This window comes from Acetobacteraceae bacterium, from assembly GCA_039613835.1.
GTDB lineage: Bacteria > Pseudomonadota > Alphaproteobacteria > Acetobacterales > Acetobacteraceae > Sorlinia.
The window spans coordinates 227,425-285,095 of sequence record CP154827.1 but is presented as its reverse complement, the minus strand read 5'-3'; the positions used below and the strand labels follow the sequence as shown (position 1 = coordinate 285,095).

Sequence of the window (57,671 nt, the reverse complement as noted above, 5' to 3'; positions counted from 1 at the left end):
AAACCTGACATTTGATTATCTTGACACAGCGTGCCACTTTTGCACGTTTGGGAACATTGGTAGGGACACGTCATGCGCGTCGCGCGAAGCATATTTTTCCAGCTCTATTTTTTTATACTGACCATTATCATGGGACTGGGCGCATTGCCTCTCCGCCTCCTCAAGCGCCGGGATTGCGCATTGACCTATGCCCGGCTCTGGAGCCGCCTGACGCTTCTGGGACTCAGCAAAATATGCGGGATTGAAATCGTCATTATCGGACGGGAAAATATTCCCAACACGCCGTGCCTGATTGCTTCCCAACATCAGTCATTTTTTGACGGGTTCGTCTGGATGAACCTTGTGGAAAGGCCGGCCTACATCATCAAGAAGGAGCTGACACGCATCCCCCTTGTCGGCCCGATGCTGATATTATCCGGGATGATCCCGGTTGAGCGCTCAGCCGGGTCAAAAGCGCTTCGCTGCCTGATCCGGGATACACAGGATCGTTTCGATTATCGACGTCAGGTGATTATTTTCCCGCAGGGCACGCGCGTCAAACCGGGAGAGCGTGTGCCACTTCAGCCCGGCATCATGGCGCTGGCGAAACAGGCCAATGCGCCCGTCGTACCTGTCGCCACAAATTCAGGTCTTTTCTGGCCCCGCAAGGGCTGGACGAAATTTCCCGGCACCTTGAAAATCGTCATCGGCCCCGCTTTGGCCATGGATAGAAGCTGCAGAAACCTTATCGCCACGATCGATGCCTCCTGGCAGGCTCTGGAAAAATCCGCAGGCTTGTATAACCATGTGGATAACTCTGTGGACGTAACTGAAGAGAACATTGTCGCAGCCATGCCCCAAGGGAATAAAGGCGCGGCCCTCGACGCGCCGGGCTGAACGACACCGGAAACGAAACGACTCTCTCTACCCTGATTTTTACAAGTAAAAACAACGGTAAGACGGTATTTCCCGTTTATTAAGACCCCAGCCCCCGCCAGGACCCGATACGCTTCGTTTTTCAACAAAACATGCCGCGTTGGCAAAATTTTAGTTAAGAAACTCGGAGCGCACGCTGGGGATAACTTGACTCACCGGGAATCGCGGGGAAGTCAGGAGAAAACCGCTTCGAACCCGAAACGTGACATTAAAGGACACTTCTTTATGACCACGTGGACGCTGATCAAAAGCTTTTCTGTGTGCCTCATTTGCACAATTATCGTCCATGTGGCTGCGTCCTGGTCAGCCCGTCATATGCTTGACCGGCAGATGCATCACGTGATCAGCGCGATGAAAGCGCATGGCTGGCAAGTAGCCTACGACCCGGCAATCCAAAAGCAGACGCGCCTGTTCGGGGCGGCGGTCACTTATCGTGACATTGATATCCATGATGATGCGCGGCACCATTTTTCAGCGCGCGTTCTTACCGTGACCCATCACCCCTTTATGCGGCCGCGCCTTGATTTCTCGATTGTGATCTCGCGGCGTGATGAGGGGGATGTTACGACGGCTTCATCCGTTTATCTCAAGCTCAATCGCCTGGGTCGTTGGACCGGCTTTCACGTCACCAATCTCTCCATCATGTCCCAGTCCGAGCCCGCTATTTCCATCGCGGCACCGCATTTGGATGGCGTTATCCTCATCCAGCCACCTAATGCGCAGAAGCTTCTCAGTGGCGCCCTCTTCGCACAGTCTGATCGACTCACTCTGTCACCGACATTCGGGACGGACAATTCCGGATCTTTCCCGCTGCTCTCCATGGCGCTCTCAGACGCGCATATTAAAGCAGCGCTTGATTTGCAGCCAGACGCCTCTTCCGGCGCCCTTCACTTGAGCCGCGCCTACATTCAGAAGGTCGCGGGGTATGTCGGTCCGCTCGCCGTGCTTCTATCGGGTAAAATTGACGGTCAGGGCGATGGAGGATTGACAACAGAGATACAGAATATCCGCTCGGCCATTGAGGATTGGCGCGGCGCGCAACATTCGCCGATAGAGGACGTCGCGCGCGCGCGTCTGATGGATCTAATGGAAAAAATGGACGAAAGCATGCCGGACCACGTGATTTTCAGCCTTCGCGTCCAGCATTGGCAGATTGAACCCGCCGCACATGGGCAGTTACGGACGCTTTTTGATGCGCTCACCCTCTCCTCCCCCTCCTGATACTGTCAGAAAGAGTCTTTCAAAGCCCGCAACTGGCCAAGTTTCCCGCTGGTATTGGCGGTGAGGAAAGGATTGAGCTGCCGCTCCTCCCCCAAAAGGCTTGGCAGGGTCGGCTGCCCGGTGTCACGCAAGGCCCGCGCTTTCAGGTCGTAAGCACGTAAAGCTTCATCATTGGGGTTGAGGGTGCGGGCAAAAGCGAGGTTGGACAATGTGTATTCATGCCCGCAATAGAGTTTCGTCTCATCGGGCAGGGCGGCATATTTCTTCAGCGTTTCAAACATCATTTCCGGCGTCCCCTCAAACAGGCGACCGCACCCCATACTGAATAACGTGTCCCCACTGAATAAAGCCGTCTCTTCCGGGAAGAAAAAGCTGAGATGCCCCAGCACATGGCCAGGCGTTTCAATGATGTTGCCGCGCAACGCCCCCACCTCAATGACGTCCCCTTCTTTGACGGCCACATCTAGGCGCGGCAGTCGATGGGCCTGGGACGCCGCCCCGATAATGCGCGCCCCCGTAACTGAACGCAAAGCCTCCGCACCGCCAATATGGTCCTGATGATGATGGGTCAGCAGGATCGCATCCAACGGTGCACCTTCCAACGCTTCGAAAACGGGCGCGGCCTCACCAGGGTCCACCGCCGCAATCGTTCCGGTTTGCGGATCATTGATCATCCATATGTAATTATCCCCGAAGGCTCGAAGGGGGGTGACGTGCATTTTCATCCTTGGTCTCACCGCTGAAAATTAAGAGCGCCTGACAGGGAATAGCACGTCCCGACGCCTGTCGAAAAAAGGAACGTGCCGGGAGGGCATTTTTGCGGCAGAATGAGTTGATGCGCGCAGAAGGACGCAACGCGCTTCTCTTGACACCGCGAGGCGCCCGAACGATGTCTCACCTCCCGGATCCGTCGAGAAATTCTGGCTTCAGGCGTCAGCGCCGCGCTGGCGCCACGGGCTTTCAGCGCAGGAATCGCGGTTTAAGTGGGGCGCGAGATGTCGACGCACTACAGAAGCGCGCGGGCGGTCGGATTGGTTTTTCCGCGCGGGTTCACGGCGAGAGGCGCGCTCTCGCATTTCAGCCCGACCAACTTTTTCCCATGTGCAGCACGCATAAATTCATCTCTGTCGCCGCCCTGCTGGCGCTGGTGGACTCGGGCAAGCGGGATTTGCGACAATTTATCCGCTATTCGGAGAAGGACATTCAATCCTACGCCCCTGTCGCGAAACATCACCTTCGCGAAGGCGGTATGTATTTGAGCGCGATCTGCGCTGCCGCCATCCAGCAGAGCGATAATTGCGCGGCTAATATCTTATCTTGCGGGAATTAGACGGCCCAGCCGGCTGGACGCGATTTGCAAGGCAGATCAATGACCCTGTCTCCCGCCTTGACCGTTATGAACCGGCTTTGAACGCAGCGGAAACGGGTGATGAGCGAGACACAACCTCTCCCGAGGCCATGCGCTGCAATATTGAAAAGATTTTGACCGGTAACGTCCTGTCCCGCCCCTCCCGGCAACGCCTCACCCATTGGATGCGCAATGCCCCGCTAACATCCTCCCTGATACAATCCGAGCTGGGGCGCACGGCGGATGTCTATGACAAATCCGGCGCGGGCGCATACGGTACGCGCGGCGATATTGGTTTCGTCAATTTCCGTGACGGCAGGATGATGTCGGTCGCCATATATCTACAGGCACGACGCTGAGTCGCCGGGCGCAGGATCGGCTCATCGTGGAAATCACACGCCGCATTGTCCGACAGTTTTTTCCGACTTGAGGGGATGCGCCCTGTCCGTGCGGCGTCGTTCCGGGTCTCGTCGCCCTCTCCGGTGCCTCTTCCGGTCTAAACCCCTCGTTAAACCGCGTAACATCATGTAGGGTTGGCACCATCACAGGCTGATACGCTCCATATGCCGGTCGGTCGGCGTCGTTTGACCACCCCGGCCGGTGCAGGCAGTAAAGGTTTTACTATGTCCCTTTTGCAATCAATCCGAACCGTCATCGCCCCCCCTCATAAAGCGGCGACTCCCTTCCTCGCTTTAACGGGGCTTCTCACCCTGATCGGCCGCGCCACGCCATGGCGGGCGACGCGGTGGGTCGGGCATGTCGGGCTGGCGGGACTTGTCTTCTGCCTTTATTTTTTCCGCGACCCGAAACGTGTTTCCCCTGTACGCGCCAACCTGGCCCTCGCGCCGGCGGATGGCCACATCACATCGGTGGAACTAGCCACCCCGCCGGCAGCATTGGATATGGGGAATCAGCCTGTCTGGCGCATTGCCACGTTTCTTTCCGTGTTGGATGTGCATATTAACCGGATGCCGTCAAAAGGGGTCGTCACGCGCGTCGCCTATCATGAGGGGCAATTCATCAATGCCAGTCTCGACAAAGCCTCAGATCTCAATGAAAGGAATGAAGTCCGCCTGACGCTGGATGACGGGCGTCATATGGCCATCGTCCAAATTGCCGGCCTCATCGCCCGAAGGATCGTCTGCTATGCGGAAGAGGGCAGCACTTATGAGCCAGGTGAGCGCTTCGGGCTGATCCGTTTCGGCTCCCGCACCGATCTTTACCTGCCGCACGGCGTTACGCCTCTGGTCAGTGTCGGTCAGAAAATGGTCGGCGGCGAGACGGTGATTGCAAAACTTTAATATCGCGAACATGTCAAATAACCGAGTCAGAAAGCGGCGCCTGAGACGCCTCAACCCCCTTCGAGTGCGACGCCCCCGCGTGCGGGGCCTGTCCTTTAACCGGTTGATCCCGAATATTCTGACGATGCTCGGCCTGTGTGCCGGGTTGAGCGCCATTCACTTTGGAATTAAAAACCGGTTTGAGGAAGCGGCGATTGCGCTCCTGGTCGCCGCCTGTGTTGACGGGCTTGATGGGCGCATTGCGCGGCTTCTGCACGCGACATCGCATTTTGGCGCTGAATTTGACAGCCTATCCGACTTTGTCTGTTTCGGCGTCGCACCTTCTCTGCTGCTTTTTCTGTGGACGCTGCAATGGGAGGGGGGGCGCTACGGCTTTATTCCCTGCATCCTCTTCACGGTTTGCATGGCGCTGCGCCTCGCGCGTTTTAATGCCAGCCTCGCTGATGATGACAAGCCTGCATATTCCGCGAATTATTTTACCGGTGTCCCGGCGCCTGCGGGGGCGTTGATTGTGCTCTTCCCACTCTTTATGGGGTTGGAGGCGCGCCGCATTCAGTCAGAATGGCTCTTTACCTGCGCCCATCAGCCGCTTCTCTCCGCCATCATGTTGATGATGACCGCCGCTTTGCTTGTCTCCACGACGCCCGTCTGGTCGTTCAAGAATTTCAGGATACCGTCACGGCATATCCTGCCGATTATGCTTGGAACGGTTCTTTACGCGACCTTCCTGATCTCTGACCCCTGGGCCGCCCTGGCCCTCGCCGCCCTCGTCTATCTACTGATGATCCCGTTCAGCCGTCAAAGCTTCAAAAAGCTGAAGAGAGAGGCCGAGGCGCTTTCGGAGGAAGTCGAAGTGGTCATTTGACGCCAAACAGGGGCATATTGCTGTCGGGAAAGCGAGCCACCACCACGTTAAAATTCAGTTTACCGCAGCCTCTTCCAGCCGTCGAACGGTTTTTTCCCGTCCGATAAAGGGCAGGATCGCCTTTAATTCCGGCCCGTTTTCTTCTCCCGTTAAAGCGAGGCGAAGCGGCATGAAAAGCGATTTTCCGGCGCGGCCCGACGCCGCTTTCAGGGCTGAGACCCATAATTGCCAGACCGACTTATCCCATGCGCCGTTTGGCAGGACCGTGATGGCCTGGCTGAGAAAATCCGCCTCCGCCTTCAAAGCGGGCGGTGTAATGTCATCCTTGACGATGGACCACCAATGCGCCGCTTCAGGCAGAAGATCAATATTATGCCGGATGACGTCCCAGAATGCCTCCGGCAAGTCGGAAGGCAGGCGGGACTTCACCGCCTCATAGGCGCGGCCCTGAAGCAGGCGACGATTGAGACCGAGCAACTGGCGCATATCGAAGCGCGCCGCCGCCCGGGAGATCGCGCTGATATCGTAGGACCTGGTCGCCTCATCAAAACTCATGGGCTCAGGGTTGAGGGCACTGCTGATGCGAGACAGGTAGGAAATAATCGCGTCCGGCTCCACCCCATCCTGACGCAGGGATTTGAGGGAAAGGGAATCGAACCTCTTGGATAATTTACCCCCGCCTTCATCCAGCAGGAGCGGCAGGTGGGCAAAGATAAAGCGTGCATTCGGCCCGGCCAAAGCGTCGATAATATCGAGCTGAACCCCCGTATTGGTGATGTGATCTTCACCACGAATAATGTGGGTCACGCCGAGTTCGAGGTCATCAACGACGGAAGCGAGGGTGTAAAGGATGGTGCCATCCGCCCGCACCAGCACGGGGTCGGAAATCGCGGTGAGTTTGACTTGGCACTCACCCATGACGAGATCCTGCCAGGCGCGATGCCCGTCTGACAGGCGGAAGCGCCAGTGAGGCACTCTCCCATTTGCTTCTGCCTTGGCGCGCTGTTCCGCCGTCAGGAACAGCATCGCGCGGTCATAAATCGGGGGCTTCCGGGCACGGATGCGCGCCTCACGCTTGGCGGCCAGTTCCTGTTCCGTCTCAAAGCAGGGATAGAGGCGCCCGCTTGCCTTCAGCGCCTCAATGGCGGCCTGATATCGGTCGAGCCGGGCCGTCTGCCGGGTCGTTTCATCCCAGATGATTCCGAGCCAGGTGAGGTCCGTCCGGATTGCGTTTTCATATTCCGCTTTGGACCGGCCTGTATCCGTATCATCAATGCGGAGAAGAAACTGCGCCGCGTGGTGCCGCGCGTAAAGCGCATTGGCAATGGCAAGACGTGCATTACCAACATGAAGATAACCTGTGGGGCTGGGAGCAAAACGAAGTTTCATGACGCTCTCTATGCCGCGCCGTGAAATAAATTTCCAGTCGTAAAGCGCTGGCAGAGATATTCCCCGTTAAACATATGTCGAAGGCAGTGAGGCCATGTTATCGCGTCGCACGTGGCCTTGTCAGGCAGTTGCGGCGTAAAGAATGATCTACCCTTCCCCTTCCGGGAAAAATTCATCGTCCTCCTCGATCAATCGGCGCGGGTCCAGCGCACGCCAGTCGCGTTCCATCGGTGTGGCGGGGTTGGCGGCGAAATCATCAAGTTCATTGGCTGAGCGCCAACCATCATCACCCGCATCGACAACGACCGCGTCCTCACCAAAACTATACCAGTTTTCAATGACATCCCGCGGTGACGCCCCGCGAACACGCCCACGTTCCATACTGTCCCGCACATAAGCGCGCGCGAAGGCATTGGCATGTGCCAGATCCAGGAATTTGGGAATGTTCTCGACAATAGCATCTTCCGATGCGCCGGAATGGTCCAGAATGCGCACTGTCCAGCTTTGCGCTTCGTGCGCGTCGGACTTGGTCATATTACTTGCTCTTCCTGAAATCCTGCCAGCGCGCCATCAGATGCTCTCGCCCTGATTTGACGCGTAACACGCCATCATAAGCGACGATATCAGCCGTCGCGTAGGTTTCGTCCCATTTATGCGGCAGATAGGACCCTGTGCCAATAATATCTGCCGGGGCCCGCGCATCATGCATGGCGAGGCATTTTTCCACACCGAAACCGGATGAGGCGACGATTTTGACATGGGCACCACCATACGCATCCAGCACCTCACGCATGCGCCACAATGCTGCAGCGGAAACGCCCGACCCGATCAGGTAACGCAGCTCCGCCTCTGAACGGTAACGCCGTGTCACGCCGGGGACGTGTTTTTCCAAAATCGCGTAGGATTTCTGCGTGTCGAGCCCTTCAAGAAAGCGCCCGCCATGTGTGTCCAGCCTGATACTGAAATCCCCCTTTTCCGCCAGGCGCGGAAATCTCTGGCAAAGGGCGATGGTGTCCGTGACCTCCTGCGCGAAATAATCGACGAGGACGGTCATTTTTTCCTGCGGGTAACGGTCGTGATAAATTTCCGCCGCCCGGATGGTGCTGCCTGCATAACCGACCAATGCGTGCGGCATCGTCCCCGCACCATGTGCTTTCCCGAAAAGGAAAGCGGTCACATCATTCGCGGAATTAACGAAACCGACAGCACCTTCCTGATTGGCCGCGCGGCTGCCAACCGCGGCAGCATAAGCCATCATGATCTGCATTTCCGGCCCCGTGCAATGGCGTGCATCCATGGCGAGGAAAGGTGTCCGGGGCATCGATACGGCCATTTGATAGGCATTATACGCCGCGACGCAGCAACTCCCCAATTTTTGCAGAAGAATCGTTTCCAGGGACGCTAATTGTGAGAAAGGACCGGTCAGGAACGCAATTGGCTCCCCGGCCCCGACCCACGCCCCTTCCCGGAAGGGCAGTGCCACATCCACTTTGACGCCCTTTTCAGCCGTCACTTTTTCAAGGCATTCCAGCATGGGTCCAAGGGCCGCGAGGACAGGGCGACGGATGAAAAACGCGTATGTCACCTGCATATCCCCTTGGGCGACGACGATATTTTCCGTGCGGTTGAAATAAACGTCCGTCCAGCCTGGCACATCCGCCGCGGAGAGCGTCGCCCGCATGATCCACCGGGAAGGCGCGTCGTAACGTTCCATGACGCCACGCCAGATCGAAGCATGGCCGAACAGATTGGACGCGCTCAACCTGCTTGTTCCAACGCCGGTGCGAAACAGCCTGTCAGTTCATTTGCGAGGAGGAAGGCCATTTCAAGCGACTGCTCCGCATTCAATCGAGGATCGCAGAATGTTTCATAGCGTCCAGTGAGATCAGCCTCTGTCAGACATTGCGCCCCCCCGATACATTCCGTGACATCCTGGCCGGTCATCTCCAGATGCACGCCGCCGGACCGAAGCCCCGCCTCCTGAAAGACCGAGAAAAACCCGATAACTTCATCAAGGATCGCTTCAAAGGAGCGTGTTTTGACCTTATCCGCCGTCGTGGTCGTGTTGCCATGCATCGGATCGCAGATCCACGTCACGGTGCGCCCTGTCTTCTGCACAGCCACGAGGAGGGGTGGCAGATGCGTCCGCACTTTGCTGCGGCCCATACGGGATATGAGGGTGATACGACCCGCCTCATCCTTGGGGTTCAGGATCTGCAAAAGCTTTTCCAGATCCTCAACGGTGGATGTCGGCCCGACCTTGATGCCAATCGGGTTGCTGACACCCCGGAGGAATTCAACATGGGCCCCCTCAGGCTGCCGCGTCCTGTCCCCGATCCAGAGAAAATGCGCTGAGCAATCATACCATTTACCCGACAGACTATCGACCCGTGTTAAAGCCTGCTCGTAAGGTAAAAGAAGCGCTTCATGGGAGGTGTAAAATTCAGTCTCATTAAATTGTGGCGCCGCGGCATTGAAGCCGCAGGCTGAGATGAACCCGAGCGCCTCATCAATACGATTGGCGATGTCGGCATAACGTTTGCCTGACGGCGAGCGCTGAACAAAGCCCAAATTCCACTTATGAACCTTATTAAGATTGGCGTAACCGCCATTGGCAAAGGCACGAAGAAGATTCATCACCCCCACGGAATGGAAATAACCTGTTTCCATCCGTGCCGGGTCAGGAATGCGCGCTACTTCCGTAAAATCCGGCCCGTTGATGATATCTCCGCGATAACAGGGCAGCGTGACGCCCTCCCGCGTTTCCTCACCGGAGGAACGTGGCTTGGCATATTGCCCCGCCATACGGCCGATTTTCACGACGGGTACACGGGCAGCGAATGTCAGCACGACCGCCATTTGCAGGAGCACCCGGAAAGTGTCCCGGATGTTATCAGCCTGAAACTCCGCGAAGCTCTCAGCGCAATTTCCGCCTTGCAAAATAAAGGCCTCGCCCTGCGCTGCCTTGGCAAGCTGAAGGAGCAGTCGCTCCGCCTCCCCCGCAAAGACGAGGGGCGGATATTTGCGAAGCCGGGCTTCGACGGCTTCAAGCGCTGCGTCATCCGGGTATCGTGGCATTTGATGCACGGGGAAATAGCGCCAACTTGCCGGCGTCCAGCGTTCAGGCGCGGTAGCGAAGTGATCCGGGTCCATCGATTTCGATCTTTCCTAAAAAATGAAATGCGTCGGCTCGATAGATAGGCAGGGGCGCCGCGGAAACAACTGAAAAATCGGGGAAAGATGAAGCAAAATCGTGATAATGCCTCTTTATGTCGGCATTGCGAAAGGCGCCGCGCCAACGTGTCGGTTAAAATTTAAGAAATAATTAAGGTTTTCGGTCTTGTGTTGCTTGCAAAGTTTCTCCAATTTCGGAAGCCTTGACGGCGTTTTACGACGCTAAATCACCTTGGAAAATTCCTCGCCTCAGGATATTGGATAGCTTCCCGAATGCAAGACGTGAGTATGTACCCGGTAGCCGAACCTGAGGTAAACGTCGTCCGCCATCAACCGGGCAGATTACCCCCTCATATCGAAGCTGTACGGCCTCTCATTGAGCAGGCGGAGATTGTTTCTTTCGACGTTTTCGACACGCTTCTGGTGCGCCCGTTCGCGCGGCCGGTTGACGTCTTTACGCTGATGGAACGGCAATCCGGCGTCAAGGGATTTCACGATGTTAGAATCCTGGCTGAGCGCCTGGCGCGGGAGAAAAATCACGCCCGCAGCGGGTCGGCTGAAGTCACGATTGATGACATCTACAAGCAGATCAAATTACCCGGCCTCGGCCAGACGAGCTTTCAGGCGCTGAAAGCACTGGAACTCACGACAGAGGGAGAAATCCTCAAGCGATCCCCCGCGATCGGCCCGATTTACGACCTTGCCAGATCCCTCGGCAAAAAGGTGATCGCGGTTTCCGACATGTATTTGCCCGCATCGATGATTGCGTCCGTGCTGGCCAAAAACGGCCTGGTTGTCGACGAGATTTTTGTCTCTTGTGAACATCAGACGTCCAAGCATGAAAGCACGCTTTACGAAGTCGTCGCCCGGTCATGCGGCGTCGACACCACGCGCATCACGCATATTGGCGATAATTATAAGGCAGATTGTGAAGCCGCTCTGAAGGCGGGCGTCGTCGGCTATCACATCCCTTCAGTGCTGGATCAGCTTTTCCGGGATGGTCGATTCAACCAGCTTGCCCTGCATAAGCTCTTCCAGGCGCAGAAACACGGCGCCGACACATCACACAATCTTTTTGCGTCCCTCGCCCTGGCTTTCATTGCGCAATTCCGCATCCGCCATCCTGAAGCGCCCATCGCACGCGTTTTCGGGGCGATGTATGGCGGCCCCCTCGTCACAGGGTTCGCTGCCTGGCTCAATACGGTGATGCAGATTGACCAGGTCGCGCATTTACGTCTTGCCACGCGGGACGGCTATATCACAAAGGAGGTCTGGAATATTCTCGGACTACCCGGCCGTGCCAGCGTCATGCAAAGTTCCCGCCGCCTCACGATGGTGCCTGCTTTCCACACAGCGTTTGAGAAAGAAATCGGCTCTGTCCTCAGTACAAGCTCGGCCTGCACATTGCGTGAATGCGTCCAGCGGCTTGGCATCGGGGAGGGCGAGGCCGAGTTGCTCAATGCTCTTTCAGTTTACACACCGCTTGACCGTGTCCTGGATACACCCGCAAAAATCTCTGCGGCCCTGATCGCGATGAAGGAATGCCGCCCGATCTGGCGTCGCATCGCCGCGCGGGAAATGAATGCCTACCAGCACTACCTACAGGATAAAGGGTTTGACCCGTCTCATGACGCCATGGCGGATTGTGGCTGGGCACTGACATCACAACGTCGGACAGAGCTCATCCTCGGCAAAAAATTCCGTGGCTATTATGTTGGCACGCTTGAGCACGCTTATATGCATGAGGATATTCGGTCCTTCCTCTTCCATCACGGGCAGGATAGAAACTGGGTGCGCCTTGCTGAGCGTGGAGTTGAACTGCTTGAGCTGGCTTTTGCCTCCACGCACGCGCAGATCAGCCATTTTGAGGAAAGCGAGAACGGCGTGAGACCGGTCTCGACGCAGCATCAGCGGCAATATGAGATTCTCATCGGTAATTTCGTGGCGCAGATGCAGGATGAAATCCGTCTTTTCGCGGAGCATTTCAAACCAAGCGTCTCTCATATCACGCTGAACGAAATGCGCGACACGCTCCACGATCTTTTCAGCAGCCTCATCATGGCGCCCACACATTACGAATATGAGGAACTCGCTTTACTGCCCCATAGTCGTGAGCTGGGTGCCTCCGGATTTGCGACCATCGGGACATTCTGGTCAACGCAGAATGGCCATTATGCTGAAATGCAGCAGACCACGAGCTGGCGCAGTTATATCCGGTTGGGATTGATTTCCTTCCGTCAAGAGGGCCTGCGTCTGACATGGATGCGTGCCAAGCGCGTCCTGCGCCGGCGCCTGAAGCGATAGTTCAGGTTACGTCACCATTTTCTGATCAACCTGAATATTTGACGCCCCCATCAGGTGGCGGCGCGCCCGGTCTTGCACGGGATGCCGGTTGAAGCGTCACCCGCGACCCTGTCACTTCATAAAATCTCCTAAAAATCGGCCCCGTAGGGTCACGAAGGGCTGTGCGCTTATCGCGCCACCTTGAAATGGCGACCTCACAATGCCCACTCCATGAGGTTGCGTCATGCGGTGACGCACCTGCTATGGTCGGTGCCAACTGACATTTTCCGATTTTTATAAAAGAAAAATTTATTCTTCTCTCGAAATATGGCCCTTTCACCAATTGTAAATCTTGCTGTGATTTAATTTTTGATTACACGGGCTTATGTTACAAAATGCCTCGCTTTAACTTCATATTCATTCTTTTTTGCCGCGCAAGACCCATCAGGGCATGAAAAATATCAGCGCACCCTCGATTAAAATCCAATAAAAAGAAGGCTTTGTGTGAAAAAAATGAAAGCCCTGCTCTGCACTGGCCGCCTGGACACTTTTTCCGGCTCTGAACTGGTCATTATTGAATTCGGGCAGGAATTACGGCGCCGACAGTTTGACGTCCATGTTTACGCTCACCACATCGCAGAGCCGCTTGAAGCCAGTCTGCGCATGGCGGGCATTGTCGCGAAAAGCTGTGACGATATCGATCTTACTTGTTACGATCTGATTTATACGCAGCAGAATGCCCTGTCGCTTTTGCTTGATGAGCAGGCGGTGGAACAACTTTGCAAGGTTGGTCTCCCTTACATCATATTCGCCCATCTCTCGCCCTATATCGAGATTGAGGCGCCCCTCTCCCGCCTGGAGAGTGAAATCGCCACACACATCATCGTCAATAGCGAGGAGACCGGTAAGGCGCTGGCGGCATTCGGCGCCGCTTACCGAGAGGCGATTGTCGTTCCCAACCCGACGCAGGATGTTTTACATCTCGCACGCCCCGATCAACGCGATACGAAAAATCCTTATCGTCTCCAATCACTGCCCGGATGAAGTGCTTGCGACGCGTGACCTGTTGATCTCCGCAGGTTACCAGGTTGATCATCTGGGTGAAGGCAGCAACGTCACGATGATGTGCCCGGAAATCCTCCATAATTGTGGCGTCGTCATCACGATCGGAAAAACCGTGCAGATGGCCATTTTGGCCAATCGTCCCGTTTATTGTTACGATCATTTCGGTGGTCCAGGCTGGCTGACCGACCAGAATTACGAGGGAGCGGTCGCGCTTAATTTCTCCGGTCGGGATAAACCGGTCAAAAAGACGGCCGGTGAGATTTTTGGAGACATTACCCATTTCAAGCCGGTCATTCCGCATTTTTACCGGAAGCAGAAACAGTTTTTGATTCGCTTCTGGGTTACGCTTCTTCTTCTTCGTGATCTCAAATATTATCGACGGAAAATCCCGAAAAATCGTGATAACATGCAGTCACTTGCACGCGTGGATCGCTGCATGAGCATCGTTTGCGCACAAGCCTTCAATAACCACTTTCTGCTCCGTTATGTCCTGCCCAGAAAAATACGTTTCATCGCGGATCGCGATAAATGGATACGGGATCGGGATGGATGGATCCGTGAACGCGATGATCTGATTCGATGCCTTCAGCTTCAGATTCATGAACGGGATCAAAGGATACAGGAGAGGCACTCCCTTATCAGGGGCGCTCCATGAAAGATTGAGAAATCCCGCTTTAGTCAGGCGATGCCTTCGAAATTTCTCTCATCGTTTTGCTGCCAAACCTCGCTGCGCAGAAGATCATGACCCGATTGAACGCATCTGATGGCGGCGAACCAACGCGCTTTTTTGTTGAGTTTGTCGGCGCGGAGGGCGGTTGACGACAATTTAAAAACGCTGGACGGCGACAGGATCCGTCACCTATTCTAAGGGACGGTCCACTTGCTGTGATGCAGGTCATTCTGCGCGGAAGTGCCCATAATTATTCATTCTCATAAATGGGGATTCAAGATGATGTTGCGCCTTTCCGCCGTGACCCTTGCGGCCTGCGGTTTACTGATGGCATCGGACGCGATGGCGGAAGCGCAGACTTCTGACGGCGGGGCAGGCCGTAGCGGCACGTCGCGTTCCGGCTATCATTATCAGGGTAAAGGCGACACATTCCGCGCCCATGCCCAGAAGCCCCCGCCGGGCTATCAGATCGCCCCATCGACAGAAATTGAGCATGGCCTGGACCCGGATCACGACGTCAATATTCAGCGTGACCCGACAACCGGCGCCAATCTCTCAAATTTCGGAACGGCCTACGTCAATAGCAGTCCGACTTCACGCGGCCAGGTTGGCGATTCCACGGGTAATGGGTGGGTTGCACCACGCGGTAATTAGGCCCTCAGGGCACGATGCCTGAGTCGCGCGCCTGCCTCTCTTCTATAAGGCAGCGCGGACGTCGCAGCTTGACATGAGGCGCTGTTATTTCGGTGGCGCGTTGGGTAAAAAAAGCCGTTGGAATCAGGCGTTTTTCCGTGGCGTGCAGCGTGTCACCGTCCTCATCGTCACGATTTCCTCCGCCGTTGTCGGGTGGATACCGATTGTGTGGTCGAAGTCCGCTTTCTTCAGGTGGGCTGTTACCGCAATCGCCACAGCCTGAATGATTTCCGGTGCCGCGTCACCCATCATATGTGCGCCAACCACCCGTTCATCACGTGAATCAACGACAAGCTTGATCAAGACCTGATCATCCCCCTTAAGAAGGCTTTGCCGTATGGGTCGGAAGCACGTCAGATAAATATCCACCGCCGCGTCCTTCGCCGCTTCCTCTTCCGTTAAACCGACACTGGCGAGGGGTTGGCTGTAAAACACGGCCTTCGGTGTCGTCTCGAAGGCCCAATAACGGTCGTGACCGCCAAAAATCCGATCTGCAAGGATATGGCCCTGCGCGATGGCGACGGGCGTCAGATTAATTTGATCTGTCACATCGCCGATGGCGTAAATATCCGGGACGGACGTGGCCATTGATGCATCCGTCACGACACGCCCCTCCCGACACGTCACGCCGGTCGCATCGAGATTCAGGCCGTCGATCGCTGGATGCCGGCCCGTAGCAAAAAACACCCAGTCACTCACCAGCTTCTCGCCCCGATCGAGCGCTGTCGCCAGCGTTCCGTCCGACAGGCGGTCGATCCGCTTTGGTGAAGTGCCGGACCGCAATGTAATTCCGTGCCGGGTCATGGCCTCGGTGAGATGCGTGCGTAGATCATCATCAAACCCACGAAGCGGACGCTCACCCCGAAACACCATTGTGACATCACTGCCCAATCGTGAAAAAATTCCGGCAAATTCAACGCCGATATAACCGCCTCCGATGATCACGATTTTTTTGGGACGTTCCGCCAGGTAAAAAGCATCATCGGAAACGATGCCCAGTTCGGCCCCGTCAATTTTCGGTCGCGAAGGCGCCCCGCCCACAGCGATGACGATTTTGCACGCCCGGACGCGCTGCTTCCCAGCGGACGGATCAAGCGCGGAAGGTGAGATTTCCACCTCATGCCGCGACAGAAAAGCGGCCTTACCTTTAAACAGGGTGACACCTGCCTTCTCAAGCATGGTGGTATAGACATTATTCAGGCGGGCAATTTCTTCATTTTTTGCGGAGATCAACCGCGCCCAATCATGTCGCCATGCTGCGCCCTCCCACCCAAAGGACTGCGCTTCCGGCCCCATTGCAGCGTAATCCGCTGCATAGACCATCAGCTTTTTCGGCACACAGCCAATATTGACGCACGTGCCGCCCCAATGGTGCGCTTCCACAATCGCCACTTTCGCCCCATGCTGGGCTGCGATGCGGGCACAACGCACCCCGCCTGAACCCGCACCAATGACGAGGAGATCAAATTCTGCTGCCATGGCGGACACCTCCATCGCTCCCGTACCCACCTGACGCAGGGTCAGCGTTCCGCGAACGCCTTTTCAACAACGTAGGAGCCCTGGTGGCTCATATTGCCTTCCTCGAAACCCATCGAGATCAGCAGTTTCTCTGTATCTGCCAGCATCTCGGGTGAACCGCAGATCATCACCCGGTCATGTTCCGGATCAAGCGGCGGGAGATCGAGATCCTTGAAGATCTTGCCAGACTGGATCAGGGTCGTGATCCGATCGCGCACGTCGAAATCTTCACGCGTCACGGCCGGGTAATATTTGAGCTGCCCGGTCACATAATCACCCAGAAATTCATGCTGCGGCAGGTCATGACGGATGAGATTCATATAAGCCAGTTCCGCGGAGACGCGCACAGTGTGACTCAACACAACATGCTCGTAACGTTCATAGCATTCCGGATCTTCAATCAGGCTCATAAAGGGGGCCAGGCCCGTACCGGTTGAGAGGAAATAAAGGTTGCGGCCCGGTTTGAGATTATCCAGTAATAATGTCCCCGCCGGCTTACGCCCGACGAGAACCGTATCCCCAACTTTCACATGGCGCAGGCGCGAGGTAAGAGGGCCGCCATCAATCGCGATGGAGAGGAATTCAAGGCGCTCCTCATAATTGGCCGAGGCGATTGAGTAAGCACGCAGGAGCAGCTTGCAGTCCACCTCGATCCCGATCATGGTAAACTGACCGTTCTCAAACCGCAAGCCAGGGTCGCGCGTGCAGGTGAAGGTGAAAAGGCGATCCGTCCAATGATGCACCGACAGGACTTCACATGCGTGAAGATGGCTGTATTCCTTCGAAGGCGGTGCAAGGCGATAGTGACCGGGATGCCCTTCAACCGGTAATAAACCGCTAAGAGGTTCAGAAATTGTCGGCATCGGAAGAGACTCAGGGACGAACATCGCGGCAAATTTCTCCGTTAAGTGCGCATATCAAGAAACGCCTGGTGCGGCATATACTGCACTATCACTAAAACATCTCTTAAGAGAGGGGAGCCCTCGACTTCGCCCGTCACGCGGCGACACCTGCACTACATGCATGATTTTGCAGCAGATTGCGGGGTATCACAACCTCTGATCCTTTTTCAATTGCGTAACCCTGCGTAAATCCTCACAACAGAAGATATGGATATAACCAGCTCTCCGGCACAACGTGCACTTGCTTCCGTCACGCATTCGACCGGTCTTGAACCCTCCGCCAAGGAAATGCCACGCGCCCTGCGCCTGGTTGCGCGCGCCCTGTCGCCGGGTAACGACAAGATTACCGACGCGGCCTGGCGGGATATATTATGCACGATCCGCCGGAAGAACTGGGCGTCCCGCATGATGCATCTCGCCCGACAGGCGCATGAACCCTGGATTTCCAAGGAGGATATGATTGAAGCCGCGGGACGCATTGATCACCCGGAGGCGGGTGATGAGCTGCTCCGTCATCATCTCGACATCGTGATCGCTGATCGGTTCCGGGAAATTTCTCATGTGCCGGGCGATGTCTTCGCGGCGGTCAAAGCGGACCTGTCAGATAGCGGACAGTTCCTCTCCGGTCAGCAGGTGGACCACCTCGCCCGTCGCATCGCCGAGATCTTCGGCGTGCAGGACTTCGCCTTTGAGTCGGAACTGATCGCGCAGGAGCAAGCTCAGGCGGCGCGGGAGGAGGAAATCCGCCGAAAAGCCGGGCAGAGACAACACCATGAGATCGAGAAGTTACGCCGATGGGAAGCCAGCCTCGTCGGGTTTGATCAGGTCCCTGCCCTCCTACATTGCTCGCGGCAGGAAGCTTTACGCTGGGTGGCTGAAAATCGCCTTCCCATTGCGCGGCGCACGACACAATCTGACGGGATTGAGCGGTTCGAATTCGACCCCGATATGTTGCGCAAGTTGCGCCACCAATTGGGGCGGTGGCGGTCTCTTCAGGATGACGCACCCCGACGCCCCGACGCCCCCGCGGTTGGCGCCAAAATCGGTAATGCCGTCATTGCGCGTGTGGCGGCGCTGGACCGTTATGCCGGGCATTTCAAAACGGCACGCGCCTTAAAGCGCCGCCTGGTGCTGATTACCGGGCCGACCAATTCCGGCAAGTCCCACGCGGCACTCGATGCCCTCGCCGAGGCTGAAAGCGGCCTCGCCCTCGCCCCGCTGCGATTGCTCGCGCATGAATTCAAGGAGGCACTCGGGAAACGCGGCGTGGCCGCCTCGCTGATGACGGGGGAGGAACGCATCCTCGTCCCTGATTCGCGTCACATTGCGGCAACTGTGGAGATGTGTCCTTTTTACACGCCGGTCGACGTCGCCATTATTGACGAGGCCCAGATGCTAACGGACCCTGACCGGGGCGCGGCATGGACGGCGGCGATTATGGGCGTGCCGGCGCGCACCGTCTATATTCTCGGCGCGCCGGACTGCATCCCGCTGATCCGGCGGATCGCCACTTTATGTAATGACCCCCTGGATGAAGTCTCTCTGGAGCGTAAAAGCCCCCTCCGCGCCGCAAATGGCCCGATAAGGCTTGACCAATTAGGCCGTAGCGACGCGGTTATCACCTTTTCCCGTCGCGACGTGCTTGACCTGCGGGCTGAACTGATGGCGCGGGGGTGGCGTGTGGCCGTCGTCTATGGCGCGCTCAGCCCGGAAGTGCGTCGGGCGGAAGCGGCGCGCTTTAATCGTGGTGAGGCGGATATTCTCGTCGCCACCGATGCGATTGGGATGGGCCTCAATCTCTCCATCCGGCGCGTGATTTTCAGCGCGTTGAAAAAATATGATGGTCGTCAGTCCCGAGACCTCCTCCCCCAGGAAGTCAAACAGATTGGCGGACGTGCGGGGCGTTACGGACATCATGAGGACGGGATTGTGGGCGTGCTGGGCGGTGCGGGTCATATCCATATGATTGATCGCATGTTGAAGGCCCCGCCGGAACCCATGGTGGAGCTGCGCCCCCTCGTGCAGCCCGACATGGATATCGTGCGCGCCGTCGCAGATGAGGTGGGTTCAGAGAGTCTCTATGGTGTGTTGACGCGCATTAAACGCGCGGTTCTGCGCGCGGATGACCCGAATTACCGTCTCGCCGATATGGAACAACCGATGGAAATCGCGGCGGCGCTTGAAGGCGTCGAGGGTCTCGAACTGTCCCAGCGTTGGACATATGCCATGTGCCCAATTGATGAACGGGATAATGGAATCACGCGACTCGTCTCCTGGGCGGCTGAACATGCAGCGGATCACGCCGTCACGCCTCCCGAAACCGGCCGATTGATGCCGCCCGCCAAAGCGGGACGTGAGGAGCTGGAATGCGCCGAAAAGCGGCATAAACGCCTCGTGGCCTGGCGGTGGCTTTCGATCCGTTTCCCGGAATTTTACCGCGAGACGGATCGCGCGGCGGAACATACGGAAGCGCTGAATGACTGGATCGAGTCGGTTCTGCGGCAGCAAAGCTACCGGCGCGAGTCCGTGCGCCAGCATGATGGGCCTGGCGCACGGACTCGCCGGGCGGGTAAACTATCTTCCCGTCCCAGTCTTCATCGGACGCGACGCCGTCAATAAACCCATGCGTTGGCGCGGCTTCGCGGTAATGGTTTGTACCGGTCCTTTATCAGACAATGAACATGGCTGAGGCAAAGCGACTCGCCATGGACGGTGTTTGCCGGAACTATGAGAGGGCCGCGGCATAATCCCCCATGCTTTTGGTGGCGCGCGATCTCCCGTTGAAATGAGAATTTCCTCATATCAGGGACATCATCTCAGTCCGTCAGCGCGCCGCTCACGTCAGGCGCGTCAAGCCGCCCATATAAGGATGTAAAACCTCCGGTATCTCGATCGAGCCATCTTCATTCTGGTAATTTTCAAGCACCGCAATCAAAGTCCGCCCGACAGCGAGGCCCGACCCGTTAAGGGTATGGACATGCTCCGGCCCTTTCTCTGCACGGTATCGCGCATTCATGCGGCGTGCCTGAAAGTCGCGCGTGTTTGAGCAGGAGGAGATCTCACGCCACGCATTCTGCCCCGGCAACCAGCCTTCCAGATCATAGGTTTTGGCCGCCCCGAAGCCCGTATCTCCGGCGCAGAGCAGCACACGGCGATATGATATCCCAAGCCGCTCCAATATTGTCTCAGCGCAACGGGTCATGCGTTCATGCTCTGCCGCGCTCTCCTCCGGCAGGGTGACGGAGACAAGCTCAACCTTCGTAAATTGATGTTGTCGTAACATGCCGTGCACGTCACGCCCTGCGGAACCGGCTTCGGACCGGAAACAGGGTGACAAGGCGACCAGCCGCAAGGGCAATAGATCGCGATCAAGAATTTCGCCTGCCACGCTGGCCGTCAGAGGCACCTCCGCTGTCGGGATCAACCAGCGTCCATCCTCCGTGCGGAAGGAATCCTTCGCGAATTTTGGCAATTTATCCGTGCCATACATGGCGGCATCATTAACCAAAAGAGGAACCGACATTTCCTGATAACCGCCATGTGTCACATGCATATCCAGCATGAACTGACCCAGCGCACGCTCAAGCTGCGCCAATGCACCGCGCAGAACGGTGAAACGTGCCCCCGCAAGTTTCGCGGCGGTGGAGAAATCCATGGCGGCAAGTTTTTCCCCCAGCTCGAAATGCTGGAGGGGCGTGAACGCAAAGTCGCGCACCGCGCCCACCTGCTTTAGAACGACATTATCTGTTTCATCCTGACCTTCAGGGACGGAAGCATCAAGAATGTTCGGCAGATTTTCCAGCAATGCGGTGACGCGGCGGTTGGCATCCTCCGCACGTGCTTCCAACGCCGCCATCTCGTCCCGCAATTGCGTGGCTTCCGCCTCCAACGCAGAACTGTCCTGCCCCTGGCGTTTTGCCTGCCCGATGTCACGCGCCAGACTCTTCCGGCGGTTTTGATGCGATTGAAGGGCGGTCAGCGCGTCGCGGCGCACTTTACCCTCCGCCAGGATTTCCGCAGATTGGGGTGGGAGGCCGCGCCGTTTGAGGGCTGCATCAAATGCGTCCGGATCGCTCCGCAGGGCACGCAGATCATGCATAATCGAACCTCTTATCAGTCTTCAGATGGATGGGGCGCGCGTTGCGGTGCAACCCATCGCGCGGTGATGATCGAGACCTCATAAAGCAAGATGAGAGGCACGGCGAGACCAATCTGCGTAATCACATCCGGCGGCGCAAGAATGGCAGCGATCACGAAGGCCGCAACAATGGCATATCGCCGGAAACGTTTAAGGTCTTTGTAGGAGATGATCCCGACACGCGCGAGCAGGGTCAGCACGACGGGCAGTTCAAAAGCGATGCCGAAAGCCAACACCAATTTCATGACAAGGGAAAGATATTCCGAGACTTTGGCCTGTAATTCCACATGCATACCGCCATATCCGGCCGGATTTGTCTGGAATGATAGGAAGAACTTCCACGCAACGGGGAAGATGATAAAATAAGCCAGCGCGGCACCGAGGATAAACAGAAAAGGCGTCGCGAGGAGGAAAGGCAGGAAAACCCGTTTTTCATTACGATACAGGCCCGGCGCGATAAATATCCACGCCTGCACCGCAATCATCGGGAATGAGAGAAACAACCCGCCAAATACAGCAACCCGCACATAGGTGAAAAACGCCTCCGGCAAAGCGGTGTAAATCAGGTGCAGCGCCTCACCCTTCTGCGCCATCACCGTTTCAAGCGGGCGTGCGAGGAAGAAATAAATTGTCTCAGCGTAGTGATAACAGAAAAAGAACGCAACGACGAACGTCCCCAGAGACCATAACAGCCGACGACGCAACTCAATAAGATGGTCTAGAAGCGGCATGGCCCTGTCATGCATCGTCGTGTGATCCTGATCCGTCATCCACCTCTGCCCTTTTTGTGGCCATTTACTGATTTTCTGCCACATAAGCTTGTCAGCGCGGCGGCCCCATTGCGGGACATACTACACATGGCGCGATGGCGCGACGAGATCATGACATCAAAAATGCGGGTGGGATCGTCACCGACAGATTGTGATCGCGACGGATTCGGGGCCTATTTGTTGCGCGGGCGCAAGAGGGCTTCAAACATCCAGACGACTTTTTGCAAGCTTTTTGCCTGCTTCCAGACTGACGCGCCGACCACCATGCATGACACGGACAGGCGGCAGATAACGCGGTGCCATTTTATCCCGGCTTTCCCGTGCGATGCGCTGCGCGGTGGCGGGCGGCAGACTGGCCGGTATCGCGCCGATGGGAAAGACACGCTCTTCCTGCACTGATATGTCTGACAGAGGTGCTGTCGGCGTCACCTCAGGCGGAACTTCCTGATAATCGCGTTCCGCGCGGCAATGCGATGAGGAGGAAAGTGACGGCGGGGGCGGTGTAACGTCGATTCCGTCGCCCAAGGCGCGGTCCGGGTCGATGTTTTTGAGGAGGCGATCGCGGATTTTCGTCGGATGCAGGTCCTTTAAGGACGACGTGGCCTCATCAAGATCCGCCTCTTTCACGAAATCATCCACATGCGTCTGAAATTCGCTGGCCATGCGGCGGATCGTCTTGACGGCGCGACTGACGGAGCGGATCGCGACGGGCAGATCCTTCGGTCCGATAAAAATCAGGGCGATGATGACGACAACCGCAACTTCGGACCAACTGAAATCGAACATGATGTGCCCTGCCTCAGGAAGTCGCGACCGGCGCGACATCTTCTGGCACATCCGGCAAGTCAGGGTCCAGTATCAACTCCTCCCGCCGCGGGAGGACAGAGAGATTTTCAAGCCCGAATTTGGCGAGGAACCGAGATGTGGTCGCCCAAAGAACAGGGCGGCCGGGCACGTCCTTCCGACCGGACGGGGCAATGAGGCGATCATCAATCAGCGCGTCAAACACGGCCTGACTCAAGGAAACGCCACGGATCGTCTCAATATCCCCACGCGTGCAAGGTTGGTGATAGGCGATGATAACCAGGGTTTCCATCGCGGCGCGCGTCAAACGTCGTGGCTTTTCAATGACGCGGGTCAGCGCCGCCGCATATTCCGGCCGTGTGCGGAAATGCCAGGATTGGCCAAGCTTCTGCAATGTGACGGCCCGGGATTGGTATTCCTGCGTCAATTGCTCAAGCAATTGCGGCATGAGACTGGGTTCAAACCCTGATCGCCCAAGGACATCGCGCATGGGGGCCTCGGTCACCGGCTTCCGGCTTGCAAAAATCAGCCCTTCCAGCAAATGCAGCGCCTTCAAGACGATATCTCCCCCGAAACAGTCGGGCCGAACCTTATTGGCGCAAAGGGTTCTGATTGCTCCAACTGCAAAGTACCTGTCTTCGCCAGTTCGAGGCAGGCTGTCAGCGCCCCGGCAAAAGCGGCTTTGAAAGCAAAGGGTGTCTCCAGCGCCTGCGCGCGGAAAATCTCCTCAAGGGCGCGCCAATTACCGCGCTTTGTCGTATTTAACAGGCGCTGCAACACCGAAACAGCATCCCCGATCGTCCAGAATTGGGCAAATTTGGGCGTGTAGATTTTTTTACGGTGACGACGGCGATGCAGGCTGAGATAAGCGCTGATCAGAACCGGCAGATCGGTCGCCAGGCCGGAGCGGTCAATGACAGTCAAACGTTCCTTCTCTCCCCGCGCAAAAACGACTTCATCCAGAATGGGCCGCCCTGATAGCCACGCGGCGGCACAGCGCGCCTGCTGTAAAGCCTCCAGCCGGTCCTGTAATTGCCCGGTCGCTTCCTGCACATCCTGCAAGGCGTCATCCTGCGGCAGAAGCAGCTTGGATTTCAGCCAGGTCAGCCATGCCGCCATCACCAGCCAATCTGCTTCCAACTCAATGCGGACCTGACGGGCATGTTCCATGAAAGCGAGATATTGCTCAACCAGCGTCAGGATCGAGAGTTGGCTGAGATCGAATTTCTGCGCACGCGCAAGGTCGTATAGGAGATCAAGCGGCCCTTCAAAACCGTCCAGAGCCAGCGAGGGCTTATCCGCCCCATTTAGCGCTATTTCCGGCAAATTCTCGGCGCGGACTGGCGTCAGCTCACGCATTTTTCACCGTCGGACAGCGTAACAGGGCAATTTGCGCCCTTTCACGACGCTACATGCCGCCATTGCGTGCGCCAATGAGGGAAAGCCGCCCACCCAGACGCGGTAGAGCATCTGCCCGCGAATGAGTTTCGGCACGATATAGACGAGTTTGCGGGAAAGTTGCCCTTCCATCCGGCGTGCAATGCGCGTCCATTCACGCTGCGCCTTATCCGCCTGATTGAAAGCGCCGAGCTGGATATAGGACGAACTGGCGGGCGGTGAAGCGGAAAGCACCGCCTTGCGCACGGGCGGATTGGCGCTGGCATCAGTCGGCACAGGCCGCGCGGCCTGAACCGCTCGATCCGGCTGCGGCGCTGGAGTTGGCTGCGTTTTGACCGGCGCCATGACCGTTGTGGTCTGCGGCTTGTCCGTTTGCGTATTCGCGGGTGCTGTTTCATCGACCGGTGGCGTGTCGGCCGCCTCCGTGAGGTCAGGCTGTGACGCTGCATAGCGCGCGGCCAAAGCGGTTAATTTAGGTTGTTCCGGCCCCGGCGCCAGATGGACCCTGCCCGTGCCCGCTGCGCCCAAATCAGCGGGGATCCCGCTCAGAACGTGCATACCGCTAGGGTCCAGCGGTTTTTCCCGCACCGGGACGGGCGGCGGAGCAATAATGGCGATTTCCCCGCGATGGCCATCCAGCAGGGAGCGCACTCCGACAATCAAGGCGAGAATGGCACCGATCCCACCGGCACCATACACCAGCATCCGGGTCATTTTATCGGATTGCGCGAAAGCCGTGACTTTTTGACGCCCCGTCGCGATGTCACGCATCTGAGCCGCCTCGCGAGGATTGTGACGGCGTGAAAAATCTTCTTCCGGCATGGAGGACGCGCGTGACAGGCGGGCGATCAGGCGGGCGACACGACCCGCAGGCTCTGAAGCCGGGCTTTCCTCCCGCACTTGTTTGACGCGCCGTCTGATGCGGGCGGGGGGTGGGTCCGCATCCACGGAGACGACGCCAAGGCGCTCACGCCCTTGAGAAATAGGAGCGGCAGGTCGATCGGCGTGGGATGGATCTTCCTGCCAGCCATGGTCGGGAAAATCATCCTGAGATGTCTGGCGCGGATCCTGTCCCGCTGCGTCATATACCTCCGGTGCGTCATGCCCCGGCCGATCGTCATTCTGCATCACATCTCCTCGGCGGGGGTCACACCCAGGATATCGAGGCCACAACGCAGCACATTGGCGACGGCGGCCACGAGCGCCAGTTTTGCGAGAGAGGCTTCTTTCTCATCCTCCCGCAAAAAGCGCAGCGTGGTGTCTTCCCGACCCTTATTCCACAAAGCGTGGAAGTCTGCCGCAAGTTCACCGCAATAATAAGCGATGCGCTGCGGCTCCCGCGCCAGGGCGGCGCCCTCAACCATACGCGGGAAACTGGCCATGCGGCGAATGACGGCAAGTTCAGCGGCGGATGCGATGGTATGAAGCTGTTGGGCGTCACCCGCCAGCGCTGCATCCACATCACCACCAAACATGTCGCGCGCCGCCCTGATGACGGAGCAGCAGCGCGCATGGGCATATTGAACGTAGAAGACCGGGTTATCGCGCGTCTGAGCAATCACGAGATCAAGGTCGAAATCCATCTGCGCATCGGCCTTGCGCTTCAGCATGGTGAAGCGGACGGCATCCCTGCCCACCTCATCCAGCAAATCACGCAACGTGACGAAAGTACCAGCGCGCTTGGACATGCGCACCGGCACGCCGGCTTTTAAGATCCGGACGATCTGGCAGATCACTACTTCAAAAGCAGTATGTCCGTCCGTCAGGGCTTGCACCGCGGCGCGCATGCGGGAGACGTAACCGCCGTGATCCGCGCCCAGCACATCAATCAGCAAATCGGCCTGGCTGGCTTTCTGGCTGTGATAGCCCACATCATTGGCGAAATAAGTGTTTTCCCCATTTGACTTTTTAAGTGCACGATCGACATCATCGCCAAAAGACGTGGATCGGAAGAGGGTTTGCGGCCGCGACTCCCAGTCATCGGGGGTTTTGCCTTTCGGGGGCTCAAGGACGCCTTCATAAATCAGGCCTTTCCCCTCAAGGCATTTGATGGCGCGATCCACCTCTCCCCCGGCATAAATATCCGCTTCGCTTGAAAAAACATCATGCGAGATGCCCAAAGCTTCGAGATCAGCACGGATCTGCGACATCATGGCGTCGAGCGCGGCGCGGCGCACCGTCTCGAACCATTGTTCCGTCGGTGCGGCGGTTTTCTCAGGGGTGGCGAGGGACGCGCCATATTTTTCAGCCAGTGCGTCGGCGACGGGCAGAAGATAATCACCCATATATTGCAGTCCGGTCGGCGTCAGGGCCGCGAAAGCGTCTTCCGTGAGGGATGTTCCGATCTTCTGGAGGTAGCGCCAATATACCACCCAGCTTAGTGCCGTCACCTGCGCCCCGGCATCATTGATGTAATATTCTTTCAGGACGGAATATCCGGCCTTCTGAAGCAGCCTGGCGAGCGCATCGCCGACGACAGCGCCGCGGCAATGCCCCACATGCATCGAGCCTGTCGGGTTGGCCGAAACATATTCTACATTGACGCGCCTTCCGCCGCCAATGGCGCTCTCCCCATACGCCGCACCCTGACGCAGGATATGCGGAAGCAAATTCTGATAAATCCCGGGGGAAAGGGTGATGTTGACAAAACCCGGCCCCGCCGCTTCGGCGGAAGCGATCCCTTCCTGTTGCTGAAGCCTTTCCGCGAGAGACGCCGCGATCTCCTGCGGTTTGCGCCAGGCCGGTTTTGCGGCCAGCAAGGCGCCGTTTGTCGCCATGTCGCCATGGAGTGGATCTTTCGTCGGGGTCAGTTCCACACGGTCCAGTATGTCATCCGGCAGATCAGGCACGATATCGCGCAGGGTCTGCCGCACCACCTGCTGATATTGCTTGAACAGACAATTCTGCGCACCCGAAACGTGATCGACCATGAATCCTGACTTCTCTTAACTGTAAAATGAACGCTTCAACCTAATACCGATAGTTCCGTCAGACGTCGATGCTCCTGCATGGCGAAACGATCGGTCATGCCTGCGATATAATCCGCCACGACGCGCCTGCGGTCGCTTGCGGATGCGGCCGTGTCGGCAGAGCGTCGCCACGCATCCGGCAGGAGGGCGTCATCCTCCGTCAGCACATTAAAGAGATCAGTCGTGACCATGCGGGCCTTACGCGTCATGCGTTTCACCTTCCAATGTCGGTAAAGCCTGTCCATTAGAAAGCGCCGAATCTGGTGATTGGCGGCGCGGATGTCCTCGCTGAAGCCAATGACTGGCCGGTCCGCCGCGCGAACATCATCGGCAGTCTGCGGGTTGAGCGCTTCGAGATTTTGACGGGATTGCTGCATCAGATCTGTCACGAGCACGCCGATAATCTGGCGGACCATTTCATGCCGGATGCGGCTTTTCCGGCTTGTCGCGTCCTGCGGGACGACCGCCCGCGCGGCCTGCAGCGCCGCGCCGATCACCGGCAGATTTTCAAGATCCTCGAAGCAGATCAGTCCGGATTTCAATCCATCATCCAGATCATGCCCGTGATAGGCGATATCGTCGCTCATGGCGGCAATCTGCGCCTCGGCCGACGCGTAACTCCCGAGATTGAGCTGATGGAGGCGGTCATAATCGGCCAGATAGCGGGTGGGTTTGCGGACCGGGCCATTATGTTTGGCCAGCCCCTCAAGCGTTTCCCAGGTCAGATTCAACCCGTCAAAACCGTGATATCGGTGCTCCAGCTTCGTGACCAGACGCATGGACTGGGTATTGTGATCAAACCCGCCTTCATCCTCCAAGCATTTCCGCAGCGCATCCTCACCCGCATGTCCGAAAGGCGTGTGCCCCATATCATGCGCCAGAGCCAACGCCTCGATCAGATCTTCATTCACGCGAAGCTGGCGCGCGATGGCGCGGGCGATCTGGGCGACTTCGAGAGAATGGGTCAGTCGGGTGCGGAAAAAATCGCCCTCATGATTGATGAAGACCTGCGTTTTATATTGCAGCCGCCGAAACCCATCTGAATGCAACACGCGATCCCGATCACGCTGCCAAGGCGTCCTGGATGGCGAGTCCACTTCCGGATGCAGGCGCCCGCATGCCGTCTCGGGGCGGACGGCATAACAGGCAATATCAGGTGGCGTCATGGCAACTCTCCAGGTGATCCTTGAGATTAGCGGTTTACCGATTATATTGACCCATTATGACGACAAATTCAGCCTTGCAAAACCCCGCCCCCAAAAACCCCGCTTTTTCCGTCTCGGAAGATGCGGCCCGTCGCATCGGGGAAATCCTCGCGGAACAGAGCGCGCCCTCCGGCACCTCCTTGCGCGTCGCGGTGGATGCCGGGGGGTGTAACGGGTTTCAATATCGGTTCAAACTCGATGGCACACGCCATGAGGATGACGTTGTGATTGAGCAAGACGGCATTTCGGTCGTCGTCGATGAGACGAGTATGAGCCTTCTCGCCGGGGCACGGCTCGAATGGGTGGATAAATTGATGGGCGTGCATTTCGCGGTGAGCAATCCCAATGTGGCTTCCTCCTGTGGGTGCGGCTCCAGCTTCTCTCTCGATTAAGGGCCCTCATTGTCCGGGGAATGAACAAGAATAAAAGGGGCACAATTTGAAAATCACCAGCTGGAACGTTAATTCCGTGCGTCAGAGGGACACAGTCGTCATGGAATGGCTGGCGGCGCATCAACCGGACGCGCTTTGCCTGCAAGAGCTGAAATGTCAGGAAATGCAATTTCCTGACATATTGAGGGAAGTCGGCTATCACTGCACCCTCATGGGGCAGAAAGCCTATAATGGTGTCGCCATCCTGACGCGCCAGAAACCGGAGGCGATCTCAATGGGTCTCGACGGTTTTGATTATGAGGAAGCCCGCTATCTGGAAGTCGTCATCGGCGATATTTGCATCGGCAATCTCTATCTTCCGAATGGCAATTCCGGAGGTGCCGCCGGATTTCAGAAAAAATTGGACTTCTTCACGGCTCTGACGCGTCGCGCACATCAAAAACTTATTGCCGGGCAGGCATTCATTTTTCTCGGTGATTATAATATCTGCCCGACCGATTTTGATTTCGCCCCGGGCGCGCTGAACCCGAATGATGCCCTCATCCGACCGGAAAGCCGGGAGGCCTGGCGACGCCTCCTCCATCTTGGTTTAACAGACGCCCTGCGCGCCCTGCACCCGCATGACCCCTGCTACACTTACTGGGATTATCAGGCCGGTGCCCTGCCACGAAATCGCGGGTTGCGGATTGACCACGCCCTGCTCTCCCCTTTCATGGCGGACAGGCTTCAGGCGGCGACGGTCGATCGTGCCGAGCGCGAGAAAGACCATGCTTCCGATCACGCGCCGGTCACGTTCAGTTTCCTCCCGGCGCGTTGAACCGCGCTAACCACCCTCAGGAAACGATTTTGGGTTTTGGTGGCAGGGAGCCGGCAGGGATAATTCCTTGAGACGCTCAGGCGTGATCTGGGCAGGTGCCCCCATCATCAAATCCTCCCCCTGCTGATTAAGCGGAAAGAGGGTAACCTCACGGATATTCAGCTCATCCGCCAGCAGCATCACCATGCGATCCACACCGGGTGCTGAGCCGCCATGAGGCGGGGCGCCGAAGCGGAAGGCATTCAACATGCCGCCAAAATGCGCTTCCACGACCTTCTCATCATATCCTGCGATTTCGAAGGCGCGGATCATGACATCCGGCAGATGGTTACGAATCGCGCCGGAGGAGAGCTCAATTCCGTTACAGACGATGTCATATTGATAGGCTTTGATTTCCAGCGGGTCCTGCGTCTGTAACGCTTCCAGCCCCCCTTGCGGCATGGAAAAAGGATTATGCGAGAAGTCGATCCGCCCCGTTTCCGGGTCACGCTCGTACATCGGGAAATCAACGATCCAGTAGAAGCGGAAAGCGTTTTTCTCAATCAGATCAAGCTCTTCCGCAACACGCGTCCGAACGAGCCCCGCAAATTTCGTCACATCCTCACGCGGGCCAGCCGCGAAGAAGACAGCATCCCCCGCGGCCAGGCCACAGGCCTCACGGATGGCGGTGACGCGTTGCGCATCTAGATTTTTGGCGATAGGCCCTTTGCCACCATCTTCCTCAAAAATAATGTAACCCAGCCCACCAGCCCCGCTCTCACGCGCCCAATTATTGAGCTTATCAAAGAAGCCACGCGGCTTCGTCCCCGCGCCAGGGGCCGGGATGGCGCGCACAAGCCCATTTTTCGCGACGATCTGCGCAAAAAGCCCGAAAGAAGAGTCATCAAAAGCGCCCGTCACGTCATGAATGACGAGCGGATTACGCAGATCCGGCTTGTCGGAACCATATTGATCAAGTGCATCCTGATAAGTGATGCGGCGGAAGGGCGCCTGATCCACCGAGCGGCCCTTGCCGAATTCGGTAAAGACGCTGCCCAGCACATCTTCCATCACCGCAAAGACATCTTCCTGCGTTGCGAAAGCCATCTCAAAATCGAGTTGATAAAACTCACCCGGGCTACGATCCGCGCGGGAGGCCTCATCACGGAAGCAGGGCGCGATCTGGAAATAACGATCGAACCCGGCGATCATCGCCAATTGCTTGAATTGCTGAGGCGCTTGCGGCAGAGCATAGAATTTGCCCGGATGAAGCCGCGCCGGCACGAGGAAGTCACGCGCCCCTTCCGGCGAGGAAGCCGTCAGGATCGGCGTCTGCAACTCGATAAAATCATGTGCCTGCATACGTTGCCGTAAGCTTGCAATGATTTTGGCGCGCAGAATAATATTGCGATGCATCTGCTCACGCCGCAGATCAAGATAACGATGTTTCAGGCGCAGATCTTCCGGATAGGTTTCGCTGCCATTCACCTGGAAAGGCAGCACCGTCGCAGCTGACTGCACCACCAGATCCTGCGCGCGGATTTCAATATCACCGGTCGGGATGTTGGCGTTGCGCTGCCCCCCCTCACGCAGGACAACCTCACCCGTCACCGTCACGACGCTCTCCACACGGAGGCGCTCTGCAACGTCCAGCAAGGATGTTCCGGCGGGGATGACGATTTGCGTGACGCCGCGTTCATCCCGCAGATCGATAAAAAGCAGGCCACCGTGATCCCGCTTGCTATGCACCCAGCCTGAAAGCCGCACAGTCGTGCCCGCATCACTCGCACGGAGGGCGTTGCAATAATGGGATCGATAAAGATGCATGACGGCTTTCCTGTTCTAGCATACGCTGTCAACGCGCGCCCTCGGCATCGCTGAAGCCCCGAATCAGGTCATGAAAACCTTATGAGACGATGGCAGGGATAAGAGGACATCGTTTGACTGCGCAAAAAGCCGCCGAAGCCGGCTTATGTCAAGCTTCGTCAAAGCGGACGGCGATGCGCCCCATCTCTTTTGGATGTTTTGAGCCGATCACCCCGACCAGTTTTCCCTTTTTCTCAAACCGGGCGAGAAACTTGAAGTTATCGACGTCACCATCGATCTCGATATGGTCATATGCCTGACCCGGCCAGCCGACCCATTCCAGTTTCTGATCATATTGCTGTGTCCAGAAATAGGGCGTTGTCAATTCCTCGACAGGCAGGCCCAGCATGGCGCGGGCGGCAATTTACCCCTGGCTTTGCGCGGTGCGCCAATGCTCAATACGATAGCGTTTCTCGCCAAAGGGCACACTCGCAATATCCCCCGCGGCGAAAACATCATTTCCCAGCGACATATGGTGGTCCACATCCAGGCCACCATTACGGGCATTACGGGGAAGTCCGTCTATATAATGCAATTCAGACTCTGCCCCGGCTCCCACAAGCACAATGGAGGCCGTCAGGCGCGTTCCGTCATCCAACTCAACCCAGTCGACACGCCCTTTGCCCCTGATTTTCACGATATTACGTTTGGGGATAAAGGCCGTGCCGTAATCTTCATGCAGGCGGCGCAGGCTGGAGGCGATGTCCGGGCCGAATTGTTTCTCAAACGGAAATTCCGACCGGGAGACCGCCGTGACGCCAACACCCCTTTTTCGTAAGGCGGCGGCTTCCATACCGATAAAACCTGAACCGATAATGACGGCGGCCACTTTGTCCCCCAACTGCCCCGCTATGGCCAAAGCATCGGCAGCATTGCGCAAGGTATAGACACCCTCAATCCAATACCGGGAATATCAAGTTGCTTCGCCGCCGATCCGGTCGCGAGCAAAACATACTCCGCTGTGATCGCATCCCTTTTTTTCAACTGAACGGTGCGCGTCTCATATTCAAAACGCACGACTTGATCATGCACGAGGTCAACACGGTGCTCCGCGTACCAATTCTCCTCCCGCAAGGGGGGATTTCGATATCTTCCGGCGCGGCGGCGAGAGTGGATTTGCTGAGCGCGGTGCGATCATAAGGTTTGCGCGCCTCAGGGCTGATCATGGTAATGCGCCCTTCAAATCCGGATTCCCTCAAAGTCACGCAGGCAGCCAGAGCGGCGGCACCCGCACCGGCAATGGCGACATGCTCATGCTGCCGCATAGGCGTGGGTTGCGGCAGGGCTTTCGGCTTGACGGAAATATAGACATCACCGCCCCGCACCATCGCCTCATATCTCTCCAGCGGGTCCAAGGCCGGAGGGCAATCCTGCGACCATTTTCAGCCGAGAAAACAGCTTTATGCCAGGGGCAGACGAGCGCATGGGTGGAATTATGGAGGGAGCAGACAACCCCTTTCTCCATCGGCGCACCCTTATGCGGACATTTCCCGGCAAAAGCACGCACACCGTCTGAAATACGGAGCAGGATAAGCGGCGTGTCATCCAGTTTGACGGCCTTGGGGATGTTCTCCTCCAACGTGTCAAACGCGGCCACTTTAACCCAGCTTTTCCTGACTTCACTCATAAGAGCGCCTTTCTATCGGAAACTCCGAGGAAGAGAGAGAACGCAAGTCCCGCAAAAGGGCTGAGCAAGTCATAACGAAACATGGCCCGCCAGGTGGGGCGGAACCTCAGATGGCGTAGAGATGAACAAGACCGGGCGTATTGAAAATGCATATCGGAACGGTACCGGACACATTGAAATGGTCGCCGCGATCCAGGCGCGCCCGGGGGCGCATCCGAAACCCGCTTCAATCAGCCGATTATGTCAGAACGAATCGTCAAACCCGCCACCATCATCGCCACCCCAGCCCGCGTCATCGCCGCCCCAACTCGGGTTATTATCGCCATGGCCCCATTGATCCATGTCATAATCATTTCCGGCATCAATCCCGGACCCGGCGAAGGGATCCTGCCCCATCTCACCGAAATTACCGGTTGCCGCCCCGCCAGCAAGGCCACCCGCAGTGGGGTCAACGCCGAAATGGTGGCTTGAAAAGAGGCTGGACAAGGCGTTTGCCGCCAACATGCCGCCTGCAACGCCCGTCGCCGTCGTTAAGGCCGAGCCAAGAAACCCGGTCCCGCGCGCCGGAAACATACCGGTATTATAACCTGGCGGATAACCGCCCTGCGGCCCGAAACCAGGGTTTGGCGCGGGCTGCTGCGGAAAAGGGCCAGGCGCGCCATGCGGCGCACCCCAGCCGGGAGGTGGCGGCGACGCATTTTGCTGCGCGCGGTTACCGCCGAACAAATTATTGAAAAACCCGCTTGACGCGCCACGCTGGGCCTGTTGCTGCGCCTGCTGCAACTGAAACTGCAATTGGCGAATGCGATTATACGCCTCAGCCAGAGCCGCCTCCTGAACCACCGCCATTTGCGTCACGCGGTAAGCGGCCTCTGGATGTTTTGAGAAATTTTCCTTGATCCACTGATCCGCTTCCGGGTCGATGGGGGCAAGGGCCGTGCCTGGCTGGGCATTATTTTGCTCACCACCGACACGCGCGACAAATTGCGCAATAAGGTCACGTTCCTGCTGGTTCATGGGGGCGCTCTCCGCGTCAAAACTTGATCATTTGAATGTGGGAGCAATTTCTCATTCTGGCAAGTATCATGCGATGATGTGTTTTCTTCTCCGCCCTGAGGCGTTAAGAGGGGGGCTTTATTTGACTTCGGAGCTGTCGAGCGTGACGTTTCAGCCATCGGACCGGCGGAAGCCCCTCTCCTTTCAGAATATGATTTTGCGCCTGCACACCTTCTGGTCAGAGCAGGGCTGCGCCATATTGCAACCGTATGATACAGAACTCGGCGCGGGCACGCTCTCCCCGCATACAACGTTGCGCGCCCTCGGGCCGCGCCCCTGGAAAGCCGCCTACGTCCAGCCCTGCCGCCGCCCCTCTGACGGGCGTTACGGGGGAAATCCGAACCGCCTTCAACATTATTACCAATATCAGGTGCTTCTCAAACTCACGCCTGAAAATAGTCAGGACCTTCTGCTTGCTTCCTACCAGGCCATCGGCATTGACCCACATCTTCATGATATACGCTTCGTGGAGGATGATTGGGAAAATCCAACGATCGGCGCTTGGGGACTGGGATGGGAAGTCTGGTGCGATGGGATGGAGGTGACGCAGTTCACTTATTTCCAGCAGGTGGGCGGCATCGCGACGGAGCTCCCTTCAACCGAACTGACGTACGGGCTGGAACGCCTCGCCATGTATGTGCAGGGCGTGGAGAATGTCTATGACCTCGCTTATAATGACGCGGGTTTGACGTACGGCGATATTTTCCGCCGGGCGGAGCAGGATTATTCGAAGTTCAATTTTGAATGCGCCAATACAGAAATGCTCTTTCAACACTTCATTGATGCGGAGCGAGAAGCGACGTGCCTGGCGACAGATGGGCTGGCGCAACCGGCTTATGATTACTGCCTGAAAGCGAGTCACATTTTTAACCTGCTTGACGCGCGCGGCGTGATCTCGGTTTCTGAACGTGCCTCTTATATCGGAAGGGTGCGCACGCTCGCGAAGGCGAGTTGTGAAGCCTGGCTCGCGGGTGAGAAAGAGGTGCATCATGGCTGAGTTTCTTCTCGCGCTGGAAAGTGAGGAAATCCCCGCCGCCATGCAGCAGCCCGCCGCGGAAGCGCTCGCGCAAGTCTTGAAGCAGCGACTGTTGGCTTTGAAGCCCTGCGATTTGAAGCCGTTCTGGGGTCCGCGGCGCATCGGGCTGGCTGTCACAATCGACGCCACCGTCCCCGCTGCAACACAGTCGGAACGTGGGCCCCGTGTCACCGCGCCGGAACAGGCCTTGCTGGGCTTCCTCCGTAAGCATGGCGCAAAAAAATCCGATCTGCAGGAGGAAAAAGGCTTCTGGGTGCTGAACCGCGAAATCGCGGAACGCAGCGCGGCCTCTTTCCTGCAGGACATCGTGCCGGAAATGCTTTGGAATTTCACCTGGCCAAAATCCATGCGCTGGGGAAATGGCAGCGCCTTCACATGGGTTCGCCCACTGCGCCGGATTATCGCGGTTCTGGATAGCGACATCGTGCTCTTCACGCTGGCGCGCGGGGAAGATGATGGCCACGGGCTAACATCCGGCAATTTATCGCAGGGACATCGGTTCCTCGCGCCGGAATTGTTCGCGGTGTCCTCGTTTGAGGGTTACCGGGAGGGGCTGCGGGAGAGGAAGGTTATTCTCGAAGCGAATGCGCGACGGGATGTTATCTGGACGGGCCTGAAGAAAGCTGCCACGTCGCAAGGTTTACGGATCGTTGAAGATGAAGGTCTACTTGATGAGGTAGCGGGCCTTACAGAATGGCCCGTAGCGATGTTGGGCAAGATCGACGCCCGGTTCATGGAGCTGCCTGAAGAGGTGTTGCAAGTGTCGATGCGCACGCATCTGCGCTATTTTGCAACGCGTTGTGACAGTGGAAGCATTGCGCCTTATTTCTTGTTCCTCGCCAATCAGGAATTTCACGATGGCGGGGCCGCGACGATTGCCGGAAATGAACGAGTCTTGCGCGCACGTTTCGCCGATGCGTGGCATTTCTGGGAACTTGACCGCAAGGTGACATTGGAGTCCCACGTTGGTGCGCTGGATCACGTCACGTTTCACAGAAAACTTGGGTCGCTTGGCGACCGCGTCAAGCGTTTGGTTGAGCTTTCGGGTTTTATTGTCGAACATATTCTGCATGGATGGCCGGGAGTTGTAGACCCTGAAAAAATCGAAGAAGAAAAAGCGCAGGCGCGCCGCGCCGCGTTGCTCGCCAAGGCGGATTTGACAACCGGCATGGTGGGAGAATTCCCGGAATTGCAAGGGATCATGGGTCGGTACTATGCCGAACATGACGGGGAAGCCCCTGAAGTGGCGGCGGCGATCCGGTCCCATTATCTCTCTTGCAATGATGGGGAAGAGGAAATGCCATCCGACGCCGCCATCGCCGTCGCTCTCGCGGATCGGTTCGATATCCTGGCCGGTTTTTTCGCGATTGGCGAGATGCCGACAGGATCTGGCGATCCCTACGCTTTGCGGCGTGCCGCGCTCGGCATTATACGCATCATCGATAAAAGAGGACTGACGTTGGATCTCGAACGCGTATTTACTCTAGCGCTTGAGATGCAACTGGTCATTTCTGACCACTCGGCAGTCTTCAAGAAGTTCGACAAGTTCATGGCTGAACGTGTTCGTGTACAATTGAGGAATAACGGTGTCGCTCAGGATATCATTTCAGCGGTCATGCTGAGAGCGGAAGACAATGACATACGAGACCTGAAAAAACGCGCGGAAGCGCTTCGTTTCAGATTTTCAAAAAGTGACGGCCCACATCTTGTTACGGCAAGTAAGCGCGCGGCGAACATCCTGCACATCGAAAATCGAAAAGATGGCCCGCACACGGGTGAGCTGGATGAGGGACTTTTCGTTGATCCTTCTGAACAAGCGCTCTTCGAGGCTTTAGAGGCAGCGGCTCCTGAAATTACTAAGTTCATGGAGTGGAAACACTACGGAAAGGCTATGGAAGAGGCCACGACCCTTCGCGCGCCTCTCGACCAATTTTTCGAAGCCGTGAAAGTCAACGACCCCGATCCTGCCCGCCGTATCAACCGCCTGCGCCTTCTCAATCGGGTCAATGAAGTGTTAGGCCAGATCGCGGACTTCTCGCAAATTCAAGGATAGACAACCCTGAAGGGGCGGCGCTAAAACCACAACCTACTCGTAAACCGCCCCCTAATCCATCTTCTCGCGCTCATCGCGGTGCACCCAACTGGACAGAAGCAGCCCGAACCCGAACATCATCGTCAGCATCGCCGACCCACCATAGGAGATGAGCGGCAAAGGCACCCCGCCCACCGGGATGACGCCCATCACCATGGAGAGATTGACCGCGCAATACATGAAGAAATCGATTGCGATCCCGAGGGCGAGCAACCGGCTGAACTGATTGCGGCAGCGCATCGACATCAGCACACCACCGATACTGAGGCACGCCAGCAGCGCCATCACAGCGATGGCGCCGACATAGCCCCATTCCTCCCCGATCATCGTGAAGATAAAATCCGTCTGTTTCTCCGGCAGGAAATTAAGCTGCCCCTGCGACCCGCGTAAATAACCCTCACCCCACATCCCGCCAGAGCCGAGGGCGATTTTGGACTGGATGATGTTATATCCCGCGCCGAGCGGATCATTTTCCGGGTGGATAAACGTGTCGATCCGCGCCTTCTGGTAATCATGCAGGTGATTGTAAACAAAGTCGCCCAGAAACGGTAAAGGCATAGCCAGAATAATGATCTGCCACAGGCGCATCCCCGCCACAAAAAACATTGTCGCCGCGATCAGCGCGGTGATCACGGCTGTGCCGAGATTAGGCTCCTTCAGGATCAAAGCGACCGGCAGAAGCGTCATGACCGCAGGGGGGATGAGGTATAGCGGGTTCCCCATCTTCTCATGGCTCACGCGATGGAACCAGCTTGCAAGCATGAGGACGAGGGCGACTTTTGCGAATTCCGAGGGCTGAAACTGGATGCCCGCAATCATAATCCATCGTTCAGCCCCTTTGCCGACATGTCCCATATGAAGGACAAGCACCAGCAGCGCGATGGATAACAGGTAAATCGGAATCGCCAGGCGACGCAGAAAGCGCGGACTGACGAAGGCGACGAACACCATCATGACCAGCCCGAAGGCGAAACGGACAATTTGCGGGTGCGCGAAGGATTTTGCACTCCCTCCCCCGGCTGAAAACAGAGCCATATAGCCGACACCGGCCAATCCGCAGATCAGGACGACGTAAAACCAGTTGATCTGGAAAAACTTTGTAAGAAGCTGAAAACCTGGCTGTGCGCGCCAAAGCCGTTTTTGCTGATCCACTAATCCGCCTCCGCGACTGTCACGCCAGGAGCGTGTTCCCGGCCGGAGGGATCGCGTTGAAGCACATCCGTCATAATCAACCTTGCTAGCGGTACCGCCGTTGCAGCGCCACCATTGCCATGCTCGACAACGACGGCGACCGCGTAACGCGGCTTGTCAAAAGGGGCGTAACAAATAAAGAGCGCATGAGGGCGCTGCTCCCAAGGGAGCTTCATGGAATTGAAATGCCCACTCTCACGCTGTGCGCGTGAGACGCGCCTCACCTGAGCGGAGCCTGTTTTGCCCGCCATCTGGATGCCCGGCAAGTCCAGTCGTGCCCGCGTTGCCGTACCGTCCGGCGCGTTGATCACATCGAACATACCGCCGCGCACAACATCCAGCCATTCAGGTTGGAGTTCCATCCCGGGGGCTGTCGGCAGGTTGATTTTGACACCCTCGCGCGTCACTGTGCGTCGGATCAAATGGGGCGACACTTCACGACCTGACGCGATGCGCGCGGCGTAGGTCGCCAATTCCAAGGGCGTCGTCTGCACGAAACCCTGTCCGATCCCCGCCACAAACGTATCCCCACGGTTCCAGTGATGGCCCTTTTTACGCCGCCAGGCCGGTGTTGGCACATTACCGGCGCGCACGTGGGGCAGTTCCACAGGCAGCGTAACGCCGAGCCCCAGCGGCGACGCCATGTCTTTAATCTGGTCCATCCCGATTTTCTGCGCGACTTTGTAAAAATAAACGTCGCAGGAATATTTGAGCGCCTGTCGCATATTGACGCTGCCATGGCCATGTTTGCGCCAGCAATGAAAGCGCGTGCCGCCGAGGTCGTAATAGCCAGGGCAATTAAAGCGATCATCTTCCGTCACCAGCCCCGATTTCAGGGCGGCCAAAGCAACGGCGGGCTTGAAGGTTGAGCCCGGCGGATAAACACCGGCAACGGCCTTGTTTGTCAATGGCGCATTCGGGTCGCTCATCCAGGCTTTCCACTGCGCGTGACTGACGCCGGAGTCAAAAAGAGCCGGATCGAAGGAAGGCGTGCTCGTCATCGCCAGGATGGCGCCATCACGGCAATCCATCACGACGGCGCTCGCATATTCATCAGCGATGCGCCCCAGCACCATTTGCTGCAAACCAGCATCAATCGTGAGCTCAACGCGATCACCCTGCGCGCCCTCCACACGCTCAAGCTCTCCCAAGACGCGGCCATAGGCGTTGACTTCCATCTCAACCATGCCGGGCGCACCGCGCAGCAAGTCGTCCTGTGTCTGCTCAATGCCTTCACGCCCGGCGCGCATCCCGGGGAGAGCCAATAAGGGTGCTTTGGCGACGTCTTTTTCCGTCGGCGGCGCCACGTAACCCACGATATGTGCAAGTTGCGGCCCGAAAGGATAGGTGCGTGTGGAACCGACATCCACAAGCACACCGGGTAATGAGAAGGCCTGCGCCTCAATCCGCGCCATATCATCCCAGGAGAGGAACTCCTTCAACAATATCGGCACGTAACGCCTCAAATTTTTGATATCCCGTGAAATCCGGGTGCGTTCAAAATCTTCCAAAGGAATGATCTGGGCGAAATGGTCAACAGTTGCATGGATGTCCGTTGTTTCTTCCGGCATCAGCAGCGCGCGCCAGTTCTGGCTGTTTCCAGCCAATGGGACGCCGAAACGGTCAGTAATCGCGCCGCGTGCAGGGGCCAGCAGGCGTTTGCTTGTACGGTTTCGCGCGGCCAGCGCGCTCATATGCGCGCCTTCCACGAGTTGCAGATCATAAAGCCGATGACCGAGAAGGCCGAAAATGCCCAGTTGCCCGCCTACAAGGAGCATGGCCCGTCGGGTGAAAACGCCACGCGAAGGACGCACCGTCTCCATCGCGCGCAAGGCGGAGCGGCGTGTCTTCAAGCGCTTCCAATTCAATCCGACCAAACCAAACGCCTCCGGACGCCACTCAGTCCCGTTTGTTACGGGATTTTGTTCCCTTGACCCCTATAATGCAAACAATAGGCGGATGAATGAGATATTATTTCAAATATCTTCTGCATCTGCCCCTATTCGTCGCAACCAGCCGAATAACGTCGCCAATATAGGATAGATGCCAGAAGTCAACGTGGCCTGGAAAATAGCGGGTGTAATCGGCAATCCGCGGGCCATGCTGATGCAGGAGACGAGCCACTCAACACCACCCATGGCAAGGGCCAGCAAGGCCAGGAGGAGCCACGCCAGAATAAAATTAATGTGGCTCAACCCATAGCGCCACATTTGCGCGACTCCATGCACGACGAGGAGAGAGAAGAGCAGCGTTCCCGGGGGTGAGAAATTGATGGTTTCAAGCACGAGTCCGATGAGGAACACCGCGGTCGCATCCATTGAGGCCGGGCGGAAGATCGTCCAGTAAAAGACAGTATCCACCGCCACGGCGAAGACAAAACCCTCCTTACCTACCGGACTGATGACACCGGTAAGTAAGAACGTCACGACAATAATGAAGAGTGAGGGTAGAACCGCGCGCATGACACTGTCCAGACGTCTCTGATAGATTGTCGTCGTCGGCGCTGAAGAGCGTCTTTCCCTCACGCAGATGACCTCTTCATCCCTGCCCCTTCCAGACATTGGGGAAAATACTTTCAGGGAGGCCAAAACGATCTCTGGCCTTATTGATTTTTCTGACACGCCCCGGTGCCACGGGGCCATGCGCGTCAATCTCCTTGAAATCAAGCACGCGGAGAACATCCGGATGGTTGAGATGACCCCCCGGAATAACGACCGGCGTGTGAGACGCATTATAATGCACGGTGCCAATAAAAACGCCATTTGGCACGCCGGAAGCGGTGACGGCGTTTTCCTGCCCGGCCTGATCACCGGTCACGACGCGCTCGCCTTCAACCGGGTGGTCATCATGCGCGAAATACATCAGGCGCGGCGTGGCAGATCCATCACCCGTCATGATCGCACTCCCCTCGGAAGAAGACAGAAAGACGGGAATGCGGCTGACCGGGTCATTGATCAGCAGCACACGTGCCGTTGACGGCCCGATTTCAGAAATACGACCGATAACGCCGGTGCCGCCCAGGACAAGGTCGCCAATATGCACCTCATGGGCTTCGGGCAGGGCAATGAGGACGGAGCGGTTATAAAGGCCGGATGCATCACGGATCGCTCGCCCCGTGACGAAACTGATCGTGCGCTCCGGCAGCCATTTCAGATTGGCCTTGAGACGTCGGTTTTCATCCTCAAGCGCAACAGCGACATCATGCCATTGCCGCAACCGCGCATTTTCCGTGCGGAGTTCCGCATTTTCAGCGAGGAGGTGCATGACATCACTGGCATAACTCCTGAACCGCCCGACCCAGCGTCCCGGCTGTGCGGCGAGGCTGTAAGCAGGCGTCAGAAAGTCAAAGATACGCACGCGCAGGCCCTCAACTGATGATGGGGCGGAAATGCCGATAATCATCAAGGTCATCGCGAAAAACAGGTAAACAGGCAGGAGAAGCTTCTGTAACGATTGACGCAGCGTGATGGAAAACATGATCGGGAAGCTTCTCCCTCGGGTCAGTACATCGAGACGAGCACGCTTCTCAAACGACGAATTTCTTCAAGTGCCCGCCCTGTACCTATCGCAACACAGGTCAAAGGGTTTTCCGCGACACTGACAGGAAGGCCCGTTGCACTGCGTAAAACATCATCCAGACGGTTCAGCATCGCCCCGCCACCCGTTAGCATAATGCCTTTATCAACAATATCGGCCGCCAGTTCCGGTGGGGTATTTTCAAGTGCGGTGGCGACAGCGTCGATGATCTGCATCACCGGCTCAGCGAGGCTTTCCGCGATCTGGGCCTGTGACACCACGATTTCCCGCGGGACACCATCGATGAGGTCCCGCCCCTTCACGGCCCGCACCGGCCCGCCATCCGTCGCATTCTCGGGCATACTGGCGGAACCGAGATCGATCTTGAGACGTTCGGCCGAGCTTTCCCCGATCAGCAGGTTAAAGGATTTGCGGATATAGGAGATGATGGCATCGTCCATCTTATCGCCACCCACGCGGACGGAACGCGCATAAACGATTCCCCCTAGTGAGATAACAGCGACTTCCGTCGTGCCACCACCAATATCGACGACCATACTGCCCGAGGGTTCGGTTATCGGCAGTCCGGCCCCGATGGCCGCTGCCATCGGCTCCTCAATCAGTAAAACGCGGCGTGCACCGGCGCTTTCCGCGCTTTCCTGAATGGCGCGGCGCTCAACGGCTGTTGAACCTGAAGGGACACAGACGACGATCTGCGGGCTGGCAAAAGCGCGTCGATTATGCACTTTGCGGATGAAATGTTTGATCATCTCTTCCGCAACGTCGAAATCCGCGATCACGCCATCCCGTAACGGGCGGATCGCCGTGATATTGCCGGGCGTGCGGCCCAGCATATGCTTTGCCTCCTCACCGACAGCGAGAACCTGCTTTTTGCCACGCACCTCCGTGATGGCAACGACGGAGGGCTCGTCAAGGACGATGCCCCTTCCCTTGACATAAACGAGAGTATTGGCGGTGCCGAGGTCAATAGCCATGTCTGCCGACATGAGACCCAGCAGACGTGAAAACATTCAAGCCTCCTGGCCAGGAAAGGGGATGCACAAATGCCCCACGTTGAATACGTGAAGCGGCTCATCGCGACTCAGATTTACAGCGAGGCAATTGTCACGTCTTCCCGCTTAGCGAGCGACCATACCATGAGCAAGAGCAGAAAATAAAAAAAGTCGGTTTGAAGGCCGAAATTTAGCAGCTTGCACAGCGCAGAGCCGCATTACGACACCTTGACAGCGGTCGCAACGCGGTTTTAACCAAATCACAGTGACTTCCTTTACGCGGAAAGCTCCGTCGGCGCGCGGCGCGACGCCTTCGTCATCGGCTTGTTCAGCGCGTGCACATAAGCCTTCACGGCGGCGACAATCGTATCAACATCCGCCCCCTGTCCATCGACCGTTCTGCCATTCTTCTCCAGCCGCACCGTCGTTTTAGCCTGAGCGTCCGTTTCACCCGTGACGGCAGCGACGCTGAAAAGGGCAAGTCGCGTGTCATTTTCACAAATCATCGCAATCGCCTTGAAGGCCGCGTCAACAGGTCCATTACCCGTGACGGAGACTTTTTAGGCGCGCCCGACACGATCAATGTCAGCTCAACCCAGGCATCACGTTCAGAGCCGGATTGCACTTTGATGGCGTCGAACTGAATGGCCGCATCAAGGTGATTCTCCTCATCAATTAAAGCGATGATGTCATCATCAAATACGGATTTTTTCTGGTCCGCCAGCGTCTTGAACCGTACAAAAGCATGTTCGATTTCCGCATCCGACAATGTGTAACCGAGCGACGCGACTTTATCCCGGAAAGCCGCACGGCCGGAATGTTTCCCCAGAACAAGAATGGATTTCGTCCAGCTCGCACTTTCCGGCGTCATGATCTCGTAAGTCGCGGCATTTTTGAGGATGCCATCCTGGTGGATGCCACTCTCATGCGCAAAGGCGTTGCGCCCGACAATGGCTTTGTTCGACTGAACATCGAAACCGGTAATGCCGGTGAGCAATCGCGACACGCTGAGCAATGAGGGCGTGTGAACCTTGTGGGTGAAGGGCAATTTGTCATGACGCGTTCGAATCGCCATGACCAGTTCCTCCAATGCCGCATTGCCGGCGCGCTCACCAATCCCGTTTATAGTGCATTCAATCTGCCGGGCCCCTGACATGAGTGCGGCGAGGGAATTCGCGACCCCGAGCCCGAGATCATTATGATTATGAGTCGAGAAAATAACTTTTTCCGCATCTGGCACGCGTTGTCGCAACGTCTCGAATATCGGGGCGATTTCCTCACGCGTTGAGAATCCGACCGTATCCGGAATATTGATCGTTGTTGCGCCGTTCCTGATTGCGACCTCAACGCAGCGACAGAGGAAATCAATTTCCGTCCGCGCGCCATCCTCCGCTGACCATTGCACGTCATCCGTCAATTGCCTTGACGCGCGATTGCCCGAAACGATCAGCTCCAGCACTGTCTCGGGCGTCATGCGCAATTTATATTTCATATGAAGCGGCGAGGTGGAGATAAAATTATGGATGCGTTTACGCCGCGCGGGGGCGATCGCCTCACCCGCCGCCGCGATATCGCGTAGGCCACCACTGCGTGCAAGGGCGCATACAACAACATCCTCCGTCGCTTTGGCGATGGCGTTGACCGCCTCAAAATCACCCGGTGACGCGACGGGGAAACCGGCCTCAATCACATCGACGCCCAGATTTTCCAGAGCCCGCGCCATGCGCAGCTTTTTATCGAGGTTCATGGAAAAACCGGGCGATTGCTCACCATCGCGGAGGGTCGTGTCAAAAATGATGACACGATTTTCAGGAATATTGCTAAAGGAAGGGTGCTGGATGGTCATAAATTTCCCTCGCTTGAATTCGGGCTGAAAACGACAAAAACCCCCTGAGCATCAAGGCCGTGAGACGGCCATCATACTCAGAGGCAGTAAGTCGTAGCGAGAGAAGCGCGCAGGCATACGGCACCGATGGCAAGGTCGACACAGATGATAAGCCGAAAATTTTCCCTGAAAGCACCATGCGGGGGACGTTAGACGATCTTTCGCTTCTGCACCGGCGTGATTATGGTCTGACAAAAAGAATTTAAGGACCGCAAATATCGTAGGTGGCGGTTTTTCGCCATTTCGGCCCCGAATGCGCAGGATATCGGAACCGAAAAAATCACGTAAATAACTTTCCAAAAAAGTCGTAAATGAGGCAGGATCAGCAATAATATGACTCGGAAGCGAGAGCTTGCTTGCGAAAGGCAGCGTTTTAAGTCATTGTGGGGAAGGAAGGGTTTCAGAACGGCGTTTGAACCTCGCGGTCGAATCAACCGATCCCCCGGGTTTCCTGCCATCTGACTTCCGTTGGCCGATCTGATCGGTTGCGTCTCCGACCCCCGCATTTCCCGCGGTTTTCAATGGGTTGTGACGCCCAGCCTGATCGGCAAAAGGTTATAACTTTTGGAGCTGGCAAATTTTGGCTCGTCTCGCGCTCTGTGCCTCACCCGATGGACTGGATCACCGGATGCAGCCGCACGCGTGCGTCACGATGCTGGACATGTCGCGACGCCCCGTCACGGTCAAGGCGCACGTCCTTGCTCGTATGGCTCCAGAGAGGTTTTTATCACCCATCGCCTGCGCCCCGTCTGTGTTGACCAGGCCTGCCGTAATATCAGCTTCGGCTGATCGGAGTTTATACATTAATGCAAAAACGTATGCTGATCGACACGACCCACGCGGAAGAGACGCGGGTCGTCGTCATGGACGGCGATCGCCTTGAGGATTACGACGTCGAGACGTCGACGCGGAAGCAGATAAAAGGCAATATCTATCTTGCCAAGGTCATTCGGATTGAGCCGAGCCTTCAGGCTGCCTTTGTCGATTATGGCGGCAATCGCCATGGGTTCCTCGCTTTCAGCGAAATTCATCCGGATTATTTTCAGATCCCGGTAGCGGACCGTGAAGAGCTTCTGGCGCTTCAGAATGCGGACATTGAGGATCAGCCGGAAATCACCGAAACGCCGGTTGAGGAAAGCCTGTCAGATGGCGCGGAAACCGATGAAGCGGAAGATGACGGTGAGGACCAACCCCCGCCGGAAGTTGTCGGCGGCGAAAATGACACGGGTGATGAAAGCAATTCCGCCCGGCGTATGGCGCGATTCCTGCGGAATTACCGCATTCAGGAGGTTATTCGTCGACGGCAGATCATCCTCGTCCAAGTGGTTAAGGAAGAGCGAGGCAATAAGGGTGCAGCCCTCACAACCTATGTCTCACTGCCGGGCCGCTATTGCGTTCTGATGCCGAACGCACTGCGTGGCGGTGGCGTCTCACGGAAAATCACTTCCGAGAATGACCGGCGCCGCCTGCGCGACATCATCGCGGAGCTGGATCTGCCCCGCAGCATGGCCATGATCGTCCGCACAGCCGGGGCGCAGCGCCCGGAGGCGGAAATTACCCGCGATTGCGAATATCTCCTGCAATTATGGGATCATATCCGGGATCGCACGCTTTCCTCCATCGCGCCTTCCCTGGTTTATGAGGAAGCCAATCTGATCAAGCGCGCCATTCGCGACCTTTTCAGCAAGGACATCACGGAAATTCTGGTTGATGGAGAACCGGGCTGGAAAAGCGCACGGGACTTTATGCGCAATCTCATGCCGCATAATGCGCAGTTGGTGAAGTTATGGCGCAATAACGGCCAGAGCCTTTTTGCCCGTAACCGCGTTGAGGGGCATCTGGATGCAATTTTCTCCCCGACTGCGACGCTGAAATCCGGCGGCTACATCGTCATCAACCAGACGGAAGCTCTCGTCTCCATCGACGTGAATTCGGGGTGTTCCACCGGGCAACGCAATATTGAGGATACGGCCCTCCACACCAATCTTGAGGCGGCGGAAGAAGTGGCGCGTCAATTGCGCCTGCGTGACCTTGCCGGACTTGTCGTGATCGACTTCATTGACATGGAAAGTCGGCGCCATAATGCCATGGTCGAGAAAAGGCTGAAGGAAGCGCTTAAGTCAGATCGCGCGCGCATCCAGATCGGTCAGATCTCCCATTTCGGCCTGCTTGAGATGTCGCGCCAGCGTCTGCGTGCCTCCATCGCGGAAGCCGTCCTCACCCCATGCTCCCATTGTAAAGGCACGGGTTATATACGTGGGACAGAAAGCGCGGCCCTGCAGGTGCTCCGCACGATTGATGAGGAAGGGCTCCGCCAGCGTGCTTCCGAAATCTCAGTCCATGTTTCCTCGGATGTCGCGCTTTATATCCTCAATCAGAAGCGTCAATGGCTGGGGGAGATTGAACAGCGTCACGCCATGAGCGTCAAATTCGTCGCCGATGATACATTATTCGCGGCAGATATGCGGATTGAGCGCATGCGCACGCAGGAGGCCCCGACACAGCATCGCGAAGCGGCCCCGGCGCCGCGTGGGCCGGTGAAACGGGAAGATGACCTGCATGAGGACGTCGCCTCGCACCAGGATGATGCAAATTCTGCGTCGGAAGCCTCATCAGGTGCCGGTGACGGAGAAAATGTGGAGACAGGTCGTCGACGCCGCCGCGGTGGACGCCGGAATGAGGAATTTTCCGACGCTTCACCGGCTTCAGATGTCGGGGCGGAGGACCATGCGGAACGACATGAGGTAGAAGAGTCCGCGCCCCATCGCGGCCCGCGCGTCGTGCGTCAGATCGAGATCACGGAACCTCAGGAAGTCGCTGCGCGCCAGAAGCAGCAGGTGGCGTCACATGCGCGCCGCGGCGATGATCACGGTGATCACTGGCGCAGCCGCCCGACACCGGCTGATCCCTTTGCAGGAGCTTCCTTCGATATTTTCGACATGATTGAAGAGTCACCCGTCATCATGGATGTGTCGTCAGCGGTGCAGGAAGCGGAGATAACGCCGCCGCCCGCCCCCGTCAGTTCGGAGAAACCGGAGGGACGACGTAACCCGCGACGCGGGTTACGTCGTGGGCGCGGTCGCCGGAGCGACACCCCTTCACCTGTGACTGAGGTCATCGACGCCACATCGCCCGCGATCACCGCGCCACAGGATGCGCCGTCGAACCATGTTGCGATATCGGACCACGCAGCCGAGCCGGATGCCCCCTCAGAAGCAACGCCGCGCCCGGCGCCGCGCCGCCGCATGACGCGACGCGTAAAAAACGCGGAGGCTGAGCCGGATGTCGCCGTGCAGGGTGACGAAGCCCCCGCCAAACCACGCCCACGCCGCCGCGCATCGACCCGAAAAGCGGACGCGGCGCCGACCGGCCAAAAGAAAGAACAGGCTGTGGCGGAAGCACCGGCAGCAAATGATAGCGACGCAAAACCAGCGCCACGCCGTAAAGGCTGGTGGAGCCGATAATCAGGAAGGGACCGCGTGCCCCTTCCCCTTCGGCGAGTCTGGTCCTGCTTTTTCAAAACCGGTTGCTGAAAAGGACATCTGATCAGGCACGTCTGAGCGGCCGCTAGAATGTTAGACCGACATGAGGACACTGCCCTTCATCGCCGGAAGCAGGGAGATTCAGGGGGCGGCTCGAGTCCGTTTCAGCCGATGCAACGCTTGCCACAGGCTCGAAAAGCGATAAGGCGCATGCCTCATCCGAGCCCAACCCCGCACCGCGCCATCAGCGGCAGACACTCCGATAGCCGGATGCGGCAATAAACGACCCCGTTAAAGGGGAGAAGCAGGCATTCTGCACGCAGCGATTGCCGGTTCGGAATGGCGTCGGGTAGCTCGCAATTTCCATCGCATTGGCCTCCTGCGCGGCAATGCCACAAAGCGGCGTGTCGAAGGAGGCCGAGACGTCATTGGTGAAAAACGGCTTTGATGTCTGCGTCCGGGGCGACGATTGTTGCGGCGCCCCGCCACAGGCGGCCAAAGCCGGAAAAAGTGAGAGAGCGAGAAGTGCACGGCGCAACATTAAGGGGCATGTCATAATCCGAGATCTCCTTGCGGAATTGCGCGACCTGCATCGGCCTGGATGTGGCCCTTTCGCTCCCCATCCGCGAAAGTCAGGGTGACGGCACCCCCTTGCGGATGATCATGGGCGGAACTTACGGGCCGACCTGCGCCATCCTGCACCAATACGTAACCGCGCGCCAGCACAGCATGGGGAGACATCGCTTCGAGCTGGCGTGACACCCCATCAAAGACGGAACGTTTCAAGACGAGTGTCGCCTGGATGATGCGTGTCTGGTCAGGGAGGGAGACAAAGCCGCGCCGCGCTTTGAAAACCGACAGATTGAGGCAGTCCCGCAAGCGCCCCTGCGCCTCATAGACGGTTTGACGCCGTGCCGCGATCGACGTCTGAGGCGACGTCAGAAGCGACTGAACCCTGTCATGTCGTGCCCGCAATTTCTGCACGAAGGAGGGTAAAGCGAAACTGAGGCGTTGCGTCCGATCATCCAGCCTTAAGCGGGAGGTTTCAAGTAAGGCCGGGAGGTCCGGCATGAAGCTTACCGCGCGGTCACGTCGTGCCGCCGCACGTTGCAGCACGAGGTTTCCGGCGCTGAGCAGGCGCGCAGCGCGATGGGCCAGGTCCGCCAGCATCTCGCTGCGCTGCGGCACCGCCATTTCGGCGGCGGCCGTCGGTGTCGGGGCTCGGCGGTCGGCAGCATAATCCACCAACGTGGTATCCGTTTCATGCCCGATGGCAGAAATGAGAGGCAGCGGAAAAGCGGCGACGGCCCGCACCACGCGCTCGTCATTAAACGCCATGAGATCCTCCAGCGAGCCACCGCCCCGCGCGAGGATCACAATATCCGGTTCCGCCGCCACAATCCCCGCGAGCGCGGCGAGGATCTGCTCCACCGCGCCCTGCCCCTGCACCGCAACCGGCCAGATCAACACATCACGCGGAAAGCGGCGTTCAATCGTGGTGCAGATATCATGCAGCACAGCGCCCTGAGATGAGGTGATCACCCCGATGCGCGCCGGAAAATAAGGCAGTGGCTTTTTGCGGTCAGGGTCAAACAACCCCTCCTGCAATAATTTCACGCGGATCTGCTCAATCCGCGCCAGAAGCGCGCCCTCCCCGGCGAAACTCAATTGATCGATCATCAATTGATAGCTGGAGCGCTCTCCATAGGCGGAGACGCGGCCGGTCGCGACGACGTCCATCCCGTTCTCAGGCGTCAAACCCAGCCGCCCGGCCACGCCGCGCCAGATGACGGCCGCGATCTTGCCGCCTTCATCCTTGAGGGACAGGTAGATATGCCCGGACGGGTAACGTTTGAGTTCCGTCACCTCACCATGCACCTTGACACGCCCGAAACGGGATTCCAGCGCCTGTTTGATCGCACCCGAGAGTTCGGAGACCGAATATTGCGGCACGTTGTCGGAAATTTGCGCTTCGCTCTCACTCATAAGCTGCATTCTATGCTAGGAGGGCTTTAAAACAAACCTCGTTTCGCAAGGATTTTTATGAGGGTTCTCCTCGTTGGCGCCGGTGGTCGGGAACATGCTCTGACCTGGTGTCTGCGCAAATCTCCCCTACTCTCAGCACTTTTCATGGCGCCGGGCAATCCCGGCATGGCTGAACTCGGAACCTGCATCAATATTGACGTGACCGATATTGCAGCACTGGTGGATTTTGCGAAGGCGGAGAAAATTGACCTCGTCGTGCCAGGGCCGGAAGCGCCGCTTGTGGCCGGGCTTACCGATGCGTGTGACGCCGCTGACATTGCCTGCGCTGGGCCAACCCAGGCCGCCGCAGCTTTGGAGGGCAGCAAAGCCTTTACAAAGGAGATCGCCGACGCCGCTGGCATCCCGACAGCGCGGTGGGAGCGATTTGATACGGCTGAGGCGGCGCACGCCTTTATCCAGCGGCGCGGTGCGCCGATCGTCGTCAAAGCGGACGGTCTCGCCGCCGGGAAAGGCGTGATCGTCGCCCAAACGGTGGAGGAAGCACAGAAAGCCGTCGACACGATGCTGACCCATGGCGGTTTCGGGTCCGCCGGAAGCAGCATTGTTGTGGAGGAATGCCTGTTCGGTGCGGAAGTCTCGCTTTTCGCTTTCTGTGACGGAACGGAGGCTGTCCTAATCGGCGCGGCGAGGGACCATAAGCGCGTGGGTGAAAATGATACCGGTCCCAATACAGGGGGGATGGGCGCTGTCTCCCCCCCGCCGGATTTTGACGTCGCCGCGCAGGAAGCCGCACTTGATCTCACGGTGCGTCCGATGCTGGCTGAGATGCAACGTCGCGGCACGCCTTTTAAAGGCGTGATTTTTGCGGGGCTGATGCTGACAGATGCCGGACCCAAACTGATCGAATATAATGTGCGCTTTGGTGACCCGGAGGCCGAGGCCCTTCTCCTCCGTCTCGAAAGCGATTTATTGCCGATCCTGTCCGGGCTGGCCAAAGGCGCGATCGGGGACTTACCCATTCGCTTCAGCGATAAAATCGCCATATCCATCGTGATCGCCGCGCAGGGCTACCCCGCCACGCCGAAAAAAGGCGGTGCGATTAAGGGAATAGAGGCGGCGAATGCTCTGGAAGGCGTCAAAGTCTTCCATGCAGGCACATCAATGAAGGATGGCCACCTCGTCGCAGATGGTGGGCGCGTCCTCGCTGTCGCCGCACTTGGGGATAACATCAATGCCGCTTTGACCCGTGGCTATGAAGCTGTCAGCGCAATCAAATGGGATGACGGATTTTACCGGCGCGATATCGGTCGTTAGCGCGTCCCGGGTTGGAAAGCCCGCTTCGGCACCACGACCAACCCAACCCGCGTCAGCTTGAGTAAAACTCCGTCATTTCAATGACGTCATTGAAGTCGCTCGGCTCATATTGCTGATCGGGCGGTGTGCCGATCGTGACTTCCTGCTGAATGATGCGGACATCGAAAGGATGATGCGCCGCAAGGATTTTCCGGGCTGTATCGGGTACGATATGTGTCAGGTCAATCGTGATCAACGCGCCGCGTGTGACAGTGCGGCGACGTTGCGTTCGGGAAAGGTCACTCCGGCGTGCCGTGCATCGTAAGACAGGATTACGTCGCAAATGGTGGATGGAATGAGCGGGGATGTCGGCTTCAACCAGTTGCGGCATGGCCGCACGTGCATGGCAGGCTGTATCGAAAACGGCAACCATCATTTGATGCGGCATGGCACGTATCTCTCATAATGTAACATTTTAACAGATATCTTCCGGCGGTTTGTAACATGTCTTTAACGCCGTGAAGATAAATTTTTGCATTTAAAGAGTGCACTTTAGCGTGATCGTCGGGTTATCGCCGTCGCCCCACCCTTTTCAGTCGCAGCATTGCCTGAATTACTTCACCCAAACTTCCGACAGGATGAGATGGTTCAGCAATGAGTAACGATAATGGCCAAGTCGCGCGGATACGAAATCAATGTAGCGTGGCTGGATAAGCGGGATGAGCGGCGCCGCACCTATCGCCATCGCGTTCGCTTCCTCCCAAAGTTACGCCGCTTCCGCCTTATTTTGAGAAATCATGGCCTGTTTCATGAGGCGTTCCAGAGCGGAGTCACAATAACCCGAGGCGTTGGTCGAAATATCAAGCCCCGGGTGGATATTTTCGCACCCGAGCAGATCATAAAGAAATACGGAGGGGGATAGGTAATCGGCGTACCACGTTGTCAAAGCAATGGCGACATGATGGTCGGAATTGCCGATATAACTGCTGAGACTGGCAGGCGCGAGGGTACGGATGGAGGCCTTAAAACCCAGTTTCTCTAGAAGATCCCTCACATAAAGCCCGATATTCGTGTCCACCGCATTATTACGCACGACAAGCGTCACCGCCATGCCTGCAAATGGCGTCTCCCGAATACGTTGCCGCGCCTTTGTCAGATCCGGCCGATGATCCGCCCGCGCAGCGCAGTCCGATGGCCCCTTCTGCATGCCGTAGGGGATAAGGTCGCATAATGGCGTCGCCACCGCTTCACCCCCATACAAAATGGCAACGGCCCGGCGGTCAATCGCCTCATTGAGCGCTTGACGGACTTGAATGGAAGTGAAAGGCGGCTCCCGGACATTCAGGACGAGGTAATAATATCCCAGGAGTGGTTGCAGATGAATCTGACGCGCATATTGATCACCCAGTTCACTGTAACAATCCTGCGGTTTCTTACCCCAGCATGACATCATATTGTCCGCGCTCCACCGCCGTCACGGCAGCTTCATCCGTCAGGCGGAAATCAACCTGGATATGGTCGACATAACCATCGAGTTGCGCCATCCGCGACCACGGTCGGAAGAAGGGATTGCGTTCAAGACGCATCCCCGTCGATGAATCATATTTCGTGATGTGATAAGGGCCGGTCCCGGGAAGAGGTGAAGCGCCGCTATCCCGCCCTGTCACGTCACGAGAGAGGATCACGGCGTGGCTGAAAGCCAGTTTCTGCGCGAATTCAGGGTCAGGCTGACGTAGCTGGAAAGTGACCGTCCGGCTTTTCACATCAACCGTGACGCCTTTGAGGCGGCAGTGCGCAGCATGTTGCAGGCATTGTTCTGCCCCCACAATATTGCGGTAAAATGAGTCCGCTGTCGGGCTGCCAACGCGGAAGAGACGTCGCATGGATGCGGCCACGTCATCCGTCGTCAGAGCCGCGCCATTTGAGAAAAATATGTAATCATGAATGCGGAAACGCCATGTCAACCCGTCAGGACTGACCGTGGGCAGAGCCTCCGCAATGTCCGACACGATTTTCAGCCCCTCCTTCCCCGATGCGCGGCGATAAGCGAGAAGCCCGTCATAGACGGAAACTAAAATCTGGAGATAGGCACTGGAATAATTGATTTGTGGATCCAGCGTCTCACTGGGTGACGCCATCGTGACGCGCAGCGTGTCTCCGCGATGGGGTTGCCCACGCCGTATGGCGTCATCCGCCACACCCTGCGCCAAGGCGGCATGAGATGCGAGGAAAAGCGTCAGGATGAGACCAGTCAGGACCGTGAAATACCGTTGGAATGACGCTCTGAGCCCCCCAGCCGCGCATCCCAACCCGCTCAATGCGCCTCGGCCCAATTATCACCAATACCGGTCTCGACAACCAGTTTCACCCCGATATCGGCAACGCTGCTCATCGTCTCACGAAGGAAGCCTGCCAACATGTCCGCTTTTTCCACAGCCACTTCAAAAATGAGCTCATCATGCACTTGCAGGAGAAGCTGCGCATTGAAATCATTGTCTCTCAGCTGACGATCCACAGAGATCATGGCCATTTTGATGATGTCCGCAGCGCCTCCCTGTAAGGGCGCATTGATGGCCTGACGTTCCGCATAAGCGCGTCGCGCACCATTTTTTTCAGCAATGCCGGGGACGTAACAACGGCGACCGAACGGCGTCTCGACATAGCCTTTCTCCCGCGCTTCCTCTTTTGTCCGGTCCATATAGGTTTTAATGCCCGGATAACGCTCAAAATATGTCGCGATATAACGCCGCGCCTCATTTTGCGGGATGCCGAGCTGACGCGCCAAGCCAAACGCGCTGATGCCGTAAATGATCCCGAAATTGATCGCCTTGGCCCTGCGACGGGTCAGCGGGTCCATGCCTTCGAGAGGCACACTGAAAACCTCCGACGCCGTGCGGGCATGAATATCCTGCCCCAGCGCGAAAGCTTCCTGAAGGGTCGGGATATTGGCCACGACAGCGAGGAGGCGAAGTTCAATCTGGGAGTAATCCGCCGAGACAAGCTTATGCCCCTTCTCCGCGATGAAAGCGTGGCGGATGCGCGCCCCTTCTTCCGTGCGGATCGGGATATTTTGCAGGTTCGGATCATTTGAGGAGAGGCGACCCGTCGTGGTGCCGGCCATATGGTAGGATGTGTGCACGCGCGCCGTTTTAGGGTCCCGCTGCTCTAAAAGCGCGTCTGTATAAGTCGATTTCAGTTTCGCGAGTTGCCGCCAGGCGAGGATATGTTGCGGAAGCACGTGACCCTGATCCGCCAGTTCCTGCAAGACAGACGAATCCGTGCCCCAGGCCCCCGCCTTGGTGCGTTTACCGCCCGAGAGATTCATTTCGTCGAAAAGGATCTCTCCCAATTGCTTGGGCGAACCGATATTAAAGTCCCGACCCACCAATTGATGGATCTCAGCTTCCATCACCTTCATGCGCGCGGCAAAATCAGTGGAGAGGCGTTGAAGTGCAGCGACATCAATCTTGATGCCTGCCCATTCCATTTTCTGAAGGACAGGGATGAGCGGTCTCTCCATCGTCTCGTAAATACGTACGGCGCAATTCTGCACCAGCATCGCCTTGAGCTTCAGCCATAATCTGAACGTCACATCCGCGTCTTCCGCCGCGTAGGACGTCGCCTTATCGACAGAGACGTGCGCAAACGGGATGCGCTGCCGCCCCGTGCCCGTCACCTCATCATAAGTGATCGGGCGATGTCCGAGATGGAGGAGGGACAACTCATCCATCCCATGTCCATGCGCGCCCGCCGATTGGGCGTAGGAGAGCAGCATTGTGTCATCAATGGGCGCGATACCCGTCACCCCGGCATTCTGAAAAACGAGCAGGTCATATTTTGCGTTCTGAAAAATCTTCAGGATCACATCATCATGGAAGACAGGCGTCAGCGCGGCGAGAACCTGCGCCGTTTCAAGTTGAGGTGGCACCAGATTTTCAAGATCACCCTGATGGCGCAGCGGAATATAAGCCGCCTCCCCTGCACGCACCGCCAGAGAAATGCCGATCAGCGCCGCCCGGCGAGGTTGAAGACTATCCGTCTCGGTATCGACGGCAATATAGCCCTCAGCCTTAATGCGCTGCACCCAGCTTTCAAGCTGCGTGGTCGTCGTGACAGTTTCATAGGGGCCGAAATTCGGCTGTTCTGCGGGTGAAGCCGGTGGGGCTGTTGCGTCAGGCATTGGGGCATCGCCATCCTGCGCGGCTGGCAACGGGATGGGTCGCGAAACATGGCGCAGTCCAAGGCGCTGGCTGATGGAGTTGAAACCCATCTGCGCCAGAAAACCACCCAACATTTCCCCCGAGGGGTCGCGACAGCCCAGCGCCTCAATCGGTTCCGGCAGCGCGACATCGCGTGCCAGAGTTACCAGTTTGAGGGATAGGCGTGCATTTTCCGCATGTTCGCTCAGCGCATCGCGGCGCTTTGACGGCTTCATATCTGGCGCGGCCGTCAGGACATCTTCCAGACGCCCGAATTCAACGATGAGCTGGGCAGCACCTTTGGGGCCGATACCCGGCACGCCCGGCACATTATCGGTTGAATCCCCCATCAGGGCCTGCACGTCTACGACGCGTTCCGGTGGCACGCCGAACTTGGTAAGGACCTCTTCCACCCCGATCGGGCGCTGCTTGATGGGGTCAAGCATCTGCACTTTTCCCGTCACGAGCTGCATCAGATCCTTATCTGATGAAACAATCGTGCACCGACCGCCCTCATGGGCGATCACCTCAGCATAAGAGGCAATGAGATCGTCCGCCTCCCAGCCTGGCAATTCAATGGACGGGATATTGAAAGCTTTTGTCGCCTCCCGGATCAAGGCAAATTGCGGGACAAGATCCTCCGGGGCGGGGGGACGATGCGCTTTATAAGCGGGGTATATGTCATTGCGGAAAGTCTGCCGCCCGGCATCAAAAATAACGGCCAGATGTGTGCCGACATGCTCACGCATCAGGCGGGAGAGCATGTTGGTGAAACCGTAAACCGCATTGACGGGCGTGCCATCCGGGCTGTGCATCGGTGGCAGGGCATGAAAAGCCCGGAAGATGAAGCTTGACCCATCGACCAGAATGAGGTGTTTTTCTTGTTCCATCAATGTGACACCCTGTCCTCAGTCTGCGCAGGCTCGGTCTGTGACCCTCATCAAAACGAGCCTTGCCGCGTTCCGATCCTGCCGGAAAGCAGATTCTTATGCAAGAAAGCGGCGCACTGCCGGCGGGTCGGGCCGCCGTAACAGCGTATGCAAGTTTTTACGGCATGGCTCTGGCGTCGGGGCAGGAAATTGGCTATGCAACATCCCGATGGACCCGTAGCTCAGCTGGATAGAGCGTCGCCCTCCGAAGGCGAAGGTCGAAGGTTCGAATCCTTTCGGGTCCGCCAATAACCGTTATGACGGCTTCTCATCCGATATCACATCCCTCGATTTTGCCCGGTTTCCTGCCGTAAAATTTTCTCATGGTCTCTCATCCTATGTCATGCACGTGCACGAATTTGGGGATCATGAAAATCGGGTGGGGGCTTCGTGTCGACGGATAAAAAATCGGGACGTCATCCGCTGAGGAAAAACATAATCGCCTCTCCAACGCGGGCTGCCTTTTTTCGAGGTCAGGATCACAGCCGCGCGCTTGTGACATTTAAGTTACCAATGGGCCGGTCAAGAAAAGCGCATTGGTTTCGGAGCCGCACCCGCCAATACCTTGGCTACCGCGCGGGATGCGTTGCTCGCCCCGGAAGCGGCGCCGATCCAAGCCGCTCTCAAACGAACGCTCTTAAGTGAAAATCGGTATCATCCTGTTAAGTGAGTAAATCCGACCCC

50 protein-coding genes, 1 tRNA gene and 1 pseudogene (1 of these 52 running past the window's edge) are annotated in these 57,671 nt (G+C 57.2%); 19 read left to right on the top strand and 33 right to left on the bottom strand.

Annotated features, from left to right (window positions below; translation table 11 throughout):
• From AAYR33_01610 to AAYR33_01600, 3 genes are all read left to right on the top strand, one after another.
• Nucleotides 1–15 carry the end of a YdcF family protein gene (locus AAYR33_01610; protein XAO71687.1) on the top strand. 657 nt of this gene lie to the left of the window's left edge, so 15 of the gene's 672 nt are visible here — the last part of the coding sequence; its start codon lies beyond the left edge, outside the window; its stop codon occupies nt 13–15.
• 57 nt (nt 16–72) lie between these two features.
• Nucleotides 73–876: a lysophospholipid acyltransferase family protein gene (locus AAYR33_01605; protein XAO71686.1), complete on the top strand. Its 804-nt coding sequence runs from the start codon at nt 73–75 to the stop codon at nt 874–876.
• Between the two features lie 264 nt (nt 877–1,140).
• Complete coding sequence (locus AAYR33_01600; GenBank protein XAO71685.1) at nt 1,141–2,136, top strand: hypothetical protein; 996 nt, start codon at nt 1,141–1,143, stop codon at nt 2,134–2,136.
• 5 nt (nt 2,137–2,141) lie between these two features.
• On the opposite strand, the gene gloB is transcribed toward AAYR33_01600, so the two are convergent.
• Nucleotides 2,142–2,861 (bottom strand): hydroxyacylglutathione hydrolase, encoded by a 720-nt coding sequence (gene gloB / locus AAYR33_01595; protein XAO71684.1) that lies wholly within the window; start codon nt 2,859–2,861, stop codon nt 2,142–2,144.
• Nucleotides 2,862–2,971: 110 nt separating this feature from the next.
• Here gloB and AAYR33_01590 point away from each other — a divergent pair, with 110 nt between their 5' ends.
• The 4 genes from AAYR33_01590 (at nt 2,972) to pssA (ending at nt 5,650) form a co-directional block, all read left to right on the top strand.
• Nucleotides 2,972–3,466, top strand: coding sequence for a serine hydrolase (locus AAYR33_01590; GenBank protein ID XAO72336.1), 495 nt, complete (start codon nt 2,972–2,974; stop codon nt 3,464–3,466).
• Nucleotides 3,454–3,843, top strand: a complete 390-nt coding sequence (locus AAYR33_01585) for a serine hydrolase (GenBank protein ID XAO71683.1) — start codon at nt 3,454–3,456, stop codon at nt 3,841–3,843. The genes AAYR33_01590 and AAYR33_01585 overlap by 13 nt, the downstream gene beginning before the upstream one ends.
• A 264-nt stretch (nt 3,844–4,107) precedes the next feature.
• Nucleotides 4,108–4,785: a phosphatidylserine decarboxylase gene (locus tag AAYR33_01580; GenBank protein ID XAO71682.1), complete on the top strand. Its 678-nt coding sequence runs from the start codon at nt 4,108–4,110 to the stop codon at nt 4,783–4,785.
• 10 nt (nt 4,786–4,795) lie between these two features.
• Nucleotides 4,796–5,650, top strand: coding sequence for a CDP-diacylglycerol--serine O-phosphatidyltransferase (pssA, locus tag AAYR33_01575; protein XAO71681.1), 855 nt, complete (start codon nt 4,796–4,798; stop codon nt 5,648–5,650).
• A 54-nt stretch (nt 5,651–5,704) separates the two neighbouring features.
• On the opposite strand, the gene gltX is transcribed toward pssA, so the two are convergent.
• The 4 genes from gltX to AAYR33_01555 all read right to left on the bottom strand — a co-directional run bounded on the left by gltX (nt 5,705) and on the right by AAYR33_01555 (nt 10,192).
• A complete protein-coding gene (gene gltX / locus AAYR33_01570; protein XAO71680.1) occupies nt 5,705–7,039 on the bottom strand; it encodes a glutamate--tRNA ligase in 1,335 nt (444 codons plus the stop codon).
• A gap of 147 nt (nt 7,040–7,186) precedes the next feature.
• Nucleotides 7,187–7,573 (bottom strand): hypothetical protein, encoded by a 387-nt coding sequence (locus AAYR33_01565; GenBank protein XAO71679.1) that lies wholly within the window; start codon nt 7,571–7,573, stop codon nt 7,187–7,189.
• Nucleotide 7,574: 1 nt separating this feature from the next.
• On the bottom strand, nt 7,575–8,720 hold the full coding sequence (locus tag AAYR33_01560; GenBank protein ID XAO72335.1) for a nicotinate phosphoribosyltransferase: 1,146 nt from the start codon (nt 8,718–8,720) through the stop codon (nt 7,575–7,577).
• A gap of 77 nt (nt 8,721–8,797) precedes the next feature.
• Nucleotides 8,798–10,192, bottom strand: coding sequence for a 3-deoxy-7-phosphoheptulonate synthase class II (locus AAYR33_01555; protein XAO71678.1), 1,395 nt, complete (start codon nt 10,190–10,192; stop codon nt 8,798–8,800).
• A 309-nt stretch (nt 10,193–10,501) separates the two neighbouring features.
• On the opposite strand from AAYR33_01555, the gene AAYR33_01550 reads away from it, so the two are divergent.
• The 4 genes from AAYR33_01550 to AAYR33_01535 all read left to right on the top strand — a co-directional run bounded on the left by AAYR33_01550 (nt 10,502) and on the right by AAYR33_01535 (nt 14,885).
• Nucleotides 10,502–12,517 carry an HAD-IA family hydrolase gene (locus AAYR33_01550; GenBank protein XAO72334.1) on the top strand — a complete coding sequence of 672 codons (2,016 nt, stop codon included), beginning with the start codon at nt 10,502–10,504 and terminating at the stop codon, nt 12,515–12,517.
• A gap of 483 nt (nt 12,518–13,000) precedes the next feature.
• Nucleotides 13,001–13,540 carry a hypothetical protein gene (locus AAYR33_01545; protein ID XAO71677.1) on the top strand — a complete coding sequence of 180 codons (540 nt, stop codon included), beginning with the start codon at nt 13,001–13,003 and terminating at the stop codon, nt 13,538–13,540.
• A complete protein-coding gene (locus tag AAYR33_01540) occupies nt 13,467–14,216 on the top strand; it encodes a hypothetical protein (protein ID XAO71676.1) in 750 nt (249 codons plus the stop codon). Before AAYR33_01545 ends, AAYR33_01540 begins: the two co-directional genes overlap by 74 nt.
• Before the next feature lie 294 nt (nt 14,217–14,510).
• Entirely contained in the window at nt 14,511–14,885 is a 375-nt protein-coding gene (locus AAYR33_01535; GenBank protein XAO71675.1) for a hypothetical protein, read from the top strand.
• A gap of 123 nt (nt 14,886–15,008) precedes the next feature.
• Here the strand turns inward: AAYR33_01535 and gorA are convergent, their stop codons facing one another.
• Both gorA and AAYR33_01525 read right to left on the bottom strand, forming a co-directional pair.
• The gene (gorA, locus tag AAYR33_01530; protein XAO72333.1) at nt 15,009–16,403 is read right to left on the bottom strand and encodes a glutathione-disulfide reductase; all 1,395 of its coding nucleotides are present in this window, start codon (nt 16,401–16,403) and stop codon (nt 15,009–15,011) included.
• 41 nt (nt 16,404–16,444) lie between these two features.
• Nucleotides 16,445–17,329, bottom strand: a complete 885-nt coding sequence (locus AAYR33_01525) for a ferredoxin--NADP reductase (GenBank protein XAO71674.1) — start codon at nt 17,327–17,329, stop codon at nt 16,445–16,447.
• Nucleotides 17,330–17,551: 222 nt separating this feature from the next.
• Between AAYR33_01525 and AAYR33_01520 the strand changes: the two genes are divergently transcribed.
• Nucleotides 17,552–19,963 (top strand): helicase-related protein, encoded by a 2,412-nt coding sequence (locus AAYR33_01520; protein ID XAO71673.1) that lies wholly within the window; start codon nt 17,552–17,554, stop codon nt 19,961–19,963.
• Nucleotides 19,964–20,180: 217 nt separating this feature from the next.
• On the opposite strand, the gene serS is transcribed toward AAYR33_01520, so the two are convergent.
• The 8 genes from serS to AAYR33_01480 all read right to left on the bottom strand — a co-directional run bounded on the left by serS (nt 20,181) and on the right by AAYR33_01480 (nt 28,589).
• Complete coding sequence (gene serS / locus AAYR33_01515; protein ID XAO71672.1) at nt 20,181–21,443, bottom strand: serine--tRNA ligase; 1,263 nt, start codon at nt 21,441–21,443, stop codon at nt 20,181–20,183.
• A 14-nt stretch (nt 21,444–21,457) separates the two neighbouring features.
• Nucleotides 21,458–22,252 (bottom strand): twin-arginine translocase subunit TatC, encoded by a 795-nt coding sequence (gene tatC / locus AAYR33_01510; GenBank protein XAO71671.1) that lies wholly within the window; start codon nt 22,250–22,252, stop codon nt 21,458–21,460.
• 201 nt (nt 22,253–22,453) lie between these two features.
• A complete protein-coding gene (gene tatB, locus AAYR33_01505) occupies nt 22,454–23,038 on the bottom strand; it encodes a Sec-independent protein translocase protein TatB (GenBank protein ID XAO71670.1) in 585 nt (194 codons plus the stop codon).
• Nucleotides 23,039–23,051: 13 nt separating this feature from the next.
• On the bottom strand, nt 23,052–23,612 hold the full coding sequence (scpB, locus tag AAYR33_01500) for an SMC-Scp complex subunit ScpB (protein XAO71669.1): 561 nt from the start codon (nt 23,610–23,612) through the stop codon (nt 23,052–23,054).
• Nucleotides 23,609–24,415, bottom strand: coding sequence for a ScpA family protein (locus AAYR33_01495; protein ID XAO71668.1), 807 nt, complete (start codon nt 24,413–24,415; stop codon nt 23,609–23,611). Before AAYR33_01495 ends, scpB begins: the two co-directional genes overlap by 4 nt.
• Before the next feature lie 3 nt (nt 24,416–24,418).
• A complete protein-coding gene (locus tag AAYR33_01490) occupies nt 24,419–25,582 on the bottom strand; it encodes an SPOR domain-containing protein (GenBank protein XAO71667.1) in 1,164 nt (387 codons plus the stop codon).
• Nucleotides 25,582–27,384, bottom strand: coding sequence for an arginine--tRNA ligase (gene argS, locus AAYR33_01485; GenBank protein XAO71666.1), 1,803 nt, complete (start codon nt 27,382–27,384; stop codon nt 25,582–25,584). The genes AAYR33_01490 and argS overlap by 1 nt, the downstream gene beginning before the upstream one ends.
• Nucleotides 27,385–27,419: 35 nt before the next feature.
• On the bottom strand, nt 27,420–28,589 hold the full coding sequence (locus tag AAYR33_01480) for a deoxyguanosinetriphosphate triphosphohydrolase (GenBank protein ID XAO71665.1): 1,170 nt from the start codon (nt 28,587–28,589) through the stop codon (nt 27,420–27,422).
• 56 nt (nt 28,590–28,645) lie between these two features.
• Between AAYR33_01480 and AAYR33_01475 the strand changes: the two genes are divergently transcribed.
• Nucleotides 28,646–29,020: an iron-sulfur cluster assembly accessory protein gene (locus tag AAYR33_01475; protein ID XAO71664.1), complete on the top strand. Its 375-nt coding sequence runs from the start codon at nt 28,646–28,648 to the stop codon at nt 29,018–29,020.
• Between the two features lie 46 nt (nt 29,021–29,066).
• Nucleotides 29,067–29,837: an exodeoxyribonuclease III gene (locus AAYR33_01470; GenBank protein XAO71663.1), complete on the top strand. Its 771-nt coding sequence runs from the start codon at nt 29,067–29,069 to the stop codon at nt 29,835–29,837.
• Between the two features lie 6 nt (nt 29,838–29,843).
• On the opposite strand, the gene aspS is transcribed toward AAYR33_01470, so the two are convergent.
• The 5 genes from aspS to AAYR33_01445 form a co-directional block, all read right to left on the bottom strand.
• Nucleotides 29,844–31,643, bottom strand: a complete 1,800-nt coding sequence (gene aspS, locus AAYR33_01465) for an aspartate--tRNA ligase (protein ID XAO71662.1) — start codon at nt 31,641–31,643, stop codon at nt 29,844–29,846.
• A 148-nt stretch (nt 31,644–31,791) separates the two neighbouring features.
• On the bottom strand, nt 31,792–32,031 hold the full coding sequence (locus AAYR33_01460; protein XAO71661.1) for an oxidoreductase C-terminal domain-containing protein: 240 nt from the start codon (nt 32,029–32,031) through the stop codon (nt 31,792–31,794).
• 15 nt (nt 32,032–32,046) lie between these two features.
• Entirely contained in the window at nt 32,047–32,562 is a 516-nt protein-coding gene (locus AAYR33_01455) for an FAD-dependent oxidoreductase (GenBank protein XAO71660.1), read from the bottom strand.
• A 100-nt stretch (nt 32,563–32,662) separates the two neighbouring features.
• Nucleotides 32,663–33,037, bottom strand: a complete 375-nt coding sequence (locus tag AAYR33_01450; protein ID XAO71659.1) for an FAD-dependent oxidoreductase — start codon at nt 33,035–33,037, stop codon at nt 32,663–32,665.
• 515 nt (nt 33,038–33,552) lie between these two features.
• Nucleotides 33,553–34,326, bottom strand: a complete 774-nt coding sequence (locus tag AAYR33_01445) for a DUF2076 domain-containing protein (protein ID XAO71658.1) — start codon at nt 34,324–34,326, stop codon at nt 33,553–33,555.
• A 190-nt stretch (nt 34,327–34,516) separates the two neighbouring features.
• Here AAYR33_01445 and AAYR33_01440 point away from each other — a divergent pair, with 190 nt between their 5' ends.
• Both AAYR33_01440 and glyS read left to right on the top strand, forming a co-directional pair.
• The gene (locus tag AAYR33_01440; GenBank protein ID XAO72332.1) at nt 34,517–35,362 is read left to right on the top strand and encodes a glycine--tRNA ligase subunit alpha; all 846 of its coding nucleotides are present in this window, start codon (nt 34,517–34,519) and stop codon (nt 35,360–35,362) included.
• The gene (gene glyS / locus AAYR33_01435) at nt 35,355–37,454 is read left to right on the top strand and encodes a glycine--tRNA ligase subunit beta (GenBank protein XAO71657.1); all 2,100 of its coding nucleotides are present in this window, start codon (nt 35,355–35,357) and stop codon (nt 37,452–37,454) included. The genes AAYR33_01440 and glyS overlap by 8 nt, the downstream gene beginning before the upstream one ends.
• 51 nt (nt 37,455–37,505) lie before the next feature.
• Here the strand turns inward: glyS and rodA are convergent, their stop codons facing one another.
• From rodA to AAYR33_01405, 6 genes and pseudogenes are all read right to left on the bottom strand, one after another.
• Nucleotides 37,506–38,645, bottom strand: a complete 1,140-nt coding sequence (gene rodA / locus AAYR33_01430) for a rod shape-determining protein RodA (GenBank protein ID XAO71656.1) — start codon at nt 38,643–38,645, stop codon at nt 37,506–37,508.
• Nucleotides 38,645–40,507 (bottom strand): penicillin-binding protein 2, encoded by a 1,863-nt coding sequence (gene mrdA / locus AAYR33_01425; GenBank protein XAO72331.1) that lies wholly within the window; start codon nt 40,505–40,507, stop codon nt 38,645–38,647. The genes rodA and mrdA overlap by 1 nt, the downstream gene beginning before the upstream one ends.
• Nucleotides 40,508–40,660: 153 nt before the next feature.
• Entirely contained in the window at nt 40,661–41,209 is a 549-nt protein-coding gene (locus AAYR33_01420) for a hypothetical protein (protein XAO71655.1), read from the bottom strand.
• A gap of 13 nt (nt 41,210–41,222) precedes the next feature.
• Nucleotides 41,223–42,161 (bottom strand): rod shape-determining protein MreC, encoded by a 939-nt coding sequence (gene mreC, locus AAYR33_01415; GenBank protein XAO71654.1) that lies wholly within the window; start codon nt 42,159–42,161, stop codon nt 41,223–41,225.
• A 23-nt stretch (nt 42,162–42,184) separates the two neighbouring features.
• Nucleotides 42,185–43,231, bottom strand: a complete 1,047-nt coding sequence (locus AAYR33_01410) for a rod shape-determining protein (protein XAO71653.1) — start codon at nt 43,229–43,231, stop codon at nt 42,185–42,187.
• 257 nt (nt 43,232–43,488) lie between these two features.
• Nucleotides 43,489–45,059: pseudogene (locus AAYR33_01405) on the bottom strand (2-isopropylmalate synthase).
• Nucleotides 45,060–45,904: 845 nt separating this feature from the next.
• Here AAYR33_01405 and AAYR33_01400 point away from each other — a divergent pair.
• On the top strand, nt 45,905–48,562 hold the full coding sequence (locus AAYR33_01400; protein ID XAO71652.1) for an Rne/Rng family ribonuclease: 2,658 nt from the start codon (nt 45,905–45,907) through the stop codon (nt 48,560–48,562).
• A 262-nt stretch (nt 48,563–48,824) separates the two neighbouring features.
• Here the strand turns inward: AAYR33_01400 and AAYR33_01395 are convergent, their stop codons facing one another.
• A complete protein-coding gene (locus AAYR33_01395) occupies nt 48,825–49,136 on the bottom strand; it encodes a hypothetical protein (protein ID XAO71651.1) in 312 nt (103 codons plus the stop codon).
• Nucleotides 49,133–50,566 (bottom strand): exodeoxyribonuclease VII large subunit, encoded by a 1,434-nt coding sequence (gene xseA, locus AAYR33_01390; GenBank protein ID XAO71650.1) that lies wholly within the window; start codon nt 50,564–50,566, stop codon nt 49,133–49,135. The genes AAYR33_01395 and xseA overlap by 4 nt, the downstream gene beginning before the upstream one ends.
• A gap of 57 nt (nt 50,567–50,623) precedes the next feature.
• Here xseA and purD point away from each other — a divergent pair, with 57 nt between their 5' ends.
• Entirely contained in the window at nt 50,624–51,880 is a 1,257-nt protein-coding gene (gene purD / locus AAYR33_01385; GenBank protein XAO71649.1) for a phosphoribosylamine--glycine ligase, read from the top strand.
• A gap of 52 nt (nt 51,881–51,932) precedes the next feature.
• Here purD and AAYR33_01380 read toward each other — a convergent pair whose 3' ends face one another.
• From AAYR33_01380 to polA, 5 genes are all read right to left on the bottom strand, one after another.
• Nucleotides 51,933–52,307 (bottom strand): hypothetical protein, encoded by a 375-nt coding sequence (locus AAYR33_01380; GenBank protein ID XAO71648.1) that lies wholly within the window; start codon nt 52,305–52,307, stop codon nt 51,933–51,935.
• A 165-nt stretch (nt 52,308–52,472) separates the two neighbouring features.
• Nucleotides 52,473–52,604, bottom strand: a complete 132-nt coding sequence (locus AAYR33_01375; GenBank protein ID XAO71647.1) for a hypothetical protein — start codon at nt 52,602–52,604, stop codon at nt 52,473–52,475.
• A 21-nt stretch (nt 52,605–52,625) separates the two neighbouring features.
• The gene (locus AAYR33_01370; protein ID XAO71646.1) at nt 52,626–53,312 is read right to left on the bottom strand and encodes an ABC transporter substrate-binding protein; all 687 of its coding nucleotides are present in this window, start codon (nt 53,310–53,312) and stop codon (nt 52,626–52,628) included.
• Entirely contained in the window at nt 53,293–54,192 is a 900-nt protein-coding gene (locus tag AAYR33_01365) for an ABC transporter substrate-binding protein (GenBank protein ID XAO71645.1), read from the bottom strand. Before AAYR33_01365 ends, AAYR33_01370 begins: the two co-directional genes overlap by 20 nt.
• Nucleotides 54,174–56,948: a DNA polymerase I gene (gene polA / locus AAYR33_01360; protein XAO71644.1), complete on the bottom strand. Its 2,775-nt coding sequence runs from the start codon at nt 56,946–56,948 to the stop codon at nt 54,174–54,176. Before polA ends, AAYR33_01365 begins: the two co-directional genes overlap by 19 nt.
• 210 nt (nt 56,949–57,158) lie before the next feature.
• Here polA and AAYR33_01355 point away from each other — a divergent pair.
• Nucleotides 57,159–57,235 (top strand) — tRNA-Arg (locus AAYR33_01355).
• Nucleotides 57,236–57,671 lie beyond the last annotated feature (436 nt).

What these genes read in the sequence shown, in the direction of transcription:
- AAYR33_01605 (XAO71686.1), top strand. Translation starts at nt 73, where the DNA reads ATGCGCGTCGCGCGAAGCATATTTTTCCAGCTCTATTTTTTTATACTG.
- AAYR33_01600 (XAO71685.1), top strand. Translation starts at nt 1,141, where the DNA reads ATGACCACGTGGACGCTGATCAAAAGCTTTTCTGTGTGCCTCATTTGC.
- gloB (XAO71684.1), bottom strand. Translation starts at nt 2,861, where the DNA reads ATGAAAATGCACGTCACCCCCCTTCGAGCCTTCGGGGATAATTACATA.
- AAYR33_01590 (XAO72336.1), top strand. Translation starts at nt 2,972, where the DNA reads ATGCGCGCAGAAGGACGCAACGCGCTTCTCTTGACACCGCGAGGCGCC.
- AAYR33_01580 (XAO71682.1), top strand. Translation starts at nt 4,108, where the DNA reads ATGTCCCTTTTGCAATCAATCCGAACCGTCATCGCCCCCCCTCATAAA.
- pssA (XAO71681.1), top strand. Translation starts at nt 4,796, where the DNA reads ATGTCAAATAACCGAGTCAGAAAGCGGCGCCTGAGACGCCTCAACCCC.
- gltX (XAO71680.1), bottom strand. Translation starts at nt 7,039, where the DNA reads ATGAAACTTCGTTTTGCTCCCAGCCCCACAGGTTATCTTCATGTTGGT.
- AAYR33_01565 (XAO71679.1), bottom strand. Translation starts at nt 7,573, where the DNA reads ATGACCAAGTCCGACGCGCACGAAGCGCAAAGCTGGACAGTGCGCATT.
- AAYR33_01560 (XAO72335.1), bottom strand. Translation starts at nt 8,720, where the DNA reads ATGCGGGCGACGCTCTCCGCGGCGGATGTGCCAGGCTGGACGGACGTT.
- AAYR33_01555 (XAO71678.1), bottom strand. Translation starts at nt 10,192, where the DNA reads ATGGACCCGGATCACTTCGCTACCGCGCCTGAACGCTGGACGCCGGCA.
- AAYR33_01550 (XAO72334.1), top strand. Translation starts at nt 10,502, where the DNA reads ATGTACCCGGTAGCCGAACCTGAGGTAAACGTCGTCCGCCATCAACCG.
- AAYR33_01540 (XAO71676.1), top strand. Translation starts at nt 13,467, where the DNA reads ATGTTTTACATCTCGCACGCCCCGATCAACGCGATACGAAAAATCCTT.
- AAYR33_01535 (XAO71675.1), top strand. Translation starts at nt 14,511, where the DNA reads ATGATGTTGCGCCTTTCCGCCGTGACCCTTGCGGCCTGCGGTTTACTG.
- gorA (XAO72333.1), bottom strand. Translation starts at nt 16,403, where the DNA reads ATGGCAGCAGAATTTGATCTCCTCGTCATTGGTGCGGGTTCAGGCGGG.
- AAYR33_01525 (XAO71674.1), bottom strand. Translation starts at nt 17,329, where the DNA reads ATGTTCGTCCCTGAGTCTCTTCCGATGCCGACAATTTCTGAACCTCTT.
- AAYR33_01520 (XAO71673.1), top strand. Translation starts at nt 17,552, where the DNA reads ATGGATATAACCAGCTCTCCGGCACAACGTGCACTTGCTTCCGTCACG.
- serS (XAO71672.1), bottom strand. Translation starts at nt 21,443, where the DNA reads ATGCATGATCTGCGTGCCCTGCGGAGCGATCCGGACGCATTTGATGCA.
- tatC (XAO71671.1), bottom strand. Translation starts at nt 22,252, where the DNA reads ATGACGGATCAGGATCACACGACGATGCATGACAGGGCCATGCCGCTT.
- tatB (XAO71670.1), bottom strand. Translation starts at nt 23,038, where the DNA reads ATGTTCGATTTCAGTTGGTCCGAAGTTGCGGTTGTCGTCATCATCGCC.
- AAYR33_01495 (XAO71668.1), bottom strand. Translation starts at nt 24,415, where the DNA reads ATGCGTGAGCTGACGCCAGTCCGCGCCGAGAATTTGCCGGAAATAGCG.
- AAYR33_01490 (XAO71667.1), bottom strand. Translation starts at nt 25,582, where the DNA reads ATGCAGAATGACGATCGGCCGGGGCATGACGCACCGGAGGTATATGAC.
- argS (XAO71666.1), bottom strand. Translation starts at nt 27,384, where the DNA reads ATGGTCGATCACGTTTCGGGTGCGCAGAATTGTCTGTTCAAGCAATAT.
- AAYR33_01480 (XAO71665.1), bottom strand. Translation starts at nt 28,589, where the DNA reads ATGACGCCACCTGATATTGCCTGTTATGCCGTCCGCCCCGAGACGGCA.
- AAYR33_01475 (XAO71664.1), top strand. Translation starts at nt 28,646, where the DNA reads ATGACGACAAATTCAGCCTTGCAAAACCCCGCCCCCAAAAACCCCGCT.
- aspS (XAO71662.1), bottom strand. Translation starts at nt 31,643, where the DNA reads ATGCATCTTTATCGATCCCATTATTGCAACGCCCTCCGTGCGAGTGAT.
- AAYR33_01460 (XAO71661.1), bottom strand. Translation starts at nt 32,031, where the DNA reads ATGCTGGGCCTGCCTGTCGAGGAATTGACAACGCCCTATTTCTGGACA.
- AAYR33_01445 (XAO71658.1), bottom strand. Translation starts at nt 34,326, where the DNA reads ATGAACCAGCAGGAACGTGACCTTATTGCGCAATTTGTCGCGCGTGTC.
- AAYR33_01440 (XAO72332.1), top strand. Translation starts at nt 34,517, where the DNA reads ATGATTTTGCGCCTGCACACCTTCTGGTCAGAGCAGGGCTGCGCCATA.
- glyS (XAO71657.1), top strand. Translation starts at nt 35,355, where the DNA reads ATGGCTGAGTTTCTTCTCGCGCTGGAAAGTGAGGAAATCCCCGCCGCC.
- mrdA (XAO72331.1), bottom strand. Translation starts at nt 40,507, where the DNA reads ATGGAGACGGTGCGTCCTTCGCGTGGCGTTTTCACCCGACGGGCCATG.
- mreC (XAO71654.1), bottom strand. Translation starts at nt 42,161, where the DNA reads ATGTTTTCCATCACGCTGCGTCAATCGTTACAGAAGCTTCTCCTGCCT.
- AAYR33_01410 (XAO71653.1), bottom strand. Translation starts at nt 43,231, where the DNA reads ATGTTTTCACGTCTGCTGGGTCTCATGTCGGCAGACATGGCTATTGAC.
- AAYR33_01400 (XAO71652.1), top strand. Translation starts at nt 45,905, where the DNA reads ATGCAAAAACGTATGCTGATCGACACGACCCACGCGGAAGAGACGCGG.
- AAYR33_01395 (XAO71651.1), bottom strand. Translation starts at nt 49,136, where the DNA reads ATGACATGCCCCTTAATGTTGCGCCGTGCACTTCTCGCTCTCTCACTT.
- xseA (XAO71650.1), bottom strand. Translation starts at nt 50,566, where the DNA reads ATGAGTGAGAGCGAAGCGCAAATTTCCGACAACGTGCCGCAATATTCG.
- purD (XAO71649.1), top strand. Translation starts at nt 50,624, where the DNA reads ATGAGGGTTCTCCTCGTTGGCGCCGGTGGTCGGGAACATGCTCTGACC.
- AAYR33_01380 (XAO71648.1), bottom strand. Translation starts at nt 52,307, where the DNA reads ATGCCGCATCAAATGATGGTTGCCGTTTTCGATACAGCCTGCCATGCA.
- AAYR33_01375 (XAO71647.1), bottom strand. Translation starts at nt 52,604, where the DNA reads ATGGCGATAGGTGCGGCGCCGCTCATCCCGCTTATCCAGCCACGCTAC.
- AAYR33_01370 (XAO71646.1), bottom strand. Translation starts at nt 53,312, where the DNA reads ATGATGTCATGCTGGGGTAAGAAACCGCAGGATTGTTACAGTGAACTG.
- polA (XAO71644.1), bottom strand. Translation starts at nt 56,948, where the DNA reads ATGGAACAAGAAAAACACCTCATTCTGGTCGATGGGTCAAGCTTCATC.